The 56920-nt window shown below is 71.2% G+C and carries 49 protein-coding genes and 3 tRNA genes (2 of these 52 running past the window's edge); 22 read left to right on the plus strand and 30 right to left on the minus strand.

The genetic code is table 11. The annotated features are described in order from the left end of the window. Nucleotides 1-1776 carry the 5' portion of an ATP-dependent nuclease gene (locus ABT299_RS17450; RefSeq protein WP_500251394.1) on the minus strand. Its footprint begins 12 nt before the window's first position, so 1776 of the gene's 1788 nt are visible here — the first part of the coding sequence; its start codon is at nt 1774-1776; its stop codon lies off the left edge, out of view. A gap of 701 nt (nt 1777-2477) precedes the next feature. On the opposite strand from ABT299_RS17450, the gene cutA reads away from it, so the two are divergent. Further along, nucleotides 2478-2813: a divalent-cation tolerance protein CutA gene (gene cutA, locus ABT299_RS17455; RefSeq protein ID WP_500251395.1), complete on the plus strand. Its 336-nt coding sequence runs from the start codon at nt 2478-2480 to the stop codon at nt 2811-2813. On the opposite strand, the gene ABT299_RS17460 is transcribed toward cutA, so the two are convergent. Then, on the minus strand, nt 2776-4113 hold the full coding sequence (locus ABT299_RS17460) for an NsdA family TPR-like regulatory protein (protein ID WP_500251396.1): 1338 nt from the start codon (nt 4111-4113) through the stop codon (nt 2776-2778). The genes cutA and ABT299_RS17460 overlap by 38 nt on opposite strands. A gap of 170 nt (nt 4114-4283) precedes the next feature. Here ABT299_RS17460 and ABT299_RS17465 point away from each other — a divergent pair, with 170 nt between their 5' ends. The 5 genes from ABT299_RS17465 to ABT299_RS17485 all read left to right on the plus strand — a co-directional run bounded on the left by ABT299_RS17465 (nt 4284) and on the right by ABT299_RS17485 (nt 8462). Continuing rightward, nucleotides 4284-4724 carry an ATP-binding protein gene (locus ABT299_RS17465; RefSeq protein WP_500251397.1) on the plus strand — a complete coding sequence of 147 codons (441 nt, stop codon included), beginning with the start codon at nt 4284-4286 and terminating at the stop codon, nt 4722-4724. Nucleotides 4725-5215: 491 nt separating this feature from the next. Continuing rightward, a complete protein-coding gene (locus ABT299_RS17470; RefSeq protein WP_500251398.1) occupies nt 5216-5968 on the plus strand; it encodes a hypothetical protein in 753 nt (250 codons plus the stop codon). After that, nucleotides 5958-6914, plus strand: a complete 957-nt coding sequence (locus ABT299_RS17475; RefSeq protein WP_500251399.1) for an aminoglycoside phosphotransferase family protein — start codon at nt 5958-5960, stop codon at nt 6912-6914. Before ABT299_RS17470 ends, ABT299_RS17475 begins: the two co-directional genes overlap by 11 nt. Then, nucleotides 6899-7360: a hypothetical protein gene (locus tag ABT299_RS17480; protein WP_500251400.1), complete on the plus strand. Its 462-nt coding sequence runs from the start codon at nt 6899-6901 to the stop codon at nt 7358-7360. The genes ABT299_RS17475 and ABT299_RS17480 overlap by 16 nt, the downstream gene beginning before the upstream one ends. An 871-nt stretch (nt 7361-8231) precedes the next feature. After that, nucleotides 8232-8462 (plus strand): hypothetical protein, encoded by a 231-nt coding sequence (locus tag ABT299_RS17485; protein ID WP_131756720.1) that lies wholly within the window; start codon nt 8232-8234, stop codon nt 8460-8462. Between the two features lie 52 nt (nt 8463-8514). Here ABT299_RS17485 and ABT299_RS17490 read toward each other — a convergent pair whose 3' ends face one another. The 3 genes from ABT299_RS17490 to ABT299_RS17500 all read right to left on the minus strand — a co-directional run bounded on the left by ABT299_RS17490 (nt 8515) and on the right by ABT299_RS17500 (nt 9718). Beyond that, entirely contained in the window at nt 8515-9459 is a 945-nt protein-coding gene (locus ABT299_RS17490; RefSeq protein WP_500251401.1) for a tyrosine-type recombinase/integrase, read from the minus strand. 87 nt (nt 9460-9546) lie between these two features. Further along, nucleotides 9547-9620, minus strand: a tRNA-Phe gene (locus ABT299_RS17495). A gap of 20 nt (nt 9621-9640) precedes the next feature. Continuing rightward, a tRNA-Asp gene (locus ABT299_RS17500) sits at nt 9641-9718 on the minus strand. Nucleotides 9719-9980: 262 nt separating this feature from the next. On the opposite strand from ABT299_RS17500, the gene ABT299_RS17505 reads away from it, so the two are divergent. The 3 genes from ABT299_RS17505 to ABT299_RS17515 all read left to right on the plus strand — a co-directional run bounded on the left by ABT299_RS17505 (nt 9981) and on the right by ABT299_RS17515 (nt 14276). Then, the gene (locus tag ABT299_RS17505) at nt 9981-11402 is read left to right on the plus strand and encodes an amino acid permease (protein WP_206700278.1); all 1422 of its coding nucleotides are present in this window, start codon (nt 9981-9983) and stop codon (nt 11400-11402) included. 38 nt (nt 11403-11440) lie between these two features. Continuing rightward, a complete protein-coding gene (locus ABT299_RS17510; protein WP_500251402.1) occupies nt 11441-13171 on the plus strand; it encodes an adenylate/guanylate cyclase domain-containing protein in 1731 nt (576 codons plus the stop codon). Nucleotides 13172-13328: 157 nt separating this feature from the next. Further along, nucleotides 13329-14276: a glycerophosphodiester phosphodiesterase gene (locus ABT299_RS17515; RefSeq protein WP_500251403.1), complete on the plus strand. Its 948-nt coding sequence runs from the start codon at nt 13329-13331 to the stop codon at nt 14274-14276. A 13-nt stretch (nt 14277-14289) separates the two neighbouring features. Here the strand turns inward: ABT299_RS17515 and ABT299_RS17520 are convergent, their stop codons facing one another. Then, nucleotides 14290-15180 (minus strand): LysR family transcriptional regulator, encoded by an 891-nt coding sequence (locus ABT299_RS17520; RefSeq protein WP_500251404.1) that lies wholly within the window; start codon nt 15178-15180, stop codon nt 14290-14292. Between the two features lie 71 nt (nt 15181-15251). Between ABT299_RS17520 and ABT299_RS17525 the strand changes: the two genes are divergently transcribed. Continuing rightward, nucleotides 15252-16814, plus strand: coding sequence for an MFS transporter (locus tag ABT299_RS17525; protein WP_500251405.1), 1563 nt, complete (start codon nt 15252-15254; stop codon nt 16812-16814). A gap of 165 nt (nt 16815-16979) precedes the next feature. Then, on the plus strand, nt 16980-18287 hold the full coding sequence (locus tag ABT299_RS17530) for a sensor histidine kinase (protein WP_500251406.1): 1308 nt from the start codon (nt 16980-16982) through the stop codon (nt 18285-18287). Nucleotides 18288-18396: 109 nt separating this feature from the next. Here ABT299_RS17530 and ABT299_RS17535 read toward each other — a convergent pair whose 3' ends face one another. Next, a complete protein-coding gene (locus ABT299_RS17535) occupies nt 18397-19830 on the minus strand; it encodes a cyclic nucleotide-binding domain-containing protein (RefSeq protein WP_500251407.1) in 1434 nt (477 codons plus the stop codon). An 890-nt stretch (nt 19831-20720) separates the two neighbouring features. Here ABT299_RS17535 and ABT299_RS17540 point away from each other — a divergent pair. The 3 genes from ABT299_RS17540 (at nt 20721) to ABT299_RS17550 (ending at nt 24055) form a co-directional block, all read left to right on the plus strand. After that, nucleotides 20721-21593, plus strand: coding sequence for a helix-turn-helix domain-containing protein (locus ABT299_RS17540; RefSeq protein ID WP_190866028.1), 873 nt, complete (start codon nt 20721-20723; stop codon nt 21591-21593). Nucleotides 21594-21856: 263 nt separating this feature from the next. Next, on the plus strand, nt 21857-22069 hold the full coding sequence (locus tag ABT299_RS17545) for a DUF397 domain-containing protein (RefSeq protein WP_190866030.1): 213 nt from the start codon (nt 21857-21859) through the stop codon (nt 22067-22069). Between the two features lie 441 nt (nt 22070-22510). Further along, complete coding sequence (locus ABT299_RS17550) at nt 22511-24055, plus strand: alpha/beta hydrolase (protein WP_500251408.1); 1545 nt, start codon at nt 22511-22513, stop codon at nt 24053-24055. On the opposite strand, the gene ABT299_RS17555 is transcribed toward ABT299_RS17550, so the two are convergent. From ABT299_RS17555 to ABT299_RS17570, 4 genes are all read right to left on the minus strand, one after another. Beyond that, nucleotides 24049-24741, minus strand: coding sequence for a maleylpyruvate isomerase family mycothiol-dependent enzyme (locus ABT299_RS17555; RefSeq protein ID WP_500251409.1), 693 nt, complete (start codon nt 24739-24741; stop codon nt 24049-24051). The two genes, ABT299_RS17550 and ABT299_RS17555, sit on opposite strands and share 7 nt — an antisense overlap. 120 nt (nt 24742-24861) lie before the next feature. Continuing rightward, nucleotides 24862-25533 carry an SDR family NAD(P)-dependent oxidoreductase gene (locus ABT299_RS17560; RefSeq protein ID WP_433143170.1) on the minus strand — a complete coding sequence of 224 codons (672 nt, stop codon included), beginning with the start codon at nt 25531-25533 and terminating at the stop codon, nt 24862-24864. A 116-nt stretch (nt 25534-25649) separates the two neighbouring features. Then, nucleotides 25650-26267, minus strand: a complete 618-nt coding sequence (locus tag ABT299_RS17565) for an alpha-ketoglutarate-dependent dioxygenase AlkB (protein WP_433241651.1) — start codon at nt 26265-26267, stop codon at nt 25650-25652. A gap of 37 nt (nt 26268-26304) precedes the next feature. Further along, nucleotides 26305-27129: an MmpS family transport accessory protein gene (locus ABT299_RS17570; protein ID WP_500251410.1), complete on the minus strand. Its 825-nt coding sequence runs from the start codon at nt 27127-27129 to the stop codon at nt 26305-26307. A 265-nt stretch (nt 27130-27394) separates the two neighbouring features. On the opposite strand from ABT299_RS17570, the gene ABT299_RS17575 reads away from it, so the two are divergent. Then, on the plus strand, nt 27395-28570 hold the full coding sequence (locus ABT299_RS17575; protein ID WP_500251411.1) for an MFS transporter: 1176 nt from the start codon (nt 27395-27397) through the stop codon (nt 28568-28570). A 19-nt stretch (nt 28571-28589) separates the two neighbouring features. Here ABT299_RS17575 and ABT299_RS17580 read toward each other — a convergent pair whose 3' ends face one another. Further along, entirely contained in the window at nt 28590-30293 is a 1704-nt protein-coding gene (locus tag ABT299_RS17580; protein WP_500251412.1) for a DEAD/DEAH box helicase, read from the minus strand. Nucleotides 30294-30486: 193 nt separating this feature from the next. Beyond that, nucleotides 30487-30690 carry a cold-shock protein gene (locus ABT299_RS17585; RefSeq protein WP_067460243.1) on the minus strand — a complete coding sequence of 68 codons (204 nt, stop codon included), beginning with the start codon at nt 30688-30690 and terminating at the stop codon, nt 30487-30489. Between the two features lie 254 nt (nt 30691-30944). Between ABT299_RS17585 and ABT299_RS17590 the strand changes: the two genes are divergently transcribed. Then, on the plus strand, nt 30945-31172 hold the full coding sequence (locus ABT299_RS17590; protein ID WP_190866042.1) for a hypothetical protein: 228 nt from the start codon (nt 30945-30947) through the stop codon (nt 31170-31172). A gap of 145 nt (nt 31173-31317) precedes the next feature. Here the strand turns inward: ABT299_RS17590 and ABT299_RS17595 are convergent, their stop codons facing one another. From ABT299_RS17595 to ABT299_RS17630, 8 genes are all read right to left on the minus strand, one after another. Then, the gene (locus ABT299_RS17595; RefSeq protein WP_387032937.1) at nt 31318-31965 is read right to left on the minus strand and encodes a GAF domain-containing protein; all 648 of its coding nucleotides are present in this window, start codon (nt 31963-31965) and stop codon (nt 31318-31320) included. Continuing rightward, nucleotides 31962-32351, minus strand: a complete 390-nt coding sequence (locus ABT299_RS17600; protein ID WP_387032939.1) for an STAS domain-containing protein — start codon at nt 32349-32351, stop codon at nt 31962-31964. The genes ABT299_RS17595 and ABT299_RS17600 overlap by 4 nt, the downstream gene beginning before the upstream one ends. 381 nt (nt 32352-32732) lie before the next feature. Beyond that, the gene (locus ABT299_RS17605; RefSeq protein WP_433143149.1) at nt 32733-33797 is read right to left on the minus strand and encodes an XRE family transcriptional regulator; all 1065 of its coding nucleotides are present in this window, start codon (nt 33795-33797) and stop codon (nt 32733-32735) included. Between the two features lie 6 nt (nt 33798-33803). After that, complete coding sequence (locus tag ABT299_RS17610; protein WP_347257044.1) at nt 33804-34445, minus strand: hypothetical protein; 642 nt, start codon at nt 34443-34445, stop codon at nt 33804-33806. A gap of 10 nt (nt 34446-34455) precedes the next feature. Continuing rightward, the gene (locus ABT299_RS17615; protein WP_500251413.1) at nt 34456-35100 is read right to left on the minus strand and encodes a hypothetical protein; all 645 of its coding nucleotides are present in this window, start codon (nt 35098-35100) and stop codon (nt 34456-34458) included. Between the two features lie 16 nt (nt 35101-35116). Beyond that, the gene (locus ABT299_RS17620; RefSeq protein ID WP_500251414.1) at nt 35117-35365 is read right to left on the minus strand and encodes a hypothetical protein; all 249 of its coding nucleotides are present in this window, start codon (nt 35363-35365) and stop codon (nt 35117-35119) included. A 182-nt stretch (nt 35366-35547) separates the two neighbouring features. Next, nucleotides 35548-36015: an NUDIX domain-containing protein gene (locus ABT299_RS17625; protein WP_500251415.1), complete on the minus strand. Its 468-nt coding sequence runs from the start codon at nt 36013-36015 to the stop codon at nt 35548-35550. 639 nt (nt 36016-36654) lie between these two features. After that, nucleotides 36655-39744 (minus strand): DEAD/DEAH box helicase, encoded by a 3090-nt coding sequence (locus tag ABT299_RS17630; RefSeq protein ID WP_500251416.1) that lies wholly within the window; start codon nt 39742-39744, stop codon nt 36655-36657. Between the two features lie 331 nt (nt 39745-40075). Between ABT299_RS17630 and ABT299_RS17635 the strand changes: the two genes are divergently transcribed. Continuing rightward, the gene (locus ABT299_RS17635; protein WP_500251417.1) at nt 40076-43648 is read left to right on the plus strand and encodes a protein kinase domain-containing protein; all 3573 of its coding nucleotides are present in this window, start codon (nt 40076-40078) and stop codon (nt 43646-43648) included. On the opposite strand, the gene ABT299_RS17640 is transcribed toward ABT299_RS17635, so the two are convergent. Genes ABT299_RS17640 through ABT299_RS17650 form a run of 3 tightly spaced genes read right to left on the minus strand, consistent with a single transcriptional unit; the run spans nt 43645 to nt 46406 of the window. Further along, nucleotides 43645-44190: a TetR/AcrR family transcriptional regulator gene (locus ABT299_RS17640; protein ID WP_500251418.1), complete on the minus strand. Its 546-nt coding sequence runs from the start codon at nt 44188-44190 to the stop codon at nt 43645-43647. The genes ABT299_RS17635 and ABT299_RS17640 overlap by 4 nt on opposite strands. A gap of 18 nt (nt 44191-44208) precedes the next feature. Continuing rightward, nucleotides 44209-45375 (minus strand): acyl-CoA dehydrogenase family protein, encoded by a 1167-nt coding sequence (locus ABT299_RS17645; protein WP_500251419.1) that lies wholly within the window; start codon nt 45373-45375, stop codon nt 44209-44211. A gap of 17 nt (nt 45376-45392) precedes the next feature. Next, the gene (locus ABT299_RS17650; protein ID WP_500251420.1) at nt 45393-46406 is read right to left on the minus strand and encodes a lytic polysaccharide monooxygenase auxiliary activity family 9 protein; all 1014 of its coding nucleotides are present in this window, start codon (nt 46404-46406) and stop codon (nt 45393-45395) included. Between the two features lie 243 nt (nt 46407-46649). Between ABT299_RS17650 and ABT299_RS17655 the strand changes: the two genes are divergently transcribed. Then, entirely contained in the window at nt 46650-47165 is a 516-nt protein-coding gene (locus ABT299_RS17655; protein WP_500251421.1) for a hypothetical protein, read from the plus strand. Here ABT299_RS17655 and ABT299_RS17660 read toward each other — a convergent pair. Beyond that, nucleotides 47153-48223 (minus strand): hypothetical protein, encoded by a 1071-nt coding sequence (locus ABT299_RS17660; RefSeq protein ID WP_500251422.1) that lies wholly within the window; start codon nt 48221-48223, stop codon nt 47153-47155. The genes ABT299_RS17655 and ABT299_RS17660 overlap by 13 nt on opposite strands. A 64-nt stretch (nt 48224-48287) precedes the next feature. On the opposite strand from ABT299_RS17660, the gene ABT299_RS17665 reads away from it, so the two are divergent. Both ABT299_RS17665 and ABT299_RS17670 read left to right on the plus strand, forming a co-directional pair. Further along, nucleotides 48288-48521 (plus strand): hypothetical protein, encoded by a 234-nt coding sequence (locus ABT299_RS17665; RefSeq protein ID WP_500251423.1) that lies wholly within the window; start codon nt 48288-48290, stop codon nt 48519-48521. Between the two features lie 109 nt (nt 48522-48630). Further along, nucleotides 48631-50805 carry a bifunctional serine/threonine-protein kinase/ABC transporter substrate-binding protein gene (locus ABT299_RS17670; protein WP_500251424.1) on the plus strand — a complete coding sequence of 725 codons (2175 nt, stop codon included), beginning with the start codon at nt 48631-48633 and terminating at the stop codon, nt 50803-50805. Nucleotides 50806-50854: 49 nt separating this feature from the next. Here ABT299_RS17670 and ABT299_RS17675 read toward each other — a convergent pair whose 3' ends face one another. The 5 genes from ABT299_RS17675 to ABT299_RS17695 form a co-directional block, all read right to left on the minus strand. Continuing rightward, nucleotides 50855-51541 carry a response regulator transcription factor gene (locus tag ABT299_RS17675; protein WP_387033154.1) on the minus strand — a complete coding sequence of 229 codons (687 nt, stop codon included), beginning with the start codon at nt 51539-51541 and terminating at the stop codon, nt 50855-50857. Next, on the minus strand, nt 51538-52770 hold the full coding sequence (locus ABT299_RS17680; protein ID WP_500251425.1) for a sensor histidine kinase: 1233 nt from the start codon (nt 52768-52770) through the stop codon (nt 51538-51540). Before ABT299_RS17680 ends, ABT299_RS17675 begins: the two co-directional genes overlap by 4 nt. Before the next feature lie 249 nt (nt 52771-53019). Next, nucleotides 53020-53298, minus strand: coding sequence for a hypothetical protein (locus ABT299_RS17685; RefSeq protein WP_500251426.1), 279 nt, complete (start codon nt 53296-53298; stop codon nt 53020-53022). A gap of 720 nt (nt 53299-54018) precedes the next feature. Continuing rightward, a tRNA-Glu gene (locus ABT299_RS17690) sits at nt 54019-54091 on the minus strand. A 73-nt stretch (nt 54092-54164) separates the two neighbouring features. Continuing rightward, nucleotides 54165-55838: a metallophosphoesterase family protein gene (locus ABT299_RS17695; RefSeq protein ID WP_500251427.1), complete on the minus strand. Its 1674-nt coding sequence runs from the start codon at nt 55836-55838 to the stop codon at nt 54165-54167. Between the two features lie 31 nt (nt 55839-55869). Between ABT299_RS17695 and ABT299_RS17700 the strand changes: the two genes are divergently transcribed. After that, nucleotides 55870-56211 (plus strand): metallopeptidase family protein, encoded by a 342-nt coding sequence (locus ABT299_RS17700; RefSeq protein ID WP_190859235.1) that lies wholly within the window; start codon nt 55870-55872, stop codon nt 56209-56211. Between the two features lie 111 nt (nt 56212-56322). Continuing rightward, on the plus strand, nt 56323-56920 hold the 5' end (the start) of the coding sequence (locus ABT299_RS17705; protein WP_190859233.1) for an MFS transporter. The gene runs 737 nt beyond the window's last position; the window shows 598 of its 1335 coding nt (coding positions 1-598); its start codon is at nt 56323-56325; its stop codon lies beyond the right edge, outside the window.

Below are 56920 nucleotides of genomic sequence, written 5' to 3' on the forward strand. Positions count from 1 at the left end.
CGATTCTAGAGCGCCGATCACCCGCAAGATATGCGCCTGTGCTCGATCTCCCAAATGAGATCTAAGCTGGAGGGCCTCGACGATCCACTCAGGGCCCTTTTTTCGCTGAACACTAGGGGCTAGCCGCTCAAGTTCACCTTCATGCACCAGGACTGCACCAACGGATTCAAGCTTGTCAAGCAGGTCCTGGGCGGCGACAGTTGCCACACCCCCCTTGAAAGCCCTGATCCCGAACTCCTTCAGATCTTGCCATGGACTTCGATCAGCCCTGATTGCAGCCTGGAGAAGGCGCTCGCTCTCCTTGTCGTAACGCTTCCCGGGATCTTCTGTCAGCACTCTGGCGGCAAGCTCAAGCACCTCAGCCCTAGTCTTAGGGGTTCTGGGGACGTGGAACTGCCGAGTTGCGGCTTCGTAGTCGCCCTTGAAGTGATCCCATTTTCCCCCAAGCATTTCGACGAAGATTCGTGTCCTCTTAGCATCATTGAGGACATCAAGGTCCGCGATTACGACCAAGGGAACGGCGACCGAACGTAGAGCCCTAACGACGCGACCAAACCCATCCTTTCCCCCGACAGGAACAAATTGAATATCCCCTGGCGAGAAAGGTGGATCGGTAACGCCATCAAGGGATGCGGCATAGAATCGGCAATCGCCATCCGATTCCGCTAGCACTACAGCTCGATGAAAAAGACCATCGAGGACATTGCTGTAGCGAAGAACGGGCTCATCCCACAGTTCGCGAACGAGTTGGTCTTTCAACTGATGAACTGCCGTGTCATTGTCCTTGCGATCCAAGCGCACAACCGCGACCGGAGCCTGCGCTTCCAGAAGACCGACCAGGAGATTGCGGTCATGAGTTGCAAGGAAGATCTGGATTCCACTTTCAGCTGAAATCTCCCCTAGGACCTTGCCAAGGATCTTCGCTTGCGGAGGGTGGAGAAAGGCTTCTGGCTCATCGATCAGAAGAATTCTACAAGATCCAGTTACCAGTGGAATGAGTAGACCCATAAGGCTTTTCATTCCATCACCCTGATTCTCTAGCGGCTCCAGAGTCGCTAGGGACTTAATGTATTCGGGCGAAATTTGGTCGACCCTAGGCGGGGGTACGTCGGTAACGCCCACCCTGAGTTGCGTCTTGCCGCCAAGACGATCGAGCGTTAGCTCCTGCCTGAATATTCTTCTACTAAATTGCTGAACCCGCTGTAGGAGATCAGGATCGTCCTGGATGCGATGGATCGGGTGGCGCGGACTCTCCTGGAGACCATCTCTCTGGTCAACAGGCTCCACCAACTCAACGCGCTTGTGAAGATCGCCCCGCTGGACGACGTGATTCACGATGTCAGCAAGACTATAAGGAGTTGACCCTTGTTTGACAAACTTACGAATGTTGCCGAGGGCGGTTGTTGTACCCGTGTCGTCAACAAAGCCTGGCTTGTACTTATTGCCAGACCAGGCCCACTTATTGCGGAACCAATCAAGTGCGTCGGCGTCGCTCCCATCTCGATGAAGCTTCACTTCTTCAATCAGTATTGGCTTGTAGATGGTGTACTTTGGCCGGGAAAGTCTAATCCAAAGGTCCCTGAGAAAAGTAGACTTCCCTGAATTATTGCCGCCCACTATAACCGTAACACCGACAGGAGGGGGCGCAATGTGATCGCCACCCTTGGTGCTTATCTCTGACACGGCAACGTGAAAATCATTCGCCTCCCCTTCACCTTCGAAGTCAGCTGGCAGCGGAACCGCGTGCTTAGGCTGCCCGTGAGCGGTCATCGACATGGTGTCATTATGTACGCCGGATGCCCGCGACACGACCTACTTTTAGTATCTAGGCACATAGAGCGCTCGCCGCGAACGGTCACTTGAGCGATGAGGAGTCGGACCACGCGGCGGGACCGGCCCGAAGAGGCCGCATGCCCGCACCGTGGTCCGGCTTGGCGACGCGTAGCGGCGCCCTTGAAGACTAGAAAAAGTTCTCATCCAGCACGGGGACTGCCTGGATGACCTGCGGCTATGGATGAGCTTGGTGAGGGGGCGGCGCGTTCGCTTGGGCTGACGGTTGCCCTAGGGGATCGTCGATGGTGAGGTGTGCGGCCTTGGACGGGTCGTCGGTGTTGAGGCCAGCGGTGTAAATGTCCCGGTGGGCGAGTTTCCTTGGGACGGTAATGGTCAGTGTGGCGGTCGAGTGGGGTGCCGTGCGACGAGATCAGTAGGTGCTCGGCCAGGCGGCGGGCGAAGGCGTCCTTGTCCCGGAAAGCCCCGGCCGGACAGGTTGGACAGGAAGCGGGCGAGCTCTGTCTTGCCGGATCCCGCGTAGCCGCCGATCATGCTCACCTCGGACGAGCTTCCGGGCGTTGTGGGCCTCCGGCTCGACTGCCGATGGCAGAGGGGGTGAGCTTCGTTGAGGCGTCGCCGTGATAGCGGCGGCGGGATGCCGGCGCGCGGTGTGGTGGTGGGGGATTGGTGGTTAGGGTCCGGGTATGGCGCAGAACCTTGAAGTGCATGTGACGACGGGCAGTCGTGAGGAAGCGGAGAAGGTTGTGCAGGCGGCGGTCGAGGGGCGGCTGGCGGCGTGTGCGCAGATCAGCGGGCCGGTGACGTCGGCCTACTGGTGGCAGGGGAAGTTGGAGAGGGATGAGGAGTACTCGGTCGTGATGAAGACGACCGAGGAGCGGCTCGACGAGCTGGTGGCCAGGGTGAAGGCTGCGCACTCGTACGACACTCCGGAGATCGTGGCGGTGCCGATCGTTGGAGGGCTTGGGGACTATCTGACATGGATCAGAGAAGAGACGGCGACGCCGTCTTCGGACGTGTAGCGGCGTACTCGGTACGGAACTGATCGGCTGCCGGGACGCGAGAGCCGGCGAACTCGTCCACGACCTGGTCGAGGCGGTCCCAGCCGAGCGGGGCGGCCATGGCGGTGGTCGCTTCGAGGGATGAGCGGGCGTAGCGGACGGCCTCGGTGACGTCGCCGAGGCGGTAGTGGGCCAGTGCCATGTCGGCTTGGACGACGCACAGCTTCTTGATCTCTGTGGACGGGCCGACAGAGGCTGCGACCTGTTGGCTTGCTCCCATCGCGCGGTCTTCCTGGGCGATGCGTGAGTAGACCGAGAGCGTCATGGAGGCGAAGCGGGTCGGGTCGACGAAGCACGTCCAGGGGCGGGCGTTGATGTCGGCGGTGGTATAGACGTCTTCGGCTTCGCGGATGGCTTCCAGGGCTGCTCGGTGGTCGCCGATGAGGGCGGATTCCTCGGCTTTGCGGGCGAGGAGCCAGGCGCGGGTGGCGGGATCGGCGTCGCCCAGGCGCCGGAGGGCGTTGGTGGCGAGGGTGACGGCTGCGTTGTGGTTTCCGCCGGTCATGTAGGTCTGGTAGCCGCTCATGCAGGCGGCGGTGGCGACGTCGCCGGTCTGCTTGGCGGCGACTCCCGCGAGGCGGGCTTGCCGTTCGGCGCGCTGGCGGTCGCCGAGTTCCCATGCGAACCAGGCGGCGAGTACTGCTGATTCGCCGGCGGTGACGGCAAGACGGTGGCGTAGGTCTTCGGATCGGATGGTTTCGAGAAGTGAGCTGATCTCGCCGATGTGGGTCAGCAGGGCGGGGTAGAGCTTGCGTGCCGGCCAGTGTTCTTCGAGGCGGTGGAAGCCCCTGGTGCGGTCTTCGAGGTGCTTGACGGTCTCGTCGTCGGGACGGTTCCGGCCGGTGAGCGCTCTCAGCAGGCGCTCGGCTGGTTCGAGTGCGGAGGGTCCTGCCGCGGTGACGGCGGCGAGTTGGAGCAGGGTTCTGCGGTCCACGCGCTGGTTGAGCCTTCCTACTGTCCAGGCGAGTACGAGTGGGTCGATGTGGTCTTCGGACGCGGGGACGGTCGGTGAGGCGAACAGGTCGGTGTGGCGGGCGAAGAGGCGTCGGTACAGCTCGGCGTAGACGGGGCCGACCGGCTCGCCGCGCTGGTGGGCGCGGATCCGGCGGGCCATCGAGTCGAGACCCGGAAGCTGGGCGCGTTCCTTGGGGGAGGCGAGGTCTCGCATCTCTTTCGCGAGGTGGTTCTGAGACCAGATCTTTCGTTCCAGGAGTAAGCGGATCTTGTCGGCCAGTTCCATTCGACCTTCATCATCGCGCATCGGTTCGACTCCGTCCGAACGCCTCAACTGGGCGGCATCCGCTCACGTCCGCCGGCGACCGCCCACGTCATTCAGTCTTCCCTAGCAACTGCGCCTTGTGCAGTGGTTTCTTGCTGTCACGTAACCAAACCGGACGCCCAATGCGCAACGACGCGTGACAAGGACAGGCGATGACGACCGTGACAGCGACGAGACCGCCCTATCTGGAGCTGGCCCTCACCGTGGACCGCTCTGAGGTCAGTCGATCCAGACGGGCTGTCGCGAGAGCGCTGCACGATCTCGGGCATACGAGCTTGGTCGACGACGCGTGCGTCATCGTGAGCGAGCTGGTCACCAACGCGATCCTGGAGACCGAAAAGCGCCTAACATTCGTTGCGCGCGATTTTCTGACGTCCAGTCGCATCAAGCTCAAACTCTACGCCGACAGTGGTCGAATCCTCCTTGAGGTGTGGGACGCACTGCCGAACGAGGTTCCGCGCCCCCGGCTGCCGGATATCGGCGAGGAAGGCGGTCGGGGCCTGAACATCGTGGCGCAGTTGTCCGCGAAATGGGGCTATGGCTCCGTATGTGGCTGGAAATGCGTCTGGGCTCTGCTGGAGGCCGCACCATGATGAGCGACGGTGAACCGCGGCTCGGTCTCAGCGAGGCTTGGTCTCTGATGGGAGAGCTGTCCCTGGAGCCGGCCGTTCCGTGCGGGAGCCGGCCGGACGCCCCGTAGCAAGCACCTCTCTTCTGCGCTGCCTACCGGCGAGCGGCGGTGCAGAGGGAGGCCCTCCGGACGGCGATTGGCACGCGGTGCGCTGCCTTGTCGCCGTCCGGAGGCTCGAATCCCCTCCGGACGGGGTTTCCAGCCCCCGAGGAATCGCCCCGTCCGGAGGCCCACTCCCCGGCCCACGCGGCATGCCCCGTAGCACCTGGGCTCCGCCGTGCAGAAAGGAAGGTGGTTCTTCGGTCGCAGGGGCCTACGCCCACTGATTGCTGATGCGGAGCAGTGCCCCGCCGAACGGCGGCCCGGATGGCGGGGGGCATCGACAGCAGGCTCCCAGGACACCCGGGCCGCAGTTCGCTCGCCATCAGTGCCGCAAGACTCAAAGGAGAAGTCGTGAGCACCATGCTGGCCCAACCCGTCCCGATCATCGACGTCACGATGCCCGAGCCGTTCCACTCCGGCTGGAACAAGATCGACGGCGTCACGGTGGACGGCACCCGCCTCACCATCAACCCGGCGGCCTACTTCTTCCGGTACGAGAACCCCACCTGGCTCGTCTGCGACTGGGTCGGCATCGAGACCGAGCTGCTCCCGGCGGTCGAGACGTCCGACGCGACCATCGAGCAGATCGCCCTCGAGTACGTCAAGGCCCACGGCAGGATCACCGACGACCCGGCCGAGGTCCTGCGGGTGGCGTGGAAGGTCAACGCCTGGCAGTTCCGCGACGCACACCTGAACGACCGAGGCCTGGCGGCGCTCGGCGTCCGCAGCGAGCACCTACGGATGCTGCGCGAGTGCTGCACGCTCATGGCCCTCAACCGGGTCGAGAAGGACGGCACGATCACCAACGTCGGGCCGGCGTGGATGTTCCCCATCGCCTGCAAGGTCGTCTACGAACTGGACCAGGAGGGCGCCCAGCTCCTGGACGAGCTGTACCACGGCACCTGGTTCGACGAGGCCCGGCGCGTCGAGGCCGTCAAGGCCAACGCCGCACTGGGCGGCAAGCTCGTGCACGGGTGCCAGTCCCAGGCGGACATGCGCGGCGGGTGCGTCGTGCCGTTTGGCGCGGACCTCGCCGAGTTCCACCGCGAGCTGGCACAGTTCGGGGATGACTGGATCGAGCGGGTGGAGTCGTGTGGCCGGTGACGACTACGGGCCCGAGGGGGCGGACACGCTGTCCGCCCCCTCGGGGGTCCTGCACGCACTGATCACGTCGGCGGGTTTGGTGACTCGTCCGGTCAGCCGGGAGCCGCTCCACATCTGGGACATGTCGGCAGTCGAGCGGGTTCGCCTTGCGGACGGTGGCTCGGTCATCTGCAAGACGGCGCGTGAGCCGTTCACCCAGGAGGCTGAGGTACTGCGGTACGCGAAGGTCCACGGCGTGCCTGTGCCTGCGGTGCTCGCCGCGACCCGTACCGAGGACGGTCATCTCGCCATGCTGCTGGAAGACCTGGGACCGGCGCCGGACGAGGACGCTCCGATGAGCGTCGGAGCGGAGGCGGCCGTCCAGGTGCACCGCTGTCCGCCAATGGTCGGCCTCGCTGCCCTCGATGCTGCCGCTCTGGCTGCTCTGCCGAGCCGTGCTCATCGCTGGCTGGAAATGCTGCGCTCGGCTGGACGATGGACGAACACCGCCGAGATCCGAGAACTTCTGGAGCGACTCGACGCCGTCAGCAAACGCCGTGCACAGGGTGTGGATATCCCGCCGTACGGGCTGTGTCACAGCGAGTTCCACCCCACATCCCTGCACGTCGGCGCAACCGGTGTGAAGATCCTCGACTGGGCGAGAGCCTTCAACGGGCCTGGCCTGCTGGACCTGGCGTCCTGGGAGGACACTCCGAAACCGCTCGACACCGAAGCCGTGGCCCGAATGATTCGCGCCTACATCGCGGCGGGCGGAAGCGAGCATGCTGCCTCAGAGCGCGGGGGATTGCCCGCTGAGGAGTGGGCCGGTGGCTGGCACCGTGTATGGATCTGCGAGTGGTACCTCCAGCAATGCGTCCGCTGGATGCCCGATCCTGCAAACGACGCGGCGACTCAGCGCACGGTCTTGAGGCACCTGACGGAGGCAGCGCGATGCCTGACGCAGTGAGCAACGTCCATCCGTCCACACGACTCGCTCTCCCCGAGGGAGGCGCCGCGGACATCGACCTGAAGATGGTTCCGCTCGTCCAGGCGCTCTGGGCGATGGGACTGCGCACGGTCGGGTGCTGCCAGGACCTCGGCGAGTCCACGGCTCTCAGCGGTGACGGTGCCGGACGCGAACGCTTCGGCCAGTACTACCGAGGCCAGGCCTGGCTGAAGATGCCCGTCGAAGACGGCCGAATCATGCTCGCGCGCCTCGCCGAGCACCCCCGGTTTCGTGATCGCTTCAACCGCTGGACCCGTCCGGACGCCTGGGAGAGCTACGTGTACCTGCTCGCGGACGACAATGGCGTCCAACTCTCCGCCTGGGCCCAGATCCACTTTCCCAACGACCAGCTCGACGAGGCGACCACCATCCTCGCCAACCTCCTGCGAACAGGCGACGCGATCTAAGCCAGCCCTCCAACTTGGAGGTCCGCCGTCACGCCACCTGGCCTTCATGAAGAGGCCAGAGAGCTCGGATCGGCCGGAAGGCCGTCAGTGATGGAGCCGCGCCCGGTTCCATCGCATAAGACGTGCGTTATCCATTTCTTGCCCCGCCTGGGGTTGGCGGTGCTGCCTGCACGACTGTAGGGGGCACCTGATGCCCGCCCGCCGCAGGCTGCGCGGGGCAAGATATGGATTTCGTGCCTTTAAAGCGCACCGAGCGTGGTGCTCTGCCGTGAGGCCGGGGGATCGGGCGCGATCCCGGATGCGATGCTGTCCGCAGGCAGGTCGGCTGACCTCGGATTCTGGCGACAGGACGGGACGCAGAACCGCCATCCCTCCAGAGCAAGCGTGAGCAGGGGCCGAGATGGGAACTGAGACTCCCTCAGCGGGACAACGCTGATAACGCTCCGTCAGGAGCGCGGAGGGAGCGGGAGCCCTCCCCCGCCGCTTCGTCCGGGGGCCGGACGGCTGCCGCTCGCGCGGACGGCGTCGGCCGAAGCGTGGACGGCGTCGGCCGAACTGCGGACGGCTCGTCCGCCGTGCGGCGGACGAGCGGACGGGGTCAGGCCGACTCGCGGACGACCGCCAGCCGCGGGGCAGATAAGGCGAACAATGAGATAACGGGAACGTCGGATATGCACGTCAGGTGAGTGCAACACGCTTGCTTATGCGGACGTTGACCGTCGCTGTTGTGCAATGCATCGTCGGGTAGTCGCCTTAAGGCAATGGCGCCTAAACGCCGCGAAGCCACACGACGGCAGCCAGGCGACCGACCGAAGCGTCAGCGGCAGAAGGGAGACAGCTCTGCTCATACACAACGCTGGACAGGGGGACTGTGGCGGGGATCGACAAGCGGATCGCTGTGCTGGTGTCCTGGAGCAAGACTGGGGATCGGAAGCAGCGTACGAAGCCGGGGCGGGACGCGTTCCTGGCGCGGTTCGAGCGAGAGGTTGACCCGGAGGGCGTGCTTCCGGTGGAGGAGCGACGGCGGCGGGCCGAGTTGGCCAAGCGGGCCTACATGCTGCGGCTGGCCAAGCGGTCGGCGCAGGTGAGGAAGAAGGGCTGACCTACAGCGAAGCCCCGGCGCGCGCCGCGCCGGGGCTTCGTCGTGCCGTTGGTCAGTCCTCCATGATGCGGTCGTAGGTGCGGCGGGCTCGGGTGCTGGCGGCGCTGCGGCCGTAGCGGCGGAGCATCTGGGGTGATGACCAGCCGTTGAGTTCCATGAGGTCGCCTTCGGCGCCGCCCTTGTCGAGCCAGGTGTGGGAGAAGTGGTGGCGGAACTTGTGCGGGTGGACGGCGACGCCGCATTCCTCGCCGCGGCGGACGACCATCTGGTAGATGCCGTTGGCCGTCATGGGTGGACGGTTGTTGGTGCCCAGCCACAGGTGCCGGCTGGAGGCGTAGGTGTGCTTGGCGCGCACCCGGATGTAGCGGTCGATGGCTCGGGCGGACGGGTGCCCGAAGCGGACGATGCGCTGCTTGTTGCCCTTACCGGTGACGAGGAGTTCGCGGCGCATCAGGTCCAGGTCGCTGCGGTCGGGGTCGTCGGCGTCGTAGATGATGCCGGCGAGTTCGGACAGCCGCAGGCCGGTCGCCTTGAACAGCGACAGGATGGCGAAGTCGCGGCGCTGGGTGAAGGCCTTTCCTTCGCAGTGCTTGAGGAGCTTGGTGAGTTCGTCGTCGGTGAAGACCGGGACGACCTTTTCACCGACGGCGGGTGGGCGGAGCTTCGCCATGGGGTTGGGCAGTTCTTCGTCGGTGGACCACCACTTGAAGAACTGCTGCAGCGCCCGGTACTGGTTGTTGGCGTAGCTGTCGGAGTAGGTGTTGAGCAGCCACACTGTCCAGGCGCGGACGTCGTCGGCGGTGACGTCGTCCCAGTCGGTGTGGTCGGTGTTGCGTCGAAGATGCTCGGCCGCGAACCACTGCGCCGCTTCGGCGTAGGTGCGGACGGTCTTCGGGGACTTCCCCTCGGCGTTGAGATGCAGGGTGAACGAGTTGATCGCGGGCTGGAAGGCGCCTGCTCGGAGGTCCTTCGGACGCCGCGTACGCGCGGTACCCATTGGAGTGAGAGTTTTCCTCTGTTCAAGCGGTGTACACCGGAAGTGATCAATCCGTTACCGATGTTTCCGCTGGTCAGAGGACCAGGGTGGGCAGGGGCGGGGTCGAACCGCCGACCTTCCGCTTTTCAGGCGGACGCTCGTACCGACTGAGCTACCTGCCCAGGACGCGCGTCGGCGCGTCTGGCGGTCCTGACGGGATTTGAACCCGCGGCCTCCACCTTGACAGGGTGGCGAGCACTCCTAGCTGCTCCACAGGACCTTGCTTGCCTCGAGCTTAGCGGCTTCGGGGCGGTGGCCCGACCGGCTGGGCTGCCGGTCTTTGGCGACGTCCGAGAGCATACGCGATGCCCGAGGACGGCGCCAACTCGTTAACGGCGGCGAGTGAGGCGGGCGGGATGGGGGAGGACGGGGGGACACGGAGCGTATGGGGTGTGTTTCGCTTTCGGGGGTCCGGTTCCTAGTCTGACCGGGCCAGAGCCGTCCCCTGAGGGGCGGCCGTCGACGTGAGAGGCAAGGAACGCGTGGTCGCAAAGCTCCCAGACCAAGCGGACGGCTATCAGCGCGGGCTCGGAACCCGCCAGATCCAGATGCTGGCCATCGGCGGCACCATCGGCACGGGGCTGTTCCTCGGCGCCGGGGAGAACATCGCCAAGGCCGGCCCGAGCCTCGTGCTGACCTATGCCGTCGCGGGACTGATGCTGTTCTTCGTCATGAGGGCGCTCGGTGAGCTGCTCACCTACCGGCACGCGGAGGGGGGTTTCGCCGGGTACGCCCGTGAGTTCCTGGGCCCGTTCTGGGGGTACGCCACGACGTGGACGTACTGGATCATCTGGGTGACGACCGGGATGGCCGAGCTGACGGCCGCCGGGAAGTACGTCCAGAAGTGGTTCCCGGGGGTCGAGCAGTGGCAGACGGCGCTGGTGGCGCTGGTCGTGCTGTTCGTGGTCAACCTGATCTCCGTGAAGCTCTTCGGCGAGCTGGAGTTCTGGTTCGCGATGATCAAGGTCGCGGCGATCGTGATGATGATCCTGGTGGGGATCGGGGTGCTGGCCTTCGGGTTCAGCGACGCGGGGAGGTCGGCGAGCGTCGCGAACCTGTGGGACCACGGCGGGTTCTTCCCCGAGGGGATCAGCCCGACGCTGATGACGCTGCAGATGGTGATGTTCGCCTACCTGGGCGTCGAGCTGGTCGGGGTGACGGCGAGCGAGGCGAAGGACCCGGAGAAGAACATCCCGCGGGCGATCAACGCGCTGCCGGTCCGGTTCGCGCTGTTCTACCTGCTGTCGCTGCTGGTGATCATGGCGGTGGTGCCGTGGACGGCGTTCAAGGGCGGCGCGAGCCCGTTCGTGCTGGCGTTCGACAAGATCGGCATTCCGGGCGGCGCGGACATCGTCAACTTCGTGGTGCTGACGGCGGCGCTGTCGTCGTGCAACGCGGGCGGCCTGTACTCGACGTCGCGGATGCTGCGGACGGCCGGGGTCAACGGGGACGGGCCGCAGGCGCTGGCGAGGCTGAACGGGCGGGGCGTGCCGGTGCTCACCGTCGTCATCTCGGCGCTCGTCATGGGCGTCGGCGTGGTGATCAACGCGGTCGTGCCGGACAAGGCGTTCGAGTACATCACCTCGGTGTCGACGGGTGGCGCGATCCTGGTGTGGAGCGTCATCCTGGTGGCGCACATGGCGTACCGGCGGAAGGCGGCGGCCGGGCTGCTGCCGAGGGCGCCGTACCGGATGCCGTGGGCGCCGTACACCAACTGGCTGGTGCTGGCCTTCTTCGCGTTCGTCACGGTGACGATCGCGTGGGAGGCGGACACCCGGGTCGCGCTGTACGTGATGGCGGGGTGGCTCGTGCTCGTCCTCGCGGGGTGGCCGCTGGTGTGGCGGAGCTCGCAGCGGCGGGCGCCGGCGGACGTCGCGATCGCGGAGGAGAGCACCACCGCCTAGTGCGATGATTTCCGTGGGACCCCGGGACGGAGGCGCAGGTGTCCAGGACGGTGGCGCGCGGACTTCTCCCCGGGGTGCCCCGGACGAGGCTCGAGGTGCGGGTCCGGTGGGTGCTCGCGGTCGTGGTGGTGGTCGCGAACATCGTCGGCGGCCTGGTGGTGCTGCTGTTCGCGACGTTCGTGGTGCCGGACCCGCCGCTGCGCGATCCGGAGCACGTGCACCTGGTGAACGCGATCGCGTTCTTCGGCTATCCGGTGGTGGCGGGCCCGGTCGCGCTGCTGGCGGGGCTGTGGCTGTGGCGTCCGGTGGTGAGCCTGGTGCGGGGCGGCCATATGCCCGACCAGGCGGAGGGGCGGGCCGTCCTGCTGGGGCCGCTCCGGCTGACGTTCCTGGTCGGCGCGCTGTGGGGGGTCGGCGCGGCGGGCTGGGCGGCGCTGGACGTGGTGCTGTTCACCGGCCGGCTGGCGGTGAAGACGGGCCTGACGTGCCTGCTCGGCGCGGCGACGACCTGCACGATCGTGTACCTGCTGTCGGAGCGGCTGCTGCGTCCGGCGGCGGCGCTGGTGCTGGCGGCGGAGCGGCCGCGCAGGTTCCGGCTGCCGGGGGTGACGACGCGGGTGATGCTCGCGTGGGCGCTCGGGACGGCGATCCCGGTGTTCGGGCTGATCTGCGTGGCGGTGGCGGCGCTGGCGGCGCCGGACATCGACGTCACCCAGCTCGCGATCACGATCCTCGGGCTGGGCGGGGTGGCGATCGCGGTCGGCATGTACGTGACGTACATGGCGACGCGGGCGATCGCGGACCCGATCAAGTCCGTCCGGACGGGGATGGCGCAGGTGGAGCGGGGCGACCTCGGCGCCGAGGTGGCGGTGTACGACGCGAGCGAGGTCGGGCAGCTGCAGGCGGGCTTCAACCACATGGTGGCGGGGTTACGGGAGAACGAGCGGCTGCGGGACCTGTTCGGCCGGCACGTCGGCGAGGAGGTCGCGGGGCTGGCGCTGGAGCGCGGCGACATCGAGCTGGGCGGTGAGACGCGCGAGGTGGCGGTGCTGTTCGTCGACCTGACGGGGTCGACGCGGCTCGCGGACACGCGCGGCCCGGACGAGGTGGTGGGGCTGCTGAACCGGTTCTTCGGCGTGGTGGTGGCGGTGGTGGCGCGGCACGGCGGGTGGATCAACAAGTTCGAGGGGGACGCGGCGCTGGCGATCTTCGGGGCGCCGACGGAGCTGGAGGACTCGGCGGGCGGGGCGCTCGGCGCGGCGCGGGAGCTGGCGGTGCGGCTGCGCGCGGAGGTGCCGACGCTGGACGCGGGGATCGGCGTGTCGGCGGGCCCGGTGGTGGCCGGCTACATCGGGGCCGAGCAGCGGTTCGAGTACACGGTGATCGGCGACCCGGTGAACGAGGCGGCGCGGCTGAGCGACCTGGCGAAGACGTCGCCGGGGCGGGTGCTGGCGTCCGGGACGGTGGTGGAGCTGGCGCACCTGGCGGAGTCGGACGAGTGGGAGTTCGGCAGGTCGGTGACGCTGCGGGGGCGGAGCCGCCCGACCCGGCTGGGCGCGCCGAGGCCGCCGAGGGCGCCGGTGGTGCCGGAGCCGGCGCCGGCGCCGGACGCGGAGGAGCCGCGGCGCGTCCGGTTCCCGCGCCCGCTGCGCCCGTTCCGGCGCGGGGGGCGGGTGCTGCTGGGGGCGCTGGTGCTGGCGAAGGCGGCGAAGAGCGCGAGGTCGGGCGGGGCGGGGCCGCGAGAGGAACCGCCGCAAGGCGACGCGTGAGTCGATCTGGGGAAATGGCCGTGTCCGGCTCGTATCGCACGCTCCGGTTGCGTAATGTCACCCTGTGTACATGGTCTGCTACTGACTCGTAACCCGGGTGTCATCGGCCGGATCGATGGTCGAGGGCAGGCAACCCCCGGCTCCCCGAGAGGTGACAATGTCCCGTCGGCATGGTCTCGCGTTCACGGTCGTCCTGACCGCGGCCGTGAGCACCGGTTCCGCGACGGCGGCCGCCGCCGAACCGACTCCCCTCCTCCCGCCCCGTACCGCCCTCGCTCCCGTGCCCGTCGTCCCGGTCGTCCCGATGGCCCGGGGGGAGGCGGCGGCGCACAGGGTCCTCGACGTGGGGCACCGCGGCGCGTCCGAGTACGCGCCGGAGAACACCATCGCGTCGTTCAAGCAGGCGAGGGCCCGGCACGCGGACATGTTCGAGCTCGACGTCCAGCAGACGAAGGACCACAAGCTGGTCATCATGCACGACTCCACGCTGGCGAGGACGACCGACGTGGAGCACGTCTACCCGAAGCTGAAGCCCTGGAAGGTCTCGCAGCTCACGCTCAAGCAGATCAAGAAGCTGGACGCGGGGTCGTGGTACGCCAAGAAGTACAAGGGCGAGCGCGTCCCGACGCTGGACGAGGTGCTGGGCGCGATGGGCGGCACCGGCGCCGGCATGCTGCTGGAGCTGAAGAGTCCCGCGCTGTACCCGGGGATCGAGGGGCGGGTCGCCGCGGCGCTCAAGCGGCACCGGCCGTACTGGCTCGGGGCGAAGGGCGCGCCCGCGCAGAGCCGGCTGGTGGTGCAGTCGTTCGACTGGCCGTCGGTCAAGCGGTTCCACAAGGACCTGCCCGGCGTCCCGACGGCCCTGCTCGGCATGCCGAAGGCGAAGGACCTGAAGAAGGTCGCCGCGTACGCGGACCTCGTCAACCCGTCCTACGGCGAACTGACGAAGTCCTACGTCAAGCAGGTGCACGCCGCGCACCTGCGGCTGCTCACCTGGACCGTCAACAGCAAGACGAAGATGGCCAAGGCGGTCGATCTCGGGGTGGACGGCGTCGTCACCAACAAGCCGGACGTCCTGCACACCGTCCTCAAGGCGAGCGCCTAAGACGGCACCGCTTTCAAGAGAGGGAGGGCAGCGCGGCTCGGGCGCGTGCGATCAGCGCCCGCGCCGCCGGGCCGCGCGGCCCCTCCGCCCGCCACGCCAGCGCGATCCGGCCGCGCAGCCGGGGCCGGACGATCGGCATCGACGCCAGCTCGTCCGCCCGGATCGCGGTGGCGGACTCCGGCAGGACCGCCACCCCCAGCCCGTGCGCGGCGAGCTGGGCGAGGACGGGCGGCTCGCCGGCCTCGAACGCGATCCGCGGGCGCAGGCCGGCGGCCGCGCACGCCTCGTCCAGGACGGCGCGCAGCCCGGTGCCCTTCGGCAGGCTGACGAGGTCCTGCTCGGCGAGCGTGCGCAGCGTGATCGACGAGCGCCCGGCCAGCGGGTGGTCGCGGGACATCGAGGCGAACAGGTCCTGCTCGATGACGGGCTGGACGGCGATCCCGGGCGGCGGCTCGGCGCCGAGGCTGAGGAACGCGAGGTCGGTGCGCCCGGCGAGCAGCGCCTCGGCGAGCGACGCCGACTCGTCCTGGACGACGGTGATCTCCACGTTGGGATGGTCGCGGTGGAACCCGGCGAGCAGGCCGGGCAGGTCGAGGGAGGCGATCCAGTCGATGGTGCCGATGGTGACGTGCCCGCGCAGCAGGCCGGTCAGCTCGTCCACCGACAGCCTCGCGCCCTCGACGGCGGCGAGCGCGGCCCGCGCGTAGGGCAGGACGGCGGCGCCGACCTCGGTCAGCCGGACGGTCCGCCCGGAGCGGTCGAGCAGCGGCTGCCCGAGCTCGCGTTCGAGCTGCCGGATCTGCGCGCTGACGCCGGGCTGCGCGACGTGCAGCTTCGCGGCCGCCTTGGTGAAGCTCGCCTCCTCGGTGACCGCCACGAAGTACTCCAGCTGGCGAAGCTCCATAACCGGGGATGCTAACAGCGAGACCATCCAGCTCTTGGACTTCTGGCCGACTCGGGACGCACGCTGATGGCATGCGCGCAGAATCTCCCGTTTCGGCGGAGGCGTCCGCGCCGGCGGCACCGGCGGACGCGTGGGGCACGCTCGCGGTCGCGGCCGTCGGGCTGTTCCTCGCCGTCGTGTCCACCACGGTCGTCAGCGTCGCGCTCCCGACGATCGGGCGCGACCTGCACGCGGGGCCCGCGGCGCTGCAGTGGGTCGTGGACGCCTACGTGCTGGTCTACGCGAGCCTCCTCGTCGCGGGCGGCACGCTCGGCGACCGCCTCGGCCGCAAGGGCCTGTTCATGGCCGGGACGGCGGTGTTCGGCACGGGCTCTCTGGTCACCGGCCTCGCCCCGGCCACCGGCCCGCTCCTCGCCGGGCGCGTCCTGCAGGGCCTCGGCCCCGCGCTCCTGGTGCCGGGCAGCCTGACGCTGGTCAGGACGGTGTTCGAGGACGGCCGGCGCCGCGCGATGGCGATCGGGCTGTGGTCCACCGCGTCCGGGCTCGCGCTGGCGGTCGGGCCGCCGCTCGGCGGGGTGATCGTCGCCGGGCTCGGCTGGCGGTGGGTGTTCCTGCTGAACGTGCCGCTCGCCGCCGTGCTGGTCGCCGCCGCCGGACGGTTCGTCCCGCGCGTCCCCCGGCCGGACGCGGCGCGCGGGCCGTTCGACTGGCCGGGCGCCGTGCTGACCACCGCCGGGGTGGCGCTGCCGGCGTTCGCGGCCATCCAGGGGCAGGACGAGGGCTGGACGTCGGCGCCCGTCCTGCTCGCCTTCGCCGGCGGGGCCGCCGCGCTCGCCGGTTTCGCCTGGTGGGAGCGGCGCGCCCCGCAGCCCTTGGTGGACGTGACGCTGTTCCTGCGGCCCCGGTTCGCCGCCGCGAACCTGGTGGCGCTCGTGGTGTTCTTCGCGTTCGTCGGCGCGATCGTCTACTTCAGCGCGTTCTTCCAGCAGGTCCAGGGCCGCTCGCCGGTCGGCGCGGGGCTGGAGGTGTCGGCGATCGGCGTCGCCTACGCGGTGGCCGCGACGCTGTCGGGGCGGCTCGTCCACCGGGTGGGGGAGCGGGCGCCGCTAGTCGCGGGCCTGCTGGTCGGCGGCGGCGCGACGCTCGGCCTGCTGCGCCTCGCGCCGGGCACCGGGACGGGCGCCGTCTGGTGGGACTTCGCGCTGCTCGGCGCGGGGATCGGGCTGTGCGGGACGCCGGTCACCACGATCGCGATGTCGGCGGTGGACGCGTCGCGGGCCGGGATGGCGTCGGCGGTGACGAACGCGCTGCGGCAGGTGGGGCAGGTGTTCGGCGTCGCGGTGCTCGGCGCCCTGGTCTACGCGGGCCTGCCGGGCGGCGGCGCGCCGGGGCGGCTGGACCCGGGGGAGGCGGCGGCGTTCGTCCGGGGGCTGCACCACGCGCTGTGGACGTCGGCGGCGGCGCTGCTGGCGGTGGCGGCCGTGGCGGCGGTCCTGTGCGCCCGCGACCGCCCGGCCCGTGATCGACCGGCCCGCGACCGCCCGGCCCATGATCGGACGGCCCGCGACCGGCCGGCTGATGATCGGCCCGCCGCCGCGCCGGGCAGCCGCGAACGATCTCGCCGCGGCAGGTGAGAACATCATCCTCGCAGGTCAGCGGCTGGTCATGGGCAACCATTTCTTTTGTCTCTCTTGGGTGCCGGGCGCCCGGCGCGAGGACTGAATCCGGTCCAGCGGGTGATTACCTCACCTGCGGGAGGTCGGGTGTACGGACGGCGCACATGGTCCATACGGGTGCGGATGACCGTGATTGCCGCGACGGTCGCCGCCCTGATCTGCGCCGTGCTCATCGCCATGATCGTCGTCGGGGTGCGCGGCCGCGCCACCGAGTACAAGCGCAACCAGGCCCTCTCCGCCGCGATGAGGGTCGCCGAGGAGTTCCGCCGGCGGCCGGTGCACGGCCAGGTCGGCGCGCCGCACGGCATCGCCGTCCAGGTGCTGGACGCGCGGAACGGCGTGGTCGCCGGGACCCCGGGCGTGCTGACCGGGCCGCCGATGGCCACGTTCCGGCCGGGCGCCGCGACCGGCTTCAAGGACGCCCAGGTGCTCTGCCCGCCGGCCGGCCTGCGCGGCTGCCACTGGGTGATCGACTTCTCCGTCCGGCTGCCGTCCGGGGAGTGGCAGGTCTACGCCGCCGCGCCGAACGTGCCCTGGTTCGTCAGCGGCGGGCTGATCACCTTCGTGATCAGCGTGGGCCTGCTGCTGGTGCTGCTGGTCGCGCTCCGCACGTGGCGGACCGTCGACCGCACCCTCGCGCCCGTCGACGGGATCCGCCGCGAGCTGACCGAGATCACCGCGAGCAAGTCGGGCCGGCGGGTCACCGTGCCGGAGAACCGGGACGAGATCCGGCGGCTCGCCGAGGCCGTCAACGCGACCCTCGACCGGCTGGACGCGGCGCTCGCCAAGCAGCGCGGCTTCACCTCCGACGCCTCGCACGACCTGCGCAGCCCGATCGCCGCCGCGCGCACACAGCTGGAGGAGGCGCTGCTGTACGCCGACGACACCGACTGGCCGCGCACCGCCCGAGCCGTCCTGCAGACCCTGGACCGGCTGCAGGCCATCGTCACCGACCTGCTGCAGCTCGCCCGGCTGGACGCGGGCGCCTGGCAGGACACCGAGACGATCGACCTCGCCGCCATGGTCACCATCGAGCTGGCCCGCTCGGACCGCAGCAAGCGGATCGTCCCGCACCTCCAGGAGGGCGTGCAGCTGCGCGGCGACCGGCTGCGGCTGGTCCGGCTGTTCACGAACCTGCTGGACAACGCCGAGCGGCACGCCGAGTCGCAGGTGGACGTCACCGTCCGCGACGAGGACGGCGTCGCCGTCCTGGAGGTGCTGGACGACGGCGCCGGCATCGCCGAGGAGGAGCGCGAGGTCGTCTTCCAGCGGTTCGCGCGGCTCAAGGCCGGCAAGGCCCGCGACGCCAACGGCACCGGCCTCGGCCTCCCGATCGCCCGCGAGGTCGCCAAGGCGCACGGCGGCACGCTGAAGGTCGAGGACAGCGACCGCGGCGCCCGCTTCGTCCTGCGCATCCCGCGCGAGCCCTGACCGACCGCCCGAGCCCGATCGGCCGCGCGGCCCCGGTCGGTCGTGCGAGCCCGATCGGCGGCGTGGGCGCCGATCAGGGGGCGGTTCCCGGCGGCCGCGCGGTGGCCGGTCAGTCGCGGGGACCGCCCTCCGCGACCCGGATCCAGCCCTTGAGCCGCGACTCCTTCACCCGGCACGTGAACGGCGCGTAGCGCGCGGCGTCGTGGCCGGGCGCGTGCGCGAGCACCGTCTCGTACACGAACGCGGACGCGACGAAGGCGAGGTCGGCGCGGGTCTCGGCGAGGCGCTGGCGGAGCGGGCGGGCGTCCAGCAGCCGGGCCGCGTGGATCACCGACGAGCCGGACACGCCCTGCGGGTCGGCGGTCACCGGCCCGACGTGCAGCGCCACCCGCAGCTGGATGCGGACGCCCTCCGGCGCGGTCCGGTTGTGGCGGCGCAGCGACGCGGCGAGCCGCGCGACGACCGGCTCGACGGCGGCGGCCGGAGTCTCGGGCGGGACGATGATCAGGGCGCCGTCGCCGCGGTCCTCGCGGTGGCACTCGTCCCAGGGGACGTCGGAGTCCGCGAACGCCTCCCACAGCAGCTCGTACATGATCCGGCGCACCTCAAGCCGGTCCATGTCGGTGCGGTACGGCGCGCTGAAGGACGCTATGTCGACGAACATGATGGAGCACATGTGGCCCGTCCACGGCCGTCGCGCTGGAGGCTCCTTCAGGGCGGTGGCGTACGCGCCTACAGGGACGGACATGGGCTGCGTCGGCTGTGAGTAGGAAGGGACCACGCGCAGCGCGGGCTCCGGCGCGCGCGCAGCAGACGTGCCGTTCGCGCCGTACTCCCCGTACGCGGCGTACGGGGACAGGACGCCGTCGTCGTCGTACGGGGTGATGGCGGCGTAGGCGCTCGTCCCGGTGTACGGGTCGAGGGCCGTCGCGGCGGTGCGGGCCTGCCCCTGCGGCGGGAACACGCGCTCGGTGAGCCGGTCGTACACCTCCTTCTCCACCAGGGCGACCACCCGCGTGTGCGCGGTCAGGTAGGCCGCGAACTCCTGGGTGGTCATCCGCAGGGCGCGGACGGTGTCGACCGCGACGACGGTCGCCGACCGGCGCCGCAGCAGCAGCGCGGCGCGCTCGCCGATGATGTCGCCGGGGCCGCGGAACGCGACGATCCGCTCGCCGCCGTCCCGGTCGACGCAGATGCGGACCGCGCCGGAGCGGATCACGAGGAGGTGGTCGGCGGCGTCGCCCTCGCGCCACAGCACCTCGCCGATCGGATACTCGGTGTCGTGCGCGGCCGCGAGGAACGCGGCCTGCTCCAGCGGCGCGAGCGAGGCCCAGAACCCCGGCCGCGCGGGAGGCCGCGGGCCGCCCCGCTCGGGGCGGGGCGTCCCGTCGGCCGCGGACCGTGCCACGGAGCCCGCCGTGCCGCCCGCGGCGGCGTGGGACACGACGGGCCGGGTGGCTCCGCCCGCCGCTGTGCGGAGGGCGGCGCCGGCCGTGGAGAACGCGGCGGCGTCGGGGTCGTGCACGTGCGTGCGCTCGTCCATCACCACCCCCGCCTCGGGACGGCCCGGCCGGCGGCGGCCGGGCGCGGGCTCCAGGACGGAAGGGGCGGGACGTGCGGGGAGGAGTGCCGGTGAATGAGGAGAAAGACAAAGGTCGGGGGACGGTTCTGTATTTCTGACATGTCGATGAACCCCATGCCTCGAATCGCGTCTCCGGGCAACGCCGTGCCATTGCGTCCTCAGTGCCGGGGGCGGCGGGAGAGGACGGGCCGATGCCGAAGTCGCGTTCACCTATGGCCCATGCCGCGTGATCGCGGTTAGACTGGGGGCGTCCGCAGAGCACGTTTCACCAGGTCAGTACGGTGTTCCCGCATCTGCGCAGGAGGGCCCGCAGACCCGGTGCGAGGTGCCCGGCGGTGCCGAGGAGTCGCCTCCCGCCTTTTCGGCCGATCGTCTTGGCTCGCAACCGGTGATCGTCCGAAGGCGGGGGCGACTCTTTCTGTTCTTATGGAATTACCGAAAAAGCGCCGTTCCGTGGATCGCCTCCCCGTGCTCCCCGTCCGGCGGCGCTGCCCGAGCCGCCGGGTCGTGCGGTTCCGTTCTCGCTCCCGTCCACCGGGCGGCCGCGGAGGCCCCCGCCGCGTCTTCACCCTGTGTCAGGATCGTGTCTGTTATGAGGTAGCGAGCCGCCCTCTTGCGGGAAGGTTGCTGCTATTCTGCTACCTAGCACATTACAACATAGTCTACCGACATACAGCACGCCGAAACCTGCTGATCGTCCGAAGATTCCGGGTCGCCGTGGACATCGGGCCTTGACACCCCCGCTCGACCGGTGAGTCAGGTGTCGGAGTGTTGGCATGCGTCCTGACATCTTGCTCTCTGCCAGGTAGCATGCGGTGAGGTGGCGACAACTACGCAGAGTGAGCCGTCATATGACCAGTGATCAGGGGCCCATCGTCCAGAGCGCGCTGCTGCGCACCGAGCTCGTCCGCCTCCGCAAGGAGAAGGGGCTGACGCAGGAGCAGGTGGTCCGGCAGCTCGAATGGTCCCCGTCCAAGCTCATCCGGGTCGAGGGCGGCAAGAACGCCATCACCCGGACCGACCTGCAGGCCCTCCTCAACGTCTACGAGGTGACCTCGGAGGGGCGCCAGGAGCGGCTGCAGGCGCTGGCGCGCGGCGCCCGCGAGCCGGCCTGGTGGAACGCCTACCGGGGCGAGTTCGACCCGAACTTCCTCAACTACGTGGGGTACGCCGCCGGCGCCGCCTACATCCGGCACTTCCACGGCTCGGTGATCCCCGGGCTCCTGCAGACCCGCGAGTACGCGGAGGTCCTCGCGACCGCCAAGGTGTCCCCGCAGGCGCGGGCGATGGGCGTGAAGCTGCGCATGCAGCGCAAGGAGGAGCTGGCCAAGCGCGAGCACCCGCCGCGCCAGCTCTACATCGTCGACGAGGCGGTCATCCGCCGCCATGTCGGGATCAAGGCCGACCCCGGGATCATGCCCGCCCAGCTGCGCGCCATCGCGGACCAGGCCGAGTCCGACGACCTGCTGACCGTCCGGATCATCCCGTTCAGCGCGGGGGCGCACCTCGGCCTCGAAGGGCCGTTCACCCTGCTGGAGTTCGACGGCGACCTCGATGACGTGCTGTTCCTCGAGGGCCGGTCCGGCAGCAGCGCGATGATCACCGGCGAGGACGACCGGATCACCGAGTACCGCGACACCTTCGAGCTGCTGCTGGACGACGCGCTCTCCGCCGAGGAGTCCATCGCGCTGCTCCGCCGGACCGCCGAGGACCTGATGGCCTGACGCCCCTTTCCCGTGGAGCGAATCGACCGCGACGGGAGGTGACGCCCTTCCGGCCCCAACCCCGGCCCGAGTGGCCCGCATAGCACGCAGCGTGATCTTGTGTTCCCTTGTAGGCGGGATAACTGGAACCGTTTACACTCGTGATCGGGAAAATTTCCACAAGGTCGTGGTTCGCTGTGCCCTGCTTGGCTTCTCGCCGACGGGTGCCCCCGGCCCGATCGGTCGCGAGGCGGTACCGCCGGCACCGAATGGAGGGTTGCTGGATGGTCTATCGGTCGGCTCCGGGGGCCGCGCTGAACTGGCGCAAGGGCAGCAGAAGCGGCGACAAGAACGACTGCGTGGAGGTCGCGGCGGCGGGCCCGGCGGTGCTGATCCGCGACTCCCGCGACCTCGCCGCCGGCACGCTCGCGCTCGACGCCGCGCAGTGGCGGACGCTCCTGCGTTCCGTCCGGAACGGAGATCTGGACGGCCGCTGAGTCACGCGACTCATTCCGACCACCGCTCGCAACAATTGTCGTCCGCCACAATCGCGGACGCCGTTTACGGGCGGATTCCGACAACGCCGCGAAACGGCTCCGGGGACCGGCCGCCGGGACGGCCGGGACCGTGTCCCGGAGCCGTGCCCCTTGATCGTGCCGGAGCCGTGCCGGTTCCGTCGCGGTGCCGTGCCGTGCCGTGCCGGTTCCGTCCCGAGGCCGTGCCGGTTCCGTCCCGGGGTCTTGGCGGAGCCGTTCGGCGGGCGACCCTGAGGCGTCCCTGACCGCACCCTGAACCGTCCCTGGTCACCCTGCCGCGCGCCGGGAGCGCGGCCTAGCGTGATCTTGCGGTCCCCGGCCGCCGGGCGGTCCCCGGCCGCCCCGGACGATCCTCCGCCGATCCGGCGGACCCCTCTCCACGTCCCTCCCGGAAGGACATCCATGCAGCGCAAGCACAGGCGGCTCGCCATGGGCGCGGCAGCGGCGGCGGGCCTCGTGCTCGCCGGCGCGGCCGTCCCGCTGTCGCCCCGGTCGGCGGACGCGGCACCCGCCGCGTACACGGCACCCGCGGCGAACACGACGAGGACGCAGCCCGCGGTCACCACGCCGGATTCGGTGGGCGCCCATACCACCCTCGACTGGAAGGCATGCGGCGACGACGGCAAGGCGCAGTGCGCGACCCTGCGGCTCCCCGTCGACTGGGCGCACCCTGACGGCCCGACGTTCGGCCTCGCCATCGCCCGCCGCAAGGCACTCGACCCGGCCGCCCGCATCGGCACGCTGGTCTTCGGCCCCGGCGGGCCGGGCGACTCCGGCGTCCAGCGGATCACCACCGGCATGGACCGGTTCAGCGAGCGGCTCCGGCAGCGCTTCGACATCGTCAGCTTCGACCCGCGCGGCATCGGGGCCAGCGACCCCGTGACCTGCTCGGCCGCGCTCCTCGCCGAACGTCCCGACCCGAACATCAAGAGCCGGAAGGACTTCGACGCGACCCTCGCCTACAACAAGCGGCTCAGGGACGACTGCCGCGAGCGCACCGGCCCGCTCTACGACCACGCCGACACGATGAGCACCGTCCGTGACGTGGACGCCATCCGTGCCGCGCTGGGCGAGAGCAAGCTCAGCTTCCACGGAAGCTCCTACGGGACGCTTCTAGGCGCGGAGTACGCCGAGACGTACCCGGGCCGTGTGCGCGCGCTGGTGCTGGAGAGCGTCATCGACCACGACGTAAGGTCCGCCGAGTCGTTCCTCGGCGCCGAGATGGGCGCCGCACAGGACTCCTTCGACCAGTTCGCCGCGTGGTGCGACCGGACGGCGAGCTGCGCCCTGCACGGCCGCGACGTCCGGGCCGTCCTGCGCGACCTGCGGGACCGCGCCGCGCGCGGGGTGCTCGCCGACCCGCAGACGCCGGGCCGCGCGCTGACGGAGTTCGAGCTGCTCGTCGTGACGTACAAGCAGTTCTACGGTCCCGACTGGGAGAAGCTGGCCTCGCTGCTGTCCGCGCTGGAGGCGAGCAAGCCCGTCCAGCCCGTCCCGGCGAAGGCCGCCGAGGGCACCGGGACCGACAACTTCACCGCGCAGTTCTGCTCCGACTGGAACCTGCCGATCCGCGACTACAACGAGTTCGCGCGGCTCTCCCGGCGCAGCGAGCGGATCGCGCCCGACATGCACGGCACCCGCCCGGTCATGGCCCTCACGGCGTGCCTCGGCTGGCCGAAGCCCGTCGCGAACCCGCAGCACCGGCTCAAGGTGCGGACGGCGGCACCGGTCATGATGCTGAACGCGGTCCACGACCCCGCCACCCCGTACACTTGGGCGCGGAGCGTCGCGCGCCAGATCGGCCCCAAGGCGACGCTGCTCACCTACGCGGGCTCCGGCCACGGCGTCTACAACAGCGGCCCGTGCACGCGGGACGCGATCGACGGCTACCTGATCTCGCTGAAGGCGCCCGCTCGCGGCACGGTGTGCCCGGCGGTGCCTCAGTAGAGGAACGGCAGCTCGACGCCCTCGGCGCCGGTGAGGTCGCGGCCGTCCGTCCTGCCCATGAGCCACCCGAGCAGGGACGGCGCGGGCCCGGACACCGCGATGTCGCCGTCGCCGTGGACGGCGCCCGTGTCGGTGGCGTGGACGCGCAGGCGCGGCGCCCCGTCGCGGCGAGCGTACGACGCGACGATGTTCGGGAGCATCCGGGCGACGTAGTCGGCGGGCCAGTCCGCCGGACCGAACCCGGCGTCGAGGTCGACGTGGTGGGTGAGCACCTCGGTGAGCCGCGCGTCGGTGGCCCGCGCGACGGGGTGCCGCGCGCCCGACGTCCACTGGACGACCCGCTCCCACGCGTCGTCCGGCATCGCCTGGTACGCCTCGGCCCACCGCTCGGCGCTGGCGCGGACGTCCGCGACGAGGACGGCGGCGGGACGTCCGGCGCCGTCCTCGATCTCGGCGGCGCGGGCCTCCGCGCTCGGGTACTCGCGCGCCTCGACGCCGGTCCGCGCCCAGGTGAGGAGGCGGGTGCCACCGTCGGCGTTACGCGCGACGTGGGTGAGCACGTGGCCGCGCGTCCAGCCGGGCAGCAGCGAAGGCGCGCGCATGTCCGCCTCACCGAGCCGGGTGGCGGACGCGAGCAGCGCGCGGGTCGCCGCGGTGATCGCTTCGAGCGGTTCGACGCGGGTCATGGCCGGTCCTCTCGACGGGGGCGGGGATCACCGGCAGAGCCGGGGTTACCAGGCGAGCCGGAGTCATCGGGGCGAACTGGGGGCGCCACGGCGAACCGGGGTCACCAGGGCGAACCGGGGTCACCAGTCGAGCGGGCGGCCGTCGCGGAAGAAGCCGCCGGTCGGGCCGTCGTCGGGCAGGGTCGCGGCCCAGACCACGCTCGCCGCGCCGTCGGCGACGGGCCGCCCGCCGGGTCCGCCCATGTCGGTCGCCACCCAACCCGGGCAGACCGCGTTCACCAGGATCCCGTCGGCCCGCAGCTCGGCCGCGAACATCCTGGTCAGCGCGTTGAGCGCGACCTTGGACGCGGTGTAGGCGGGAGTGCCGGACCCCATCTCGGCGAGCGACGCCGCCTCGCTGGACACGTTGACGATCCGGCCGTGCGCGCTGCGCCGCAGCGCCGGCAGCAGCGCCTGCGTCAGCCGCCACGGCCCGTACAGGTTGGTCTCCGCCGCGTCCCGGACGACGTCCAGGTCCGCGGTCGACGGCCGCTGCCAGGTGTCGTAGGTGATCGCGGCGTTGTTCACCAGCACGTCCAGCCGCCCGACCTCGGCCGCGACGCGCTCGACGTCCGCCGCGGACGTCACGTCCAGCCGGACCGGTGTCGCGCCCGCCTCCTTCGCGGCGCGGGCGGCCGCGTCGGGGGAGCGCGCCCCGAGCAGCACCTCGTGCCCGCGCGCCGCGAGCTGCCGGCACACCTCCAGGCCGATGCCCCGGTTCCCACCGGTGACCAGCGAGATCGTCACGTCCATCGCCTCCCCCGAACGGATACCTGAATGATCACGCGTCGGGGGCGCGCGCGTCCACCGGAGTTCGCGGGCGCCGTCTCAGCGGGCGCCGTCAGCGGCCGCCGTGAGCGGGCGCCGTCTCAGCGGACGCCGCGGGGGCGGAACTGGATGCTGATCCGGGGACCGACCGCGCGGGTGCTCTTCGGGATCGCGTGGTCCCAGGTCCGCTGGCAGCTTCCGCCCATCACGATCAGATCGCCGTGCCCCAGCTCCCGCTTGATCGCGGGACCGCCGCCGCGCGGCCGCAGCATCAGCGGACGCGGCGCGCCGACCGACAGGATCGCGACCATCGTGTCCGCGCTCGCGCCGCGTCCGATCCGGTCGCCGTGCCAGGCGACGCTGTCGCGGCCGTCCCGGTAGAGGCAGAGCCCGGCCGTGCGGAACGGCTCGCCCAGCTCCTCCGCGTAGTGCGCGTTCAGCGCGGCCTTCGCCGCGTCGAGGACGGGGTCGGGCAGCTCGGCGTCCTCGTCGTAGAACGACAGCAGGCGCGGGACGTCCACGACCCGGTCGTACATCCGCCTGCTCTCCGCCCGCCACGGGACCGACGTGGACAGCCGCTCGAACAGCGCGTCCGCGCCCGGGATCCAGGCGGGCAGCACGTCGATCCAGGCGCCGTGGGCCAGCCGCGTCCGCCGCGCCTCGCTCAGCGGGCGGGGGCCGGTCTCGTCGGCGCGGTCCAGCAGCGAACCTTGGAACATGCCCCCACTGTACCCAGCGGGTCAAACACATGTTCGATCAGCTGTGGTACATCGCGTCGCAGAAGGTCATCCCGGAGCTCGGGTCCTTCTTCTGCACCGACTTCCCGTCGACCAGGACCTCGCAGCCGAGCACACCCGCCGGCGACCCCATCGCACCGCTGATCGACAGCGCGGCCGTCGGCTGGCTGCCGGTGTCCGGCATCGGGAACTCCTTGTGCCAGGGAAGCTTCACGTTCTTCAGCGTCACCGACTTGCTGTTCACCGGGTCGCTGTAGACGATCTGGAGCGCGGCCCCGCCGGACCCCCACACCACGTACTTGACCTGGTGCACGATGCCCGTGTCGGTCTTCCCCACGTCCGGGATCCGCTGCAGCACCAGCGCCGCCAGCGCGGCCAGCATCCCCTTCGGGTCCTTGTCGGGATCCTGCGGGACCTCGGAGAGGACGATCCCGACGGTCAGGCCGCCGCGCCGTGCCTCCACCTCGTACTCGGACGGGCCGCCGCCCAGCGTCGAGTAGTCGACCCAGCTCTCGTCCGCACCCTGCACCACGTTCGACGCCAGCACCGACTGCTTGCCTTTCAGCCGGTCCTTGTGGCGGTCCAGCCCCTGCTTGAAGGCGATCTTCGCGCCTTGGGCGCTCTTCTGCAGGCTGAGCGTCAGCTGGTCGCCCAGCATGTACGTGCAGTAGACGGAGTTGGAGCCGTCCTGCGCGGGCCCGGCGTCCTCCTGCGGCATGCGCTGGTGGCCGTACCTGGCGTAGTCGGCGTCCGTCAGCAGCCCGCACATCTTCGCGGTCAGCCGCCCGTTCTCCGGCTGCGGCCAGCCCCCGGCGGGCGCGGACGCCTCCGCCGCCGACTTCACCGGAGCCTTTCCGGGACCCGACCCTTTGTCGTCTTTCCCGCCCCCGCCGCCGCACCCCGACAGCGCGAGCGCGAGTGCTCCGCCTGCGGCGACCGTCCTGATTGCACACCCACGTTTCACGCGGCAGACCCTAGGGAGCAGCGATTACACCCGGCTTACAGCCGTTCACCTGAGGAGCGGTTCTCCCTCGCGCGGGTTGCCGGTGCGGGTGCGCCGGATGACGCGGCGCTCACGGAATGTCAGACCCGCCGCCTAACCTGCACGGGTGACGGAGGGACCGCCGCGCCCGGTCAGGGCGCTGATCGGCGTGCGCGTGATCAACCAGCTCGGCGCGTACGTCATGTCCTTCCTGGCCGTGCTCGCCGGTCCCGGCCTCGCCTCGGCGGCACTGGCCGTGTTCGGCGTGGCGGCGCTCGCGTCCCGGTGGGCCGGCGGGGTGCTGCTCGACCGGCTCGCGCCCCGTGCGGTCGTCGCGCTCGGCCTCGCGTCGACCGGCGCCGCGCTGCTCGTCCTCGCCGCCGCGCACGGGCCGCCGCAGACCCTCGGCGCGGTCGCGCTCGTCGGGCTGGCCTTCGAGCTGTGCGAGCCCGCCACCCAGGAGGCGCTCGCCCGCGCCGCCCCGCCCGGCCGGCACGGCGACGTCTACGGGCTCCTCGGCACGTCCCTTGTCGCGGCGGGGGCCGTCGGCGGCCTGCTCGCCGCCGTCCTGCTGCCGCTCGGCGCCCGCTGGCTCGCGGTCGTGGACGCGGCGACCTGCCTCGCGGCGGCCGCCGTCGCGCTGGCGTTCCTGCCGCGCGAACCCGTCCGGCCGCCCGTGCGGGACGCGGCGTGGCGACCGTCCGCGCGGCTCGTCCGGCTGACCGCCGCAGGGACCGCCTTCGCCGTCGGCTACCTCGCCGTCCTCATGTACATGCCTCTGGTGCTGCTCCAGCGCGGCGCGCCCGCCTGGCTGCCGGGTCTCGCGCTGACCGGTGCCGCCGTCCTCGCCCCGCTGACCGGCCGCCTCGGCCGCCGCGCCCTGGACCGGCTGCCCCACGAACGCGTCCTCGCGCTCGGCACCGGGCTCCTGGCCGCCGCCGCCCTGGTCCTGGCCGTCGGACGGGCCGTCCCGGTCACCGTCGCCGCGTACCTCGCCTGGGCGGTCGCCGACAGCGTCCTCCAGGGGCGGTGGCAGGCGTTGATCGCCTCGATCGCGCCGGAGCCCGAGCGGCCCCGCTGGTTCGCGTTCTTCGGCTCGTCCTGGGGCGTCGCGCAACCGGCCGTCCCGGGCCTCGCGGCCCTGGCGGGCGGCGCGATGCCGGTCGCGGCCGCCGCGTTCCTCCTCGTCCCGCCGATCCTGCGCGGGACGCCCGGCCGGAAGGCCGGCGGCGATGACGGCGGCCCGGTCGTGTCCACGCGGGACGAACGGTCGGCGTCCGTGACGGTCGCCGACCTGTCCTGAGGCCGTCCGCTCTGGAACGTCAGCTGTTCAGGGACGAGACCCGGCGGCGCGGCTTGCCCTGCGACGTGCCGCCCTGCGCGTCCGTGCGCGTGCCGCCGCGCCGCGATCGGCGTCCGGCCGCGGTCCCCGCCGAGGACGAGCGGGTGTCCTGGGCGGTGTCGCGCTGCGCGTTGCCGGCGGCGGTGCCGCCGCCCCGGCGCGACCTCCGCCCGGGAGCCGCGTCCGCGGAGGACGTGCGGGCCGCGGGGGTGTCCTGCGTGTTCTTCCGCTGCGCGCCGCCGGCCGCGGAGCCGCCGCCGCGGCGGGACCTCCGGCCGGGCGCGTCCTTGGCCTGCTCGACGCCGCGCGACGGGGCGGGGTTCTGCACGGCGGGGTTCTGCACGGCGGGACGCGCCGGAGGGGTGCGGGCGCCGGTGATGCGGGCCAGCTCGCCGTCGCCGGGACGCACCTCGGTGACGCGCGGGCTGATGCCCGCCTGGGCCATCAGGTCAGCGACCTCGCGGCGCTGGTCGGGCAGGACGAGCGTGACCACGGTCCCCGCACGTCCCGCGCGGGCCGTCCGGCCGCCGCGGTGCAGGTAGTCCTTGTGGTCCGCGGGCGGGTCGACGTTGACGACGAGGTCGAGGTCGTCGATGTGGATGCCGCGCGCGGCGACGTTCGTGGCGACCAGCACGGTGATGTCCTCGGTGCGGAAGCCCTCCAGCGCGCGGTTGCGCTGCGACTGGGACTTGCCGCCGTGCAGCGCGGCGGCGCGGATCCCCCGCGCGGCCAGCTTGCGGACGAGCCGGTCGGCGCCGTGCTTCTTGCCGACGAACATGATCACCCGGCCCTCGCGCGCGGCGATCTCGGCGGTGGCGTCCTGCTTGTCGGTGTCGGAGACGTGCAGCAGGTGGTGCTCCATGGCGGTGACCGCACCGGCCGCCGGGTCGACCGAATGGGTGACCGGGTCGTCGAGGAACCCGCGGACGAGCCGGTCGACGTTGCGGTCCAGCGTCGCGGAGAACAGCATCCGCTGACCGCCGGCCGGGGTCCGCTCCAGGAGCCGGGTGACCTGCGGCAGGAAGCCCATGTCGGTCATCTGGTCGGCCTCGTCCAGCACGGTGATCCGCACGTCGCCGAGCCGGCAGTCGCCGCGCTCGACGAGGTCGGCGAGCCGTCCCGGCGTGGCGATCAGCACGTCGACGCCGCGCCGGAGCGCGTTCGCCTGGCGGGTGATCGGCATGCCGCCGACCACCGTGGCGGCCCGCAGTCCGACGGCGTCCGCGTACGGGGCGAGCGCGTCGGTGACCTGCTGGGCGAGCTCCCGCGTCGGGACCAGGACCAGGGCGAGGGGCGCGTGCGGCTCGGCGCGGTGGCCCGCCGTGCGGGCGAGCAGCGCCAGCCCGAACGCGAGGGTCTTGCCGGAGCCGGTGCGGCCGCGTCCGAGGACGTCCCGACCCGCGAGGGCGTTCGGCAGCGTCGCGGCCTGGATGGGGAACGGGTCCGTGACCCCCTGCGCGGCCAGCGCGGCCAGCATCCGCGGCGGCAGTGCCAGCCGCTCGAACGACTCGACCGGCGGCAGCGGCGGGGTGCGGGTCTCCGGAAGTGCGAACTCGGTGTCCGGCCGCTGCGCCTTCGCGCCCTGCGCGGCCTGCTTGGCCTGCGCCGGACGGCGGCGGCCGCCGGAACGCGACCGGGACGAGCCGCCTCGGGCCGTCGGGCGGCCGTTATGGGGCATGGTCATGGTGAAGCCTTCCTCGGAAGCGGTTGCGTCCCGAGGGAGTGCTCCGCATGCGCGGCCGTGCGCGGCGAAGAGCTACAAGAACGAACCGGTGCGCGCGGTCGCGCCGCGCGCGGTGAAAAGGGGGGTCGCCCCCCTGGGAGCGTCGTGCGGCGGCGGGCTCGCCCTGGGGCTCGCCCGCCGCGCCGGTCCCCGGTCAGGCGGGGACGATGTTCTCCGCCTGCAGGCCCTTCTGGCCCTGCGTGACGTCGAACGACACCTTCTGGCCCTCCTGGAGCTCACGGAAGCCCTGGGCGGCGATGTTGGAGTAGTGGGCGAAGACGTCGGCGCCGCCGCCGTCCTGCTCGATGAAGCCGAAGCCCTTTTCCGCGTTGAACCACTTGACGGTACCGGTGGCCATGGTCGTCTCCTTCTGGGTCGGTCCCGTACCGCACACCTTGCGCGGGACGGCGCCGCGATGGCCCATCCGGAAGATCCAGAACAACAAAAAATGCGCCCGAGGATGAACCGTCAGGCGCACATACATGTCTATGGGAACCGCAACTTTTCCTACGCTACCACATGGTAGGGCGGACGGAACCGGGTCTTCGAATTTTGCCGGCAACCGCCGGGGGGACTCCCCGCGAACGCCCTGCCGGGCGCATACTGGCAGGAATGAAACCCTTCCGGCCCGCCAAGCGGCGACACCTGCCCACCAGTCCCTTCGCGCCTCCGGCCGCGGCACCGCCCGCCAAGGAGTTCGACCCGGACGACCAGGTCACCCACGACAAGTACGGTCTCGGACGCGTCCTGGAGGTCGAGCCCGGACGCGCCGTCCTGGTCGACTTCGGAACCCGCAAGGTCAGGATTCTCGCTCCGTTCGCCAAGCTTTTCAAGCTCTGAAACCGGCCTCTGCGTCAACCCGGAAACACCGCACGAAACCCCGTCGTCTCCCGCCGCCGAAATCACGAAATCGGCGGCACCGCCGCCGCGCGGCGGAAAGACCCCGCGGCCTGCGGCTCGCGGCCGCCCCCGCGCCGCGGGCCGTTCACGTTCCCGTGCCCCACGGTGGGTGAGGCTCACCGTGCCCTTGCCCGTGCCCGCCGGCGGACCCCGCCCGGAGGGCGCGGCGGTCCACGGCGAGTTCGACCAGCCGGGCCGCCATGTCCGCGTACAGCAGCAGCTGGCGGGCGGTGCCCGGCCCGAACGGCTGCGCGCCGGGGCGTCCGAGGACGGCGAGCACCCCTCGCGTGGTCTCGCCCGTCTCCAGCGGCAGGATCAGGATCGGGCCCGGCGGCAGCCGGGTCAGCGTCTGGTCGTCGACGATCCGCGCCGACAGCGCCCGGCGCGACGCGAACGCCCGGCCGAGCATCGACTTGCCGCGCCGCACCGCCAGCCCCCGGACCCGCTCGGCGTCCGCGCCGACCGCGACGTCGATCCGCAGCAGGTGGCCGTCCTCGACCGGCAGGGCGATGAACGCCAGCGGGACGTGCGCCAGCCCCCTCGCCTGCGTCGCCACGAGCTTCAGCAGCTCGGGCACGTCGGTGCCGTCCAGCACCGCCGCCATCAGCTCGAACGACGCCGCCGACCGCTGGTCGTCCGCCATGTCCCGGGAGACCCGCGAAGCGCCCCACGCGCTCGGGAGCGGATCGTCGCCCGTCCCGCTCTCCCCGTGGAGGTCCGCCTCCGCGGTCACGCGGCGACCGAACGGGCGCGCCGCGACTCCGCGGCGCCGCCCAGCGAACGGACGGTGAACACCCGGTCGAGGCCGGTGACGCGCAGCAGCCTGAGCAGTTGGGGGCGCGGGCCGTCGAGGACGACGGTGCCGCCCGGCCCGGTCCGGCGGCGCGCGTCGATGAGGAGCGCCAGCCCGGACGCGTCGCAGAACGTCACGCCGGACAGGTCGAGCACCACGCGCGGACCGGGGTCCGCGAGCGCGACGTCCGCCAGCGCGGAGTGCAGCCGCTCCCGCAGGGACGGCGTGGAGGCGATGTCGAGTTCGCCGTCGAGGGCGATGACGGTGTGGTCCGCGCGCTGCTCGCGGCTCAGCCCGACCTCGGTCGAGGCGGTGCGGGTGGGCATGTGGATCTCCGATCCGAAGTGTGCGGATACCGGTCCCCGGCGATAGCGCGGCCGTAGGCGCGCTCCGTCGTGCGCGTCGTGCGCGTTGCTCCTGCGGCGCCCGTGGCGCCGGCTCGGCGGTTCGCGGCGGCGGTGACGTGCGCGCCGCCGTGCGGGAGGCGCCCGTCCGCGGGCGGAAGGCGACGGTGTTGCGGCGTCACGTTGCGCCGGACCTGTCTGGCCTCCTCGGAGACCGAGTATCGGGAAAGCAGGGGGACGCGGACTTGGCCGCCCGCATCGAAAACCCCTCGCTCGCCCCCCACTGTACGCCGCACGACCGCCCCCGTCCCGAAAGCCCCGCCGCACCCTCGCGGAGCGGCGGGGCGGGCGCGGCGGCCGGGGTCAGCGGTGGGGGACGAGAAGGTCCAGGTCGGCGCGGGTGACCCGGGCGCGTTCGGCTAGCGCGTCGCGGTCCGTGCCCGCCGCCGCGACGAGTTCCAGCGCGCGCGTGAGCATCGTCGGCTGCTCCAGCGCGCGCGCCGGGCCCGGCTCCTGCCGCCGCCATCCGCGCGAGCTCAACGTGCCCATCGCGTTCCGGTACACGCCTTCTTCCATGACGCGCAGCGTGCGGGCCCGGTACAGCAGCGCCGCGATGCTGACGCCCCACTCCGCCTTCAGCGCGCCGAGCCGGTCCCAGTCGGCGGACCGGGGGAGTTCGCCCGCGATGTCCTCGGCCGGCATCAGGAACTCCGCCGCGAAACGGTGCGCCTGGTCCTCGACGATCTTCCCGCCCGGCTCCGCGTCGGCGTGCATCACCAGATGCCCCAGCTCATGGGCGCCGTCGAACCGGTTCCGCCAGTAGTCGGCCTTCACCGGATTGAAGAACACCATCGGACGCGGGTGCAGCCCGACGCTGAACGCGTCCACCCGCTCCGCCGCGTCCGGCAGGACGAGCACCACCACGCCCCGCGCCTCCAGCGTCCGCACCACGTGCGGCACCGGACCCGGCTCCCCGACCAGCGCCTTCCGCGCGACCCGCGCCGCCTCCACCGGCCCGCCGCCCGCGATCTCGTCCGGCGGCACCATGTACTCCGGGACGTCCACGACCGGCAGATCGACGAGCTCCTCCAGCGCCGCCACCACGTCCGCCGCGATCCGCCCGTACGCGAGGGCCTGGTCCCGCTCGATCTGGCTGGTCGACCTCAGCGACCGGAAGTGCGCCCCGTCCAGCGACACGCCCCCGCGCCCGCCCCGGAAGAACTCGACCGGCACCCCCAGCGCGAACGCCAGCCGCGACACCACCGCGTCCTCGGGACGCTGCACCCCGGCCTCGTACTGCCCGATCGCCCGCGGCGTGCTCCCCACGGCCTGCGCGAGCTGGTTCTTGCGCAGCCCCCTGAGCCGCCGGGCCAGCGTCAGCCGCTCGCAGTCGAACAGCAGCCGCGCCTCGGCGACCCGTCCGCTCATCGTCCCCTACGCCGTTCCTGTGCTCGTCTCTCCGCGCAGCCGCAGGGGAACGTCGGCCTCGTCGTCCCAGAGCGGCATCGTCCGTTCGACGAGCTTACGGCGTGGATCACCCCCAAGCGCGTCGTCCAGCTCCCGGACCCAGTGCCACGCCGTCCCGCCGTCGGCGTTCCACCGGGGACGTCCCAGGAAGAGCTCCATCTCCAGCGGCTCGTCGCTCGCGCTGTGCGCGAGGACCAGCGTCACGACCTCGGGCGTGTCGCCCCCGACCCCGACGTCCAGCGCGAGCTGCCGGTCGTCCGCGTACTCCTGCCGCGCCACCGCCTGCTTGGTGGGACTGTCCCGGTCCCACCTGATCTTCCGCACCGCGCCGAACTCGTGCCGCTTCAGCAGCACCCGGTACTTCCCGTACCGCCACCCGGGCGACCCGTTCAGATCGTCCCGCACCACCCGGTGGTCGCCCTCGAAGACCCGGTCGATCCAGGACGTCAGCACGTCGAACGCGGTCACCCCGTACGACCGCTCCGTGAACCCCGCCGCCCGGCTCAACCCGCCGAACACGGCCAGCGTCGCCTCGCGGTGCGCCTCCCGCACCCCGTGCAGGAACCCGCCCGCCCGCAGCTCCCCCCAGACAACCGTCTCCTCGCTCACACCCCGGACCCTAACCACCGCCACCGACAGAACCGGGCCGCTCCTCGACGGCGAACAACCGGACCTCCCGCAACCGCGGCACCGGCCCCGCCCTGCCCTCCCGCACCCACAGCGCCCGGACGGTCGTCAGGACCAGCGTCCGCGCCCCCATGAAGAACAGCACCGCCAACGGCAGCTCGCCCAGCAGCGCCGTCGCCACGCTGACCGCGAACTCGCCCGACCCCCACGACAGCATCACGTCGAACCACGCGTCGCACACCAGCAGCGTCCCCGTGACGAGCTGCCCCAGGATCGCCATCTGCAGCCGCCGCCACACCGCGAAGGCCGTGAACGCGAACGCCGCCGTCAACGCGGCGTCGAACCCGATCCACGCCGCGCTCCACTGCCCGGACGTGTAGTGCTGCGGCAACGTGAGGCCGAGCACGACCGTCCACGGGATGAGCCACGCACAGCAAGCCACCAGGAAGACCAGCACGAGCCCCCGCCGCCGCCGGTACCGCGGCAGTTCGAGCGGGTCCTCGTCCCCGAGCGCGATCAGCGCCCGCAGCAGCTCGGCCCGCTCCTCGGCCGGCAACTCCCGCAACTCCTCGACGGACACCACCGCGACCACCGCCTTCCGGCCGACGTCCCGCCCCCAGCATAGGAAGCCGGCCACGCGGTGCCCGAGCGCCCTACTTGGCCGCCTTCGTCCGCGTCTTCACCGGCGCGGCCTTCCCCTCGGCGACGAGCAGCTCATGCTGCTGCCACCCCTGCAGCCACTTCCACCCGGCCCCGAGCGCCGCCGTGGTCGCCGCCACCATGAATGAGGTCACCTGCGTCTCGTCCAGGTGCGCCCCCGGCACCCACTGCGCGACGACCCCCGCCAGCCACCCGGCCGCGACCGCGAACACCGGCGTGAACAACGCGACCCCCCGCCCCAACCATGACCCCTCCGAAACCGGCTCCTCAGCCCCCTGCACAGGCACCTCGACCTCACTCACACCCATCACCATCCCGCTCCAGTAGGGCGGAAGACCGCCCACGAACCAACACACCCCATGCTGATCCGCCCCACCCCACCTCGCCCCCAAAACCCCCAAACCCGGCCAAGTGCGCGCTCGGCTCAGAGTCGCTCGCCGTGCTCCAGGTAGCGAGTCGTACCGTCGAGATGGGCGGCGTGCCCGTGGACGAGACGGCGGGCCAGCCGGCCGATGGTCAGATCGTGGATCTGCGCGATGTCGTAGAACCGGTGGCCGACCAGTTCGACGGCGTCGAGACGGATGGCGCCGAGCTCGTCACGAGCCAGCACGCCCCCGTCGAAAAGGAAAAGGATCTTGTCGCCCTCGCCCTCGGCAGGCGCCCAGTCGGCGACCAGCAGCCGACCGATCTCCGGCCGGATGTCGAGTTCCTCTGCGATCTCGCGGACGGCGGCCTGATAGGGAGTCTCGCCGTGCTCGACGTAGCCGCCAGGGACCTCGCGGTAGTCCTTGTACGACGGATCGACGAGCATGATCTGGCCGCGCTCATCAAAGAACAGAACGCCCGCCGCCGCACGTGCGCGAGTGAAGGACGCCGCAGGGTCATCGGTCACATCTGCTGAGCGTAGGACGCCGGATTACATCAAGTCCCTGCGCCGAGCAAGACCGACCAAGGCAACGCGCCTTCGTTGCTGACGTCGCGCTCGCTGCCAGCGAGCTGGCCACCAACGCCTTCAATCACGGTCTCGGTGCCGCCGTGTCCTGCTCGCCCGTCCCGCCGGAGCTCTTTCCCGGACGCAGCCCTGCGCGACCCCCTCGACGAGCATGGCAAGGGGCTCGGCATCGTCGCCATGCTCGCCGCCGCCTGGGGAGCGCACCGCTCACACTCAAGGCTTGGCAGCGGCCGTCCCGGAAAGGCCGTCTGGTGCGCGTTCCCTCTTTAGGGCGGTTGGCCGGATCCCGAGCTGACGGTCGCGCCCGTCCTCGCGACCCGACACCTAGCGGCAGCACTCGCCGTCAGGGGCATTCGCGATGTCGAGTATCGGCATGGCCGGGGTGTTTCGCTGGTGACTGTCCCCGTGTCCGATGCTGAGACCAACGTCTGGGTGGAGTCAGCGCACCTCACCTACTCGACGGGAGACGGCTCGCGTCTGCGCCGTCCCCTTCGTTGATCTAACACGACGCCGCCGAATATCTCACCGCTCGTCACCAGAACACCTAGGCGGAATCCGGTGGAGGTGACGCTACGCGGTTTAACTTGCTGTCACTTTCGCGTAGTGGAAGACATCGGCAGGCAGCGGATATTCCAGTTCCCACTGGATGCGCATCGGGCGTTCGCCCTCGTGTCGAACATAATGCATCGGGCCAGCATAGTCGTAGGCTATGTCAGACTTCGTCTCGCGCAAAAAGAGGTGAACGGTCGAGCCGCGGCTAGCATGGTTGATGTACCGCTGGCCAGTCTCCGAGGATTCTCGCGTTCTCCCCTGTGATTCCCACTGTACGACTGTCGGGCTGATCGCGTGATCGTTGTACATGGTTGTCGGAGAGAATTGCTTCTCATTCTTGTTGATTGTCACCAAGAAGACGTCTGCCTGGTGGTCTGGGAACCATTGAACGCCTGCGACCATAGATCCTGTGATTTCCATACCAAAAGCCCCCAAAGCCTCGCCGCGGGTATAGCGGGCGTGCAGGCGGAGGGGGAGGTTTGGTATTTCATTAACTGGCGGCGTCAGGCGGCGAATCCGCGAGTGGAGGAGGTCGACGACTTCAATGAGCTCTTCATGTCGTGCCGGGTTGCGCCATAGTTTGGCAAGATGTTCTTCGATAGCGCTAGCTGGTTTGCTGCTATCGAAGGCGCTATTCAGCATAGATAGGAGCAAGCGTTCCCGTAGAGTGGACTCCGCGATACTGGGCGGGCTCGGCTGTTGAAGAAGGTTACGAAGAAAGCCGAGACGTTCGGGGTCATCGAGATGGACCAGTCGACCGAACGCCTTACGAAGGGCGTCGTCTTCCTTGAGACTCTGGACGGGGCGCGGATCGAGGCCAGCTTCACGCCGCAAGCCCGCCCAGCCGCTTCGCGAGCCGCGGTAGAGATCGCCAAGTTCGAGGTTCGTAGAATCTAGGAACCTTGCTAGAGAAGGTTTTGTCTGCGCCCTCAGGTCTTTCGCGACGTCTTTCCAGCGGAAGTTGAGCGACTGCTTGATGTTGGCGATGACGATCTTGCTGACCTCGCGGTCGAGATCGATGGAACATCCGGCTGGCAGAGTCGGGAAGCCGGCCGAGATCTCCTGTTCAAGCCGCCCTCGGCGGATACCCGTAAGAGCAGTGAACCTTTTATCGAAACGAAATTCCTTGCGCTGGTGGCCCACGAAGTCGAGCACGGTGAGGACTGGCTTGTCTTTGGTGAGCCTCAATCCGCGGCCAAATTGCTGGAGGAATACTGTGGCACTCTCTGTGGGCCGCAGGAAGATCACTGTGTTGATGTCTGGTACATCAACACCTTCGTTGAAGAGATCAACGGTGAAGGCAGCCTTGATATCGCCTGAGCGGAGTTGTTTCAAGGCCGCCGCCCGCTCTTCAGCGGTCATAGCGGACGTCACTGCTACCGCAGGTATGCCCACCTTCTTGAAGTGATCTGCCATGAACTGGGCATGCTGGATACTCACGCAGAAGCCAACAGCCTTCATCTCGGCCAGGTTCCCGACTTTGTCTTGAAGGGCCTGGATGATCTTCGATACTCGACCTCCGTCTTGGGTGTAACGGTCGGTGAGTTCCGTGATGTCGTATCCAGTGCGACGCCAGGTAACCTCGGAGAGATCTATGTTGTCGTGAATACCGAAGTAGTGAAAGGGGACCAGAATTCCACGCTCGAGCGCTTCCCAAAGTCGTAGTTCGACCGTGGGGCTCTCACCGTCGAACCAGTGAAGTATGTCCTCGCCGTCTGTACGCTCAGGGGTTGCGGTAAGTCCCAGCAGAACTCGAGGTGTTGCTTCATCGAGGAGCTTCCCGTAGGACGGAGCCGCAGCATGATGAAATTCATCGACAATAATCATGTCGAAGTGATGAGGGTCTAGTTGAGGCAAGTGCCTGAGTGATTGTATGGATGCGAAAACGTGCTGCCATTGTGTGGGACGCCTGCCGTCCACCAGCAACTCGCCGAACGATCCGTCCTTCAATACCAGGCGAAATGTATCTATGCTTTGCGTGAGAAGTTCCCTGCGATGGGCCACGAAGAGGAGCGAGTTGACTTTGCCAAGTTCCTGCAGTCGCTTGTAGTCAAGGGCAGCGACAATGGTCTTTCCTGTGCCGGTCGCCATGACCACGAGGTTGCGCCACTGTCCATGCACCTCCCGGGCGGCTTCCAGGGCATCAAGGACCTCTTGTTGATACAGCCGAGGAGTGACGTCAATATTTGCCACTCGCAGCGGAAGGTGTTCCGCTCCTCCTTGAGCTGCGGCAAGTGCCTTCTTCAGTCGGTCGTTGTCTCTGGCGGGAGTATAGGGTTCGAAGCTTGGATCATTCCAATACTCTTCGAACGTGGCGGCGAAGGTGTCGACCAGATGCGGCTGTTCTGCACGGGCAAGCCGCACATTCCATTCGACTCCGTCCAGCATCGCTGACCGGGACAGATTAGAAGAGCCGATATAGGCGGTATCCAGACCGGAGTTGCGGTGGAATAGCCAGGCTTTAGCGTGCAAACGCGTGCGATGATCGTCGTACGAGATCGCCACTTGCGCACCCATCGCGGCCAGCCGCTCAACAGCACGCAGTTCTGTAGCGCCCATGTATGTGGTGGTGATGACACGCAGCGTCCCGCCCCGGGCAAGGAACTCTTCTAATGCAGCCTCAATAAGCCGAAGGCCGTGCCATTTGATGAAGGCGATGAGGAGGTCCACTCGGTCTGCAGACGCGAGTTCCTTGACGACCTCGCGCCCGATCTGTGGTTGATCGCGTCCATTGACCAGGAGTGCGCTCGAGGAAAGTGCAATGTCGGGTCGCTGCGGGAAGAGGACCGTTCCACCCGGAAGCCGGTCTTGTGCTATCGCCAGCAGCACATCGTTGCTCGGGGCGACCAGATCGTCCGCGGCAACCGAATCAGCAACGGTGCCTGCGATGGCCTCGCTAATCTTGTTGGCTACTCCGACCTGGTCGGCGATGCTGGAGCCGCCCGCGATTCGGAGGGCGCGACGCACCATCGCTGCAAGGTGCCGGACGAGCATCTCCTCGGCGTCAACACTGTCGAGGCTGCCGCGGTGAACAAGGTCGTCTTCAACGCCCTGGAGCTGCTGTTCCAGGGCAGCCGTCACAATCTTCTCGTAGACGCCGGGGGTGAGCTCAGCCATAGGCGCCACCGTAAAGGGTGCCTGTGACAGTTGGGGAGGAGATTCCTCAGAGGGCGGACGGGCTCGTGTGTAGTAGCGGCGATTCAGGCGGTCGTGGGTCTGCGAGCGCCTGCGAGGCCTGTCCGGGTAGGTGGGTCGGGGCGTTTGGGGGGTGACCAGGGCTGGGTGGAGGGCGGGGATGGGGTGGGTCACATCTGAGGACGAGGCACAAAAGAACAGTGGTGTCTGTATATGCTGTGGGGGTTTTGAGGGCGTCGGGGGCTTCCGGCGTCGCCGGCTCTGGAGGGGCGCCTGCATGTCCGGTCCGCTTTTGGTGAGTGATCCTCGGCAGTTGGGCGGGTACTGGCTGGCCGGGCGGCTGGGGGCCGGTGGGCAGGGGGTTGTTTACGAGGGGTACGACGCCGGGGGTGCGCGGGTCGCGGTCAAGGCGCTGCATGTCGAGACGGTCAACGAGGCGCTGCGGAACGGGCTGCGCAAGGAGGTCGCGACGCTGCAGCGGGTGGCGTCGTTCTGCACGGCGCGGATCATCAGCGCGGATCTCGACAGCGTGCCGCCGTACATCGTCAGCGAGTACGTGCCCGGGCCCGATCTGGCGGAGTGGGTGCGGGAGCGGGGAGCCTACGGGGCGGACGAGCTGCACCGGCTGGCGATCGGGATCGCGACGGCGCTGGCGTCGATTCACCGGGCCGGGATCGTCCACCGGGATCTGAAGCCCGCGAACGTGCTGCTGGGGCCGGACGGGCCGCGGGTGATCGACTTCGGGATCGCCAAGACCGACGAGATGTCGCGCAGCGCGACGGGGGCGCTGAAGGGGACGCCGCGGTGGATGGCGCCGGAGCTGTTCCGGGGGAAGCGGGCCACGCCCGCAGTGGACGTGTGGGCGTGGGCGGTGGTGGTGCTGTTCGCCGCCACGGGGCGGGCGCCGTTCGATGGTGAGACCTTGGCGAGCCTCCACCACCAGATCCTGAATGTGCGCCCGAAGACGGATGTGCTCGCAGAGCCGTTGCGGGGGCTCGTGGACGCGGCGCTCAGCCAGGATCCGGACGAGCGGCCGAGCGCGCAGGACGTCCTGGACGGGCTGCTCAGCGGGGTGAGCGGGGACGCGCTGGAGGCGGGGACGAAGGCGGCCGGGCTGGGGGAGCCGCCGTCGGTGACGTTGCCGCCCGCGCTGGGGGACGTCGCGGAGCAGGTGTACAGGGGGCTCGGCTGGGAGGCGCAGCAGGCGGTGCCGCGGGTGCTGCTCAGGATGGTGGCGGCGCCGGCGGACGCGCAGGGCGCGCTGCGTCCGGTGCCGGTGGGCGATCTCGTGGACGGGGTCACGGGCGAGCGCGCGTTGCAGGAGGTGCTGGACGGGTTCTGCGGCGCGGGGCTGCTGCGGCGGGACGGTGTCACGATCTCCATCGCGACGCCCGCGCTGCTGCGGGCCTGGCCGCGGCTCGCCGAGTGGGTGACGGCGGAGAGTGAGGGGCTCGCCGCGCATCAGGCGCTGGCGGGCGCGGCGCGGTTGTGGAGCGCGAACGGGCGCAAGCAGGCCGACCTGCATCAGGGGTCGGCGCTGGACGGGGCGCTGGCGTGGGCGTCGGTGGGGCGGCGGCAGCTCACGTTGAACCTGGTCGAGCGGGCCTTCCTGGACGCGTCGGTCCGGCAGACGCGGGACCGCGCCCGGACGCGGGCCGCCGTCACGACCACGCTGGCGGTGCTGCTGGTCATCGCGCTGTGCGCGGGGGCGGCGGTCGCGGTGCAGAGCCGGAGCCTGCGGAAGACGAACGCGACGGTGGCGGAGCAGCGGGACTCGGCGATCGGGCGGCAGCTCGCGACGCGGGCCGTCCAGCTGCGCCGGGCGGATCCGGTGCTGGCGCGGCGGCTCGCCGTGGCCGCGTCCGCGCTGGCCGGGGACACGTTCGAGACGCGCGACGCGCTGCTGACGCTGACCGAGCAGTGGGAGCAGGGAATGTTCCGGCCCGCCGGGGTGGGAACCGATTGGAACACGTTGAGTCCCGACAAAGCCGGGCCTTATACGTGGTTCAAGGACAACACCATCATCCTGGGCGACCCGGATACGAAGAAGGCGCTGACCCTGCGCGTTCCGGGCGCGGGCGTGGCCGGCCTCGGGCTGACGCTGGACGGCAAGCGGCTGCTCTCGCTGCAGAAGGACGGCACGCTGGCGCTCTGGGACACCGCGTCCGGGGCGCGGACGGCGCTGCCGTTCAAGCACGCGATGGGGGACGGCCTCTGGTTCAGCCCGAGCGGCGCGCGGCTCGTCACGACGCACCACGGGACGGTCAGGATCCTCGACACCGCCACCGGGAAGGTGCTGTTCACCGCCAAGGAGGACTTCAGCATCACGGGCCCGATCTTCTCGCCGGACGAGAAGTCCCTGGTGGGGGTGGCCAAGGACGGCGGCCACTGGAGGCTCGTCGGGCGGGACCTCGCCTCCTTCAAGCGGATCAAGGTGCCCGAGCCGGTCCGGGACCTCAAGGAGACGTCCATGATCGCCTTCAGTCCCGACGGGCGCTTCTTCGCGGCGACCGGGGCCGGAGGGTCGAAGGACCAGATCACGGTGGTGGACGCCAGGACCGGCGAGCTGCGCACCCGGCTGACCGTGCCGAAGGGGTACGACGGCCTCGACACCGACATCGCCTTCAGCCCGGACGGGAACTTCCTCGCGTCGAACATGGCGCTGTGGAGCACCGATACCGGCACGGCCGAACCGCCCTACCTGTTCTACAAGCCGGACGACATGTGCAACCACACCCGGTTCAGCGCGGACGGCCGGAGCCTGCGCTGCGTCGACAGCGAGGGGCGCGTCCAGGGCATCGACGTGTCGGTGTTCGTGCGTCCGGTGCAGGTCGCGCGGCCGTACGGCGACTCGGCGATCAGCCTGGACGGGTCGACGCTGGCCACCGCGGATCCGTCGCCGTCCAACGGCGTCCAGATCTGGGACACCGCGAAGCGGGCCCGCCGCGCGACGCTCCCGATCACCTACACGAACGGCTACGGCGGCGACCGGATGGCGCTGTCGCGTGACGGGCGGCTGCTCGCGCTCGTCCGGCAGGACCGGACGGTCGAGATCTGGGACGTGCGGTCGCGGACGAAGCGGGCCGCCATCGACCTCGGCCCCGCGGCGATGCCGTCGTCCCGCCCGCTGCCGTCCTTCTCGCCGGACGGCAAGGCCATCGCGACCGTCACGCTCGGCGGCCCGGCGACCCCCGCGAACCAGGACCAGCCCCGCACGACGCTGCTGCGGTTCTGGGACACCGCGACCGGGCGGCAGCTCGGTCAGGCGCGCGCGCCGGGACGGACCGGAGCGTCGGACGGCTCGGTGGAGCTGAAGACCGTCTGGAGCGCGGACGGGAAGAGCGTCGTGTCCGCCAACGACCTGGGCGTGGTCGCGTTCCCGTCCGGGAAGGTCCTCGCGCCGCCGAACCCGCTCGCCACGACCGTCCAGGCCGCCGACCGGCAGGGGACGCTCGTCACCGTGCAGGACCGCTCCGACCGGCGGTCGCTCTCGTTCTGGAACGTCCGGACGCTCAAGCAGATCGGCACCCCCGTCGCGACTCCGGACGGGAAGACCCCGATCGCGGCCCTCTCGCCGGACGGGCGGCTGCTCGCCACGACGGACATGCAGGGCAAGATCGACCTCTGGGACGTGCAGGGGCAGCGGCGGCTCGGGCTGCCGCTCACCGGGCACACCTCGGCGTCGGTCGACGCGACGATCGAGTCGCTGGCGTTCAGCCCGGACGGCACCCGGCTCTACAGCGTGAGCGGCGACGACGGCAAGCTCGTCACCCACACGGTCGCGCCGCGCCTGCTGAAGGACGGCCTCTGCGCGCGGGTCGGGGCGCTGTCGCGCAGCGAATGGAAGCAGTACGTCCAGGACATCCCGTACGAGAAGACCTGTTAGCCCAGCAGGATCTCCAGCATGCGGTCACCGGGGTCGACCCCGGCGGTGGAGCCCGGCGCGCCGGACGGGACCAGGTAGCCGCCGACCCACGAGCGCAGCATCAGCAGCGCCCGCAGCCGCGCGTCGTCGGCGCCGAACCCGAGGCCCTCCAGGCACGCGGCGATGTGCCCGAGCAGCGCGCGGTCGGCGTGCCGGACGGCCTCCTCCGCCGCCGGGTCGTGCTGCGCCCACAGCCGCATCGCCCGGTCGACCGGCGCGATCTCGCGGCCGAGCGCCTGGATGCGGCGCAGCCGCTCGCGCGGGTCGCCGGTGCTGCCGAGGGCGAGGTCCAGCATCTCGTCGGTCCGCTCGTGCGCCCACCGGTCGAGGAGCGCCCGCATCAGCTCGCCGCGGTCCTTGAAGTGCCAGTAGAAGCTGCCCTTGGTGACGCCGAGCCGGGCGGCGAGCGAGGTGATCGCGACGCCGCGCTCGCCGGTGCGCGCGAGTTCCTGGTAGCCGGCCTCCACCCAGTCCCGCCTGGCCATCCTCGTACGGGCCGTCATCGCGCTCCCCACGCTCCGCTACACCAGGACCACCGGTCCCGGGTCCATCCCCAGCTCGATCCTGCCGTAGAGGGCGTACGCCGCGTCCGGGTCGAAGACCACATGCCCGCTGATCGTATTCACATCCCGCTGGGCCCGCTGGAACGGCGAGTCCGCGAACTGGGTGCTCGCGCCCGCCGCGCCGCACAGCTCGTTCACGACGCGGCGGGAGGTGGCGGCCACGTGCGCGGCGACCAGCCGGGCCCGGGCGCGGCGGTGCAGGCCGGCGGCGTCGCCCGCGGCGGCGGCCCCCGTCACGTCCCGCAGGGCGTCCTCCAGGAGCAGCCGCGCCGCCGCGAGGTCCGCGGTGGCGGTGGCGAGGCGGATCTGGCCGCTCATCAGGTCGCGCTGCCGCTCGCCGCTGTAGGCCATCCGCCGGCTCCGCATCCGCTCGGCGAACCGCGCGAGCACGCCCTCGGCGATGCCGAGCACGGGCGCCGCGCTGGTCAGCGCGAACACCGGGACGAGCGGGGTCCGGTAGAGCGGCGCGGGGTGGACGCGCGACCCGGGTGAGCGCCCCTCGGTCAGCGCCGCCAGCGGCACGGAGCGGTGCGCCGGGACGAAGACGTCCGCCACCTCGATGTCGTTGCTGCCGGTCCCGCGCATCCCGCTGGTGTGCCAGACGTCGTGGACGGTCACGTCCGCGCGCGGCAGCAGAAACAGCCGCGGCTCGATCGCGCCGTCGGTGGTGACGAGGCCCATGACCATCGCGTGGTCGGCGTGCACGGAGCCGCTGCCCCATGACCAGCGTCCGGTGACCCGGTGCCCGCCGTCGGCCGGCTCCGCGGTGCCGGTCGGCGCGAGGACGCACGGGATCAGCGCGTACGGCCGTTCGGCCCAGACCTCCTCCTGCGCCCGCTCGGGGAACAGCGCCACCATCCAGTTGTGCAGCGTGTAGATGACCGACAGCCAGCCGGTGGACGCGCAGGCGGCGCCGGCCGCGCGGCACGCCGCGACCATCGGCTCGAACCCGAGCTCGGCACCGCCGTGGCGCTTCGGCACGAGCATGCTGAACAGGCCGGACGCGGCCAGGTCCGCGATGGTGGCGTCGGGCGGGCGGCGCGCGTCCTCGGCCTGCCGGGCGCGCTCGGACAGCGCGGGCGCCAGCTCCCGCACGCGGCGGACGATCTCGTCTCCGTACTCCATGGTACGGAACCATACCCTCAAGTATGGCGGCTCGGGCGGTGCGGGCGGCCGAGGCCGCGGGGGCGCCGGGGCCGGCCGGGGCGGCGAGGGTGGCGGCCGGTCAGGAGGAGGCCCGCGACCCCGCCGAGGGCCAGCCCGGCCGTCCCCGTCATCAGCACGGTTCCGGTGATGGTCGCGGGACTGTCGTCCGTGGTCCTCGCGGCGGGCTCGGCGTTGACCCGCCCTGCCGGGGCGCCGCCGTGGACGTGCCCGTGGGCGGTGAGCGGCGTGGCCGGTGCGGAGGGTTCCGGCGTGGACGGGGCCTTCCGCGCGGGCGCGCCCTTCCCCTTCGCCTTCGCCTTCGGCGCAGCGGCGGCGCCGGTCCCGGCCGTCCCGCCCTTGCCGCCGAAGACGACGTCCGAGCAGGAGTAGAACGCCTCCGGGCTGTCGCTGCGCTGCCAGATCGCGTAGATCAGGTGCCGCCCCTTCTTGCCCGCCGGGATCCGGCCGGGAAGCTGGTAGGCGCCGTCCCTGATCGGCGGGTCGCTCTTGGTGAGGAACGGCCTGCTCTCCAGGTCCGCCCAGGTGAGCGGCTTGCGCGGGTCGTAGCCGTCCCGCGTGACGTACAGCTCGAACCGGCCGCGGTGGACGGCCGTGACCTGGTAGCGGAACGTGTAGGAGGCGCCCGCCGCCAGGCGCGTCGCGGGCCAGTCCGCCCGCGGCAGGTCCAGGCCGCGGAAGGCCGCGACGCCCGCGCTGCACAGCCGGCCGTCGGGGATGATCCGCCGGTGCCGCCCGGCCGCGTCGCCGATCCGGACCCCGTTCCAGTCGTAGAACGCCTGCTTCCCGCTCGCCGAGACGGCCGCCCGGCACGCCGCCGACCGGGGCGACTCGGGATTCTCCTGGTAGCAGGCGAGAACCCGGCTCACCGGCGTCCGCATCGAGCCGTGGGCGAGCGCGGGGGACGCGGCCGCCGCGAGCGCCGCCAGCGCCGCGGTTCCGGCGGCGGTGACGGTCGAGGCGCGTCGGAACAGCGCGGCACCGGTGTTCATCGGACTCCCATCTGAGACGCCATCGGCGAGGCCCGAGAGTAAAAGCGCGACGGGCGTTCCGGAACGGTCTTCAGAAGCTCTTAACCGATGCCTCAGCGACCTTTACGGGGATCGGCCCGAGCTGCGGGATCGGTTTGCGCGCCCCGGTGATTCACGGTTAGCGTGCCGAGTGGCCATCGGGGTCGTTTTCCGATTCCCGTCCTGTGGTGATGGTTCGAGAACCGGGTCGAAGAAATGCGACGTATGAAGGTGCCCTTTCGGTTCATGCTGGTGTGGGGCGCGGTCACCGCGACCGGCATGGCGATCAGCTGGGCCGGCGTGGGCGACGCGCTGCGCGGCACGGTGCTCGCCTCGCCCGACCTGACGGCCGGCCTCCCGGTGGCGACCGGGCGCCCGCCGGGCCCGCCGACCTCGGCCGCCGACTCGGCCCCGCCCGTCCGCGCCAGCGCTCCGACCTCCTCGCCGTCACCGTCGTCGTCCCGGCGGACTCCGGCGAGAGCGACCGCTTCCGCAAGCCCGTCCGCCGGTCCGCCGGACGGGAAGAGGCGCACCTATGACGTCCGGTCGGGACGGGTGGTGCTGGCCGTGAGCCCGCGCTCGGCGGAACTGGTGTCCGCGGCGCCCGACAACGGTTTCCAGACGAAGGTATGGCGGAAATCGACCTGGATTCGCGTCGAGCTGACCGACGGGACCCACGGCTCCGCCGTGATCGCCTCGTGGAACGACCACCCCACGATCGTCCAGATCTACGAATACTGATGCCGCGGAACCGGCCGTCCCTTTAGCGCCGGCCTTAAGGGAATGTTGAGCCATCGCTGACGCGGTCCTAAGCGGCACGCGGCTACCGTCGTCGCCATTCCCCGTTCCCGCCGTGATCCTCGTCCTTGGAGGCCGTCATCGAGAGCACACCGGCCGCGCGTCCCTGCGGGTTCTGCCGGCGGCCCGTCCCGCAGGCGCCGGGGCGGCCGCCGCGCCGGTTCTGCGCGACCGGCCCCGGCCCGTCGGGGTGCGAGGCCGCGGCCGCCGAGCAGCGCGAACGCGGCCTCGCCGCGCCCGGCCTCGGCGGTCACGTCGCCCGCACGTGGGACCTCGTCGAACGGCTTGAGGCGACGGCCGCCCTGCTCACCGGCGCGCTGGACGGCGAGCTCACCGTCGCGGGCGTCGAAGCGCGCATGGCGCAGGTCCGCGCGGAGACGGCGGCGGTCGAGGCCGAGGCGCACCGGGCGGCCGAGGACGCGCGGGCCCGGGCCGGAGAGGCCCTCGCCGCCGCCGACGCGCAGCGCCGCCGCGCCGACGAGGCCGAGGCGCTGGCCGCGGACCTGCGCGGCCGGCTCGGCGAGGCGGTCGCCGGACGCGACGAGGCCCGCCGCCGCCACGAGCAGCTCGCCCGGGCCGCCGAGGAGGCGACCGCGGCGCTGGCCGCCGCCCGCGCCGACCAGGCCCGGCAGGGCGAGCAGATCTCCGAGCTGAGCCGGACGCTCCAGGCGTCGCTGGACGAGGTCAAGCGCCTGCGCGGCGACCTGGCCGCCGCGCAGTCCGCCGAGAAGGCCGCCCGCGAGCAGGCCGCGACGCTGGCCGCCGAACTGCGGCAGCAGCGGCTTCGCCTGGAGGAGGTCTCCACCGAACGCGCCCGCGCCGCCCAGGACGCGCACCAGTCCCGCGCCGAAGCGCGCGCGGAGCACACCGCCCGCGTCCAGGCCGAGCAGCACGCCCGCGACGCCCGCGAGCAGATCCAGGACGCCCTCATCCAGCGCGACCGCGCCCTGGAGCACCCGCTCCGCGCACGAGCGCCTCGACCAGACCCGCGCGTCCCTCACCGAGCGGCAGGCCGAGCTGGACGAGCGGTCCCGGCTCGTCGAAGAGCTCCGCGCCCGCACCGCGATGCTGATCGCCGAACGGGACGCCGCCCGCAACGAGGCCGAGCGCGCCCGCCGCCGGATCGACCAGTTCATCAGCCGCAGGCAGCAGGCGCCCGGCGACGTCCCGAACGTCACGCCCCTCGCCCGGCGCCCGGACGAGGACGCCGGCGCCCGCCCGCCGGACGGCACCGTCTCGATCCTGCACCGCCTCCCGCCGACCCGGACCACCCCCACAGCCGTCAACGGCGACCACTGACCCCGCCCGCCGCCCGGCGATCGAGAACATCCGTTCTGGGGTATTCGCCCGACGATGCGCCGGGGGCGTGCCATGATCGTTCGCCGTGCGACATCCTCCGGAGGGCCCGATGGCCGATCCTCTGCTGCCCGAGGACCCCCGGCGGGTGGGCCCGTACGAGCTGGCCGGACGGCTGGGCGACGGCGGCCAGGGGACGGTCTACCTGGGCCGGGACCCGAACGGCCGCGAGGTCGCCGTCAAGCTGCTGCACGCCCGCCTGGGCCGGGTCCCCGAGGCGCGGCGGCGCTTCGTGCGGGAGCTGGAGGTCGCCTCCCGGGTGGGCGGCTTCTGCACGGCACGCGTGCTGGACGCCGACATCCAGGGCGACCGGCCGTACATCGTCAGCGAGTTCGTCCGGGGCCCTTCCCTCACCGACCTCGTCCGCGCTCAGGGACCGCTCGATCCGGGGGCGCTGCTGCGCCTGGCCATCGGCACCGCCACCGCGCTGTCGGCGATCCACCGCGCGGGCATCGTGCACCGCGACTTCAAGCCGCCGAACATCCTCATCGGGCGGGACGGTCCGCGGGTCATCGACTTCGGCATCGCCCGCGCCCTGGACTCGTCCGCCATCACCGTCACCAGCCAGGTCGTCGGCACGCCCGCGTACATGGCGCCCGAGCAGGTCGCGGGTGACGCGGTGGGCCCGCCCGCCGACGTCTTCGCCTGGGGCGGCACGATCCTTTTCGCCGCGACCGGCCGGCCGCCCTTCCCGGGCGACTCGATCCCCGCCCTGCTGAACGCCGTCCTCAACGCCGAGGCCGACGTGAGCGCGCTCCCCGGACCGCTCGCCGAACTGGTCGGGGCCTGTCTCGCCAAGGACGCCGCCCGCCGCCCCACCGGCGCCGACGTGCTCTTCCGGCTGCTGAGCATGGCCGGTGCCGACCTGCCGCCGGGCGCCCGGCCGGACGATCTCCTCGAACGTGGCATGGCGACGGTCACCGCGGTGCTCACCAAGGTCGCGTACGGTCCGCCGCCCCCGCAGCTGGCCCCGCCTCGCTCGCGCCGCCGCCTGCTGATCGGCGCTGGAGCCCTTGCGGCGGTCCTCGCGATCGCCGTGCCGGCCGGGATCGTCCAGCTGTACAGCGGTCCCTCCGAGCACGGCTCCACCGGCACCACCGGCACGTCCGGGGGGACCGCCGGGACGGGAAGCTCCGGAGGCACGGTCAGGATCGGCGTAATGGCGCCGATGCGCAGCCCGCAGACCGGTGCCCTCGGACAGGGCGCCTGGGCGGGCGCCCAGCAGGCGGTGAACGAGTTCAACGCGAAGAAGCCGCCCGTCCGCGTCCAGCTCGTGCGGCTCGACACGATCGCCGGGGGCGAGGCCCAGCAGGCGGCGGCCGCGCGGGAGGCGGGCCGGCAGAAGGTGGACGCCGTCGTCGGCATGGTCGGCGACGGCGCGGCGGGCGCCATGCCGGTCCTCGAAGCCCAGCGCATACCGGCGCTCTCGTCGGCCGCGTCGGCCTCCGCGCAGTCGGGTACGAACTGGACGTACTGGCACACGGTCGTCCCCGACATGGACGAGTCGGTGAGCGACCTCGCCCAGCTGATGAGCCGGCGGCGCCTGCCCACGCGGACGCGGGTGGTGGTGCTCGACGACACGGCCCAGCCCGTGGCGCACGAACTCGCAAACGTCTTCAAGACGCGCGCCGAGGCGCTGGACGCGCTGGTCAGCGTCGTGGTGATAAGGCCGACACCGAGTCCGTCGAACTACGCGGCGGTCATCCGGAAGCTGAAGGAGGCGGAGGCGGACGCGGTCTTCTACGGCGGCTTCCCGGAGGTCTCCGGGCCGCTGCTCAAGCAGGCGCGGGCGGCGGGCTTCAGGGCGCGGTTCTACCTGGGGCTGCCGTCGCTGGACCCGCAGCTCATCTCGGGCGCGGGAAAGGCCGCCGAAGGCACGGTCCTCACCTGCACCTGTTCGAGCTACGCCCCGGCCGGCGCGGGGATGCCGGCGGCCTTCACCGGCTTCGCGGCCCGCTACGCCCGGGCCAACCAGGGGAGCCGGCCCGCTCTCAACGCCCCCGAGACGTACGACGCGACCTGGGCCGTCCTGCACGCGTTCGAGCACGGCGGCCGGACGGGCGCCCAGGTCAACGACTACCTGCGGAACATCGACGTCCCCGGGGTCGCGCAGCGCGTCCGCTTCACGGCCCAGGGCCGGCTGACCGACGGCGTCGGCTACGCCTACGAGGTCAAGGGCGGCCGCTTCATCTGCCTGGGCGACTCCGCCACCGCGCCGGTCCCATGACCCGTATCGGGCACCGCCGGACGGATTTCGGCGGGGCAGGTACGGCGGGCTACACGTCCGGGCTGACGAGGCCCGTCCGGTAGGCGATGACGACGAGCTGGGCGCGGTCGCGCGCGCCGAGCTTCGTCATCGAGCGGCTGACATGGGTGCGGGCGGTGGCCGGGCTCATGAACAGCTCGGCGGCGATCTCGTTGTTGCTCAGGCCCCGCCCCACCAGGGCCACCACCTCCCGCTCGCGTGCGGTGAGCACCGCGAGCCGGCCGTCCGCGGCGGCGGCCGCGGTCCGCCGCGCGGTGAACTGGCCGATCAGGCGCCTGGTGACGCGGGGCGCGAGCAGCGCCTCGCCCGCGGCGACGACCCGGACGGCGTGCAGGAGCTCGGCCGGTCCGGCGTCCTTGAGCAGGAAGCCGCTGGCCCCGGCCTGCAGCGCGTCGAAGACATGGTCGTCGGTGTCGTAGGTGGTGAGGATGAGGATCCGGGTCTTCTCCAGCCCCCGCGTGGCGGTGATCCGGGTGGTGGCCTGGATGCCGTCCAGCCCGGGCATGCGGATGTCCATCAGGACGACGTCGGGGCGGGTGGCGCGGGCGCGCTCGACGGCGTCCTCGCCGTTGGTCGCCTCGGCGACCACGGTGATGTCGTCCTCGAGGTCGAGCAGCACCTTGAATCCCGAGCGGACGAGCCCCTCGTCGTCGGCGATCAGCACCTTGATCTGCGGCGACACGGCCGGGTCGGTCATGCGCGGGACCCGGACGGTGCGAACGGCAGCCGGGCCGTGACCTCGAACCCGCCGGCGGGGGTCGGCCTCGCGTCGAGGTCCCCGCCGAGCAGCCGGCAGCGTTCGCGCATGCCCGCGATCCCCCGGCCCTGGCCCGACGGGGACTCGCGGCCGTCGCCGGACGGCCGGTCGACCGCGAGACCTCCGGACGCGGCGCGGCGCCCCTCGTCGGTCACGCGGATCTCCAGGAGGTCGATGTCCGAGGTCAGCGCGACCGTCACCCGGGTCGGCCCGGCGTGCCGGATCACGTTGGTGATCGCCTCCTGGAGGATCCGGTAGGCGGCGCCGCCCACCGCGCTCGGCAGCGGGGTCGCGGGCGGCGCCGCGTCGAGCGTGACCTCCAGCCCGGCCTCGCGCGCCTTGGCGGCGAGCTCGCCGATCTGGTCCAGGCCGGCGGGCGGGACGCGGCCGTCGCCGTCGTCGCGCAGGACGCCGAGGATGGCGCGCATCTCCCGCAGCGCGCGGGAGCTCGTCTGCTCGATGGCGCGCAGCGCCTCGCGCGCCTGCTCGGGCCGCTTGTCCAGGACGTGCGCGGTGACCCCGGACTGCACGTTGATGATCGCGATGGCGTGCGCGACGGTGTCGTGGACCTCGCGCGCGATCCGGAGCCGTTCCGCGTCGACCCGCGCGCGTGCCTCTTCTTCGCGGGTCCGTTCGGCCATTTCCGCGCGCGCTTGGGCCTCGGCGGCGATGACGCGCCGGGACCGGACGGACTCGCCCAGGGCCGCGCTCATCACCGACGCGCCGATGCGGAAGAACACCCAGCCGATGGCGGCGTGCGGCTTGATGTCGGCGGCGGCGGGAAGCCAGCCGGCGGCCAGGACCGCGATGCCCGCTCCGGCGATCACCAGGGAGCGGCGCCCGTCGCCGTAGGCGGTCAGCGAGTACAGGGAGACGAACAGCGCGAGCCATCCGGGGCCGTCCGGGAGGTCGAGCCCGTAGTAGACGAGGCTGGCCAGTGCGGTGGTGGCGAACACGGCGGCCGGCCACCGGCGGCGCCCGGCGACGGCCAGGCCGCTGACCACCAGCAGCGCGAGGCCGAGACCGGTGAGCTCGGTGAGCGGACGCGCCGCGCCATCGGCCGAGATGCGGGCGAGGGTGCCCTGCACCTGCATCACGGTGACGAAGAGCGCGAGCAGCACGTCCTGCGTCGCCCCACGCAGCGCGAACGACCTGGCGCGCTGGTTCATGCCGCGATCCTATAGTTCGCGTGCGCGGACAAACCTCCGTCCAGAGGCCCAGCCCGCTACGTCGACGGACGTAGCGGGGCGCTCCCGCCTTACACCGGATCGCGTAGCGGCGTCCGGCGGCGGCGTGTCCCGCAGGAGTGATCAGACGGCACTTGACCAGCCCCGGCCACGGCCCCGTCGCCCACCGCCGCCGAGGAGCCGGATTCGCCGGACCAACGGCCCGACCACCCGTCTCGTCACGGACACCTCCTAGAGAAGGAGGTGGTCGCGGAGGGGGCGGCCGTCGAAGGTGAGCGTGATGTCCAGGGCGCCGGCGGCGCGAGCGAGGTCGGCAAGCCGATCGGTGCAGGAGACCGCGGCGTCGACGGCGGTCAGGACGGGGGTGAGGTCGTGGGCGCGGGTGGTCTGCAGGAGGGCGCGGATGGTCGCCTGGTCGAGGCCGGTCGGCCGTGTGGCCCACTCGCTTCGCAGGTCACGGATGGCGGCCAGGGCTGAGCGGGTCTCCTCGCGCAGCGTGGAGTCCGCCAACTCCAGGCGGCGGCGTCCGACGAGAACGAAGCCGAGAGGAAGGGGTTCCCGTCGAGGGGGCCGGCGACATCGGCGAGCCGGGTGCTGATCCTGCTGAGTTCCGCACTGCGCTGCTCCATCGAGATCAGCGAGGCGGCCAGTGCCGACGCCCGTCGCTCCTCCTGGCCGGCGTTCACCTCGCTCAGCACGAGGGCCGCCAGCGGCACCGCAAAGAAGAACCCGGTCACCGACGAGACGACGTTGGTCAGGAAACCGCGCCCGGCCAGCCAGTCCGTGGTCTCGTCCACGGCGATGCCTGCCAGGAGCAGCACCGCCCCCAGCAGCACGCTCAGCCGCGTACCAGCCTTCACCTCGGGCGACGCGCCGCGCCACGCTCTCGTCAGATGCCCGCGCAAGGTCCCCCGCGCCTGTGGTGTCCCCGACGCCCGTCCCGCCACACGTCACCTCGTTCCCAGGCCAGGAGCCGACCGGGCTGCCGCATACCGGCGCTCTCTGTGAGGCTTTCGCCGCGTGCCGACCGTCCGCAGAGCCCGCCGGCACTGAAGAGTCTGCTCCCCGAGCCTCACGGTGACCACCGGGATCCGGCAGGCGCCGGGCCTGCCTGGTTGCGGTGGGGGTTCGTTGACAGGTGGTGCCGGGGGAGAGGCCGCCGCTCAACTCGACAGGCGAGCCATCGCGTGCGTCCAAGACGCGCCCCGGCCGACGCAGCTGTATGCGAGGTACCCCCTACCGGATTCGAACCGGCGCTACCGCCTTGAAAGGGCGGCGTCCTAGGCCGCTAGACGAAGGGGGCCCGGTGGTGGCAGAGATGGTTGCCACTCGACCCGGTCAAGTGTAGAGGACGGGGCGGGGCGGCGCGCAAACGGTTACCCGCGTTCGCGGGTGGGGGACGGCGACGACGTCGGCGACGTGGTGGGGGACGGGCTGCGGGACGGCCAGTCGGACGGGAACCTCGACGGGAACGGGGAGGTCGGGGACGCGGGCGGGGCGGTGGCCGGGGGCTGCGGCCGGATCGCGCGGTCCGGGGCGGGTTCGAGGTGGCGCTCGATCTTGGCGGAGGTGAGGCCGAGGCCGCCGAGCTGCAGGTCGTCCCAGCCCTGGAGGCGGTGCGAGGCGCGGTTGAAGTAGAGGACGGACAGCTCGATGGGGGTCGGCTGCTCGTGTTCGAGGCCGCGCAGGCCGGCGCCGCCGGTGGAGCCCTGGACGAACAGGCGGGTGCCGGTGGGGAGGAGCTTCGTCTCGCGGGCGTGCAGGTGGCCGGAGAGGATCAGGGGGGTGAGGCCGGAGAACGCCTGTCCTTCGGCGGGGTCGTGGGTGAGGACGACGTCGGGCTTGGTGCCGGACTTGCTGAGCCGGTCGGCGAGGACCTGGCCCTCGGCGCGGACCTGGTCGGCGCCGACGAAGTCGTCGCGGGTGCTCTTGTCGGGGGTGAAGCGGGGGTCGCCGACGCCGTAGACGCTCAGGCCGCCGACCTCGCGCGTCCGGTCGTCCAGGACGATCGCGTTCTTCTGCCGGGCGACGGCCCGCTGGGTGCCCTTCGAGTCGTGGTTGCCGCGGATGTAGACGTACGGGATCTTCAGGCCGGAGATCGAGTCGGCGAACTTGTCCTCGGGCTTGCTGCCGTGGTCCATGAGGTCGCCGGTGTCGATGATGAAGGTGGCGTGGAACTGGGTGCTGACGGACTTGATGACGTTCCACGCGGTGGGGTTCAGGTGGATGTCGGAGACGTCCACCACGCGGATGGTCGACGGGTCCGGCTCGTAGGTCGGCAGCGCCGAGGTCGCGGCGTAGAGCTTGGAGGCGTTGCCGACGAGCCGGGCGAGGTTGGCGCGGTAGGTGGAGAAGCGGGTGAACACGGTCTGGGCGTCGCCGACGACCTGCGGGGCGTTGGCGAGCAGGCCGGTGTAGCGGGGCTCGGCGATGGAGTCGGGGTTGAAGGTCGTCCAGGCGACCAGGGCGACGGCGACCACGCCGGCGGCGGACGCGCCGAGCGCGGCGACGGCGCGCCGCCAGGACCGGAACAGGATCAGCGCGGCGAGGAACGCGAAGACCAGCGCGAGCACGACCGCGCGGACCAGCAGGACGGTCACGCCGTGCCGGATCTGGTCGGCGATCTGGTCGGTGACGCGGTCGAGCTGCGAGTCGTCCTCGATGAGCTTCTGCGCCTGGTCGGGCCGGACGTCGGTGAGGTGGGCCTCGACGGAGACGGGGCCGGCGTGGGTGTCGAGGTGGACGGCGCCGAGCGGCGGCAGTTCGAGGGTGGTGCCGCCGTGCAGGGACGGGTGCAGGACGAGCTGGACGTTCGCGGGGCCGACGGGTGTGACGGTGCGGCCGCCGACGAGGAGGCCGACGTAGCCGCCGGCGAGGCCGATGGCGATGGTGAGGGCGACGCGCGTCCAGCGGCTGCGGGCGGCGCGGACGCCGGCGGCGCGCGCGCGGACCGCGCCGGCGCGCGTCTTACGGGCGGCGGACGCGGCGCGGGGCAGGCGGGCGGCGAGGGCGGTGATCCGGGCGGCGAGGGCGGGCGGCCGGAACGGCAACGATCCTCCTTCTGTCGAGCAGAATGGCACTGTGATCGAGATGTCGCGGGAGGCGTTCGAGGACCTGGTCGGCGAGGCCCTCGACACCGTCCCGGCCGAGCTGGCCGCCCAGATGCGCAACGTCGTCGTCGTGGTCGAGGATGACGCACCCGAGCGCGGCCTGCTGGGCCTTTACCAAGGCGTACCCCTCACGGAGCGCGGCGACTGGTACGGGGCCGTCCTGCCCGATCACATCTCCATCTACCGCCGGGAGATCCTGCGGATCTGCGACACCGAGGAGCAGGTGGTGGAAGAGGTGCGGATCACGGTGATCCACGAGATCGCGCACCATTTCGGGATCGATGACCGCCGGCTCCACGACCTGGGGTACTGACGTCCGGCGGCGACAGGTTTCAATATTTGGGCACGGTAGGTCACATAACTGCCACGCAGCGTGAGTTAATAGGAGGGTCGTCCACCCCTGGACGAGCCAACTGGAGCGTGCGTGGCGGGAAGGCAGACCGGCCGGCATCGGCGTCCGGCGGAGGAGCAGGCCACCTACCGCGAGGTGTTCGCGGTAGGTGAGTTCCGTGCCCTCTGGCTGGCACAGGCGCTGTCGTTCATCGGGGACCAGCTGGCGCAGGTCGCGCTGGCCGTGCTGGTGTTCCACCGCACGGACTCGGCGCTGCTGACGGCCGTCACCTACGCGCTGACGTACCTGCCGCCGATCGTGGGCGGGCCCGTGCTGTCGGGGCTGGCCGACCTGTTCCCGCGCCGCACCGTGATGATCGTCTGCGATGTGCTGCGGGCGTGCCTGATGGCGGTGATGGCGCTGGTCGAGCTGCCGTTCGCGGGGCTGTGCCTGCTGGTGTTCGCGACCGTGCTGCTGGGCGCCCCGTTCACCGCCGCGCGCGCGGCGGTGCTGCCGGACGTGCTGGAGGGCGACCGGTACGTGGCCGGGTCGGCGATCAACAACATGACCCATCAGGGCACGCAGATGCTCGGGTCCCTGGCCGGAGGCGCGATCGTGCTGGCGGTCGGGTCCCGCGAGGCGCTCGCCATCGACGCGCTGACGTTCGGCCTGTCCGCGGTGATCCTGGTGG

It is taken from the genome of Spirillospora sp. NPDC000708 (genome assembly GCF_040299565.1).
Classification (GTDB): Bacteria; Actinomycetota; Actinomycetes; order Streptosporangiales; family Streptosporangiaceae; genus Spirillospora.

Excerpts from the sequence above, each read along its gene's own strand:
- ABT299_RS17490 (WP_500251401.1), bottom strand. The coding sequence starts at position 9,459 with ATGGGTACCGCGCGTACGCGGCGTCCGAAGGACCTCCGAGCAGGCGCC.
- ABT299_RS17465 (WP_500251397.1), top strand. The coding sequence starts at position 4,284 with ATGACGACCGTGACAGCGACGAGACCGCCCTATCTGGAGCTGGCCCTC.
- ABT299_RS17525 (WP_500251405.1), top strand. The coding sequence starts at position 15,252 with ATGCGCGCAGAATCTCCCGTTTCGGCGGAGGCGTCCGCGCCGGCGGCA.
- ABT299_RS17560 (WP_433143170.1), bottom strand. The coding sequence starts at position 25,533 with ATGGACGTGACGATCTCGCTGGTCACCGGTGGGAACCGGGGCATCGGC.
- ABT299_RS17680 (WP_500251425.1), bottom strand. The coding sequence starts at position 52,770 with ATGAACCAGCGCGCCAGGTCGTTCGCGCTGCGTGGGGCGACGCAGGAC.
- ABT299_RS17515 (WP_500251403.1), top strand. The coding sequence starts at position 13,329 with ATGTCCCGTCGGCATGGTCTCGCGTTCACGGTCGTCCTGACCGCGGCC.
- ABT299_RS17520 (WP_500251404.1), bottom strand. The coding sequence starts at position 15,180 with ATGGAGCTTCGCCAGCTGGAGTACTTCGTGGCGGTCACCGAGGAGGCG.
- ABT299_RS17460 (WP_500251396.1), bottom strand. The coding sequence starts at position 4,113 with ATGCGCGATGATGAAGGTCGAATGGAACTGGCCGACAAGATCCGCTTA.
- ABT299_RS17675 (WP_387033154.1), bottom strand. The coding sequence starts at position 51,541 with ATGACCGACCCGGCCGTGTCGCCGCAGATCAAGGTGCTGATCGCCGAC.
- ABT299_RS17540 (WP_190866028.1), top strand. The coding sequence starts at position 20,721 with ATGACCAGTGATCAGGGGCCCATCGTCCAGAGCGCGCTGCTGCGCACC.
- cutA (WP_500251395.1), top strand. The coding sequence starts at position 2,478 with ATGGCGCAGAACCTTGAAGTGCATGTGACGACGGGCAGTCGTGAGGAA.
- ABT299_RS17645 (WP_500251419.1), bottom strand. The coding sequence starts at position 45,375 with ATGGAGTACGGAGACGAGATCGTCCGCCGCGTGCGGGAGCTGGCGCCC.
- ABT299_RS17640 (WP_500251418.1), bottom strand. The coding sequence starts at position 44,190 with ATGACGGCCCGTACGAGGATGGCCAGGCGGGACTGGGTGGAGGCCGGC.
- ABT299_RS17605 (WP_433143149.1), bottom strand. The coding sequence starts at position 33,797 with ATGAGCGGACGGGTCGCCGAGGCGCGGCTGCTGTTCGACTGCGAGCGG.
- ABT299_RS17590 (WP_190866042.1), top strand. The coding sequence starts at position 30,945 with ATGAAACCCTTCCGGCCCGCCAAGCGGCGACACCTGCCCACCAGTCCC.
- ABT299_RS17585 (WP_067460243.1), bottom strand. The coding sequence starts at position 30,690 with ATGGCCACCGGTACCGTCAAGTGGTTCAACGCGGAAAAGGGCTTCGGC.
- ABT299_RS17630 (WP_500251416.1), bottom strand. The coding sequence starts at position 39,744 with ATGGCTGAGCTCACCCCCGGCGTCTACGAGAAGATTGTGACGGCTGCC.
- ABT299_RS17555 (WP_500251409.1), bottom strand. The coding sequence starts at position 24,741 with ATGACCCGCGTCGAACCGCTCGAAGCGATCACCGCGGCGACCCGCGCG.
- ABT299_RS17530 (WP_500251406.1), top strand. The coding sequence starts at position 16,980 with ATGACCGTGATTGCCGCGACGGTCGCCGCCCTGATCTGCGCCGTGCTC.
- ABT299_RS17580 (WP_500251412.1), bottom strand. The coding sequence starts at position 30,293 with ATGACCATGCCCCATAACGGCCGCCCGACGGCCCGAGGCGGCTCGTCC.
- ABT299_RS17480 (WP_500251400.1), top strand. The coding sequence starts at position 6,899 with ATGCCTGACGCAGTGAGCAACGTCCATCCGTCCACACGACTCGCTCTC.
- ABT299_RS17600 (WP_387032939.1), bottom strand. The coding sequence starts at position 32,351 with ATGCCCACCCGCACCGCCTCGACCGAGGTCGGGCTGAGCCGCGAGCAG.
- ABT299_RS17535 (WP_500251407.1), bottom strand. The coding sequence starts at position 19,830 with ATGGACGAGCGCACGCACGTGCACGACCCCGACGCCGCCGCGTTCTCC.
- ABT299_RS17655 (WP_500251421.1), top strand. The coding sequence starts at position 46,650 with ATGAAGGTGCCCTTTCGGTTCATGCTGGTGTGGGGCGCGGTCACCGCG.
- ABT299_RS17665 (WP_500251423.1), top strand. The coding sequence starts at position 48,288 with ATGCTGATCGCCGAACGGGACGCCGCCCGCAACGAGGCCGAGCGCGCC.
- ABT299_RS17550 (WP_500251408.1), top strand. The coding sequence starts at position 22,511 with ATGCAGCGCAAGCACAGGCGGCTCGCCATGGGCGCGGCAGCGGCGGCG.
- ABT299_RS17670 (WP_500251424.1), top strand. The coding sequence starts at position 48,631 with ATGGCCGATCCTCTGCTGCCCGAGGACCCCCGGCGGGTGGGCCCGTAC.
- ABT299_RS17650 (WP_500251420.1), bottom strand. The coding sequence starts at position 46,406 with ATGAACACCGGTGCCGCGCTGTTCCGACGCGCCTCGACCGTCACCGCC.
- ABT299_RS17565 (WP_433241651.1), bottom strand. The coding sequence starts at position 26,267 with ATGTTCCAAGGTTCGCTGCTGGACCGCGCCGACGAGACCGGCCCCCGC.
- ABT299_RS17545 (WP_190866030.1), top strand. The coding sequence starts at position 21,857 with ATGGTCTATCGGTCGGCTCCGGGGGCCGCGCTGAACTGGCGCAAGGGC.